This window comes from Mycobacterium spongiae, assembly GCF_018278905.1.
Taxonomy (GTDB): Bacteria; Actinomycetota; Actinomycetes; order Mycobacteriales; family Mycobacteriaceae; genus Mycobacterium; species Mycobacterium spongiae.
On sequence record NZ_CP046600.1, the window covers coordinates 57,672 to 115,342 of the forward strand.

41 protein-coding genes and 2 pseudogenes (2 of these 43 cut by a window edge) are annotated in these 57,671 nt (G+C 66.8%); 18 read left to right on the plus strand and 25 right to left on the minus strand.

Translation table 11 applies throughout. The features are described 5' to 3' along the window. From F6B93_RS00260 to F6B93_RS00275, 4 genes are all read right to left on the minus strand, one after another. On the minus strand, positions 1 to 403 hold the 5' portion of the coding sequence (locus tag F6B93_RS00260) for a GntR family transcriptional regulator (protein WP_211697116.1). 326 nt of this gene lie to the left of the window's left edge; only the first 403 of its 729 coding nucleotides appear in the window; the start codon lies at positions 401 to 403; its stop codon lies beyond the left edge, outside the window. 196 nt (positions 404 to 599) lie between these two features. Further along, positions 600 to 1,505 carry an alpha/beta fold hydrolase gene (locus F6B93_RS00265; RefSeq protein WP_425518577.1) on the minus strand — a complete coding sequence of 302 codons (906 nt, stop codon included), beginning with the start codon at positions 1,503 to 1,505 and terminating at the stop codon, positions 600 to 602. Positions 1,506 to 1,711: 206 nt separating this feature from the next. Then, positions 1,712 to 2,818, minus strand: a complete 1,107-nt coding sequence (locus F6B93_RS00270) for an inositol-3-phosphate synthase (protein WP_211697118.1) — start codon at positions 2,816 to 2,818, stop codon at positions 1,712 to 1,714. A 72-nt stretch (positions 2,819 to 2,890) separates the two neighbouring features. Then, positions 2,891 to 3,433: a PadR family transcriptional regulator gene (locus F6B93_RS00275; RefSeq protein ID WP_211697119.1), complete on the minus strand. Its 543-nt coding sequence runs from the start codon at positions 3,431 to 3,433 to the stop codon at positions 2,891 to 2,893. A 230-nt stretch (positions 3,434 to 3,663) separates the two neighbouring features. Between F6B93_RS00275 and F6B93_RS00280 the strand changes: the two genes are divergently transcribed. From F6B93_RS00280 to F6B93_RS00325, 10 genes are all read left to right on the plus strand, one after another. Then, the gene (locus F6B93_RS00280) at positions 3,664 to 4,089 is read left to right on the plus strand and encodes a DUF5318 family protein (RefSeq protein ID WP_211697120.1); all 426 of its coding nucleotides are present in this window, start codon (positions 3,664 to 3,666) and stop codon (positions 4,087 to 4,089) included. Continuing rightward, complete coding sequence (locus tag F6B93_RS00285; RefSeq protein ID WP_211697121.1) at positions 4,082 to 6,625, plus strand: transglycosylase domain-containing protein; 2,544 nt, start codon at positions 4,082 to 4,084, stop codon at positions 6,623 to 6,625. Before F6B93_RS00280 ends, F6B93_RS00285 begins: the two co-directional genes overlap by 8 nt. Next, positions 6,622 to 8,301, plus strand: coding sequence for a glycosyltransferase family 87 protein (locus F6B93_RS00290; RefSeq protein WP_211697122.1), 1,680 nt, complete (start codon positions 6,622 to 6,624; stop codon positions 8,299 to 8,301). The genes F6B93_RS00285 and F6B93_RS00290 overlap by 4 nt, the downstream gene beginning before the upstream one ends. Then, on the plus strand, positions 8,298 to 8,936 hold the full coding sequence (locus tag F6B93_RS00295; protein ID WP_211697123.1) for a DJ-1/PfpI family protein: 639 nt from the start codon (positions 8,298 to 8,300) through the stop codon (positions 8,934 to 8,936). Before F6B93_RS00290 ends, F6B93_RS00295 begins: the two co-directional genes overlap by 4 nt. Before the next feature lie 142 nt (positions 8,937 to 9,078). Next, positions 9,079 to 9,369 carry a 30S ribosomal protein S6 gene (gene rpsF / locus F6B93_RS00300; protein ID WP_211697124.1) on the plus strand — a complete coding sequence of 97 codons (291 nt, stop codon included), beginning with the start codon at positions 9,079 to 9,081 and terminating at the stop codon, positions 9,367 to 9,369. Between the two features lie 116 nt (positions 9,370 to 9,485). Then, the gene (locus F6B93_RS00305) at positions 9,486 to 9,995 is read left to right on the plus strand and encodes a single-stranded DNA-binding protein (RefSeq protein WP_211697125.1); all 510 of its coding nucleotides are present in this window, start codon (positions 9,486 to 9,488) and stop codon (positions 9,993 to 9,995) included. Between the two features lie 43 nt (positions 9,996 to 10,038). Beyond that, complete coding sequence (rpsR, locus tag F6B93_RS00310; RefSeq protein WP_211697126.1) at positions 10,039 to 10,293, plus strand: 30S ribosomal protein S18; 255 nt, start codon at positions 10,039 to 10,041, stop codon at positions 10,291 to 10,293. Between the two features lie 30 nt (positions 10,294 to 10,323). Then, the gene (rplI, locus tag F6B93_RS00315) at positions 10,324 to 10,782 is read left to right on the plus strand and encodes a 50S ribosomal protein L9 (protein WP_211697127.1); all 459 of its coding nucleotides are present in this window, start codon (positions 10,324 to 10,326) and stop codon (positions 10,780 to 10,782) included. A 530-nt stretch (positions 10,783 to 11,312) separates the two neighbouring features. Continuing rightward, complete coding sequence (gene dnaB / locus F6B93_RS00320) at positions 11,313 to 13,709, plus strand: replicative DNA helicase (protein WP_211697128.1); 2,397 nt, start codon at positions 11,313 to 11,315, stop codon at positions 13,707 to 13,709. A 215-nt stretch (positions 13,710 to 13,924) separates the two neighbouring features. Next, positions 13,925 to 14,584 (plus strand): TnsA-like heteromeric transposase endonuclease subunit, encoded by a 660-nt coding sequence (locus tag F6B93_RS00325; protein ID WP_246540929.1) that lies wholly within the window; start codon positions 13,925 to 13,927, stop codon positions 14,582 to 14,584. Here the strand turns inward: F6B93_RS00325 and F6B93_RS00330 are convergent. Both F6B93_RS00330 and F6B93_RS00335 read right to left on the minus strand, forming a co-directional pair. Beyond that, complete coding sequence (locus tag F6B93_RS00330) at positions 14,581 to 14,979, minus strand: hypothetical protein (protein WP_211697129.1); 399 nt, start codon at positions 14,977 to 14,979, stop codon at positions 14,581 to 14,583. The genes F6B93_RS00325 and F6B93_RS00330 overlap by 4 nt on opposite strands. Before the next feature lie 405 nt (positions 14,980 to 15,384). Continuing rightward, the gene (locus F6B93_RS00335) at positions 15,385 to 16,152 is read right to left on the minus strand and encodes an SAM-dependent methyltransferase (RefSeq protein ID WP_211697130.1); all 768 of its coding nucleotides are present in this window, start codon (positions 16,150 to 16,152) and stop codon (positions 15,385 to 15,387) included. Between the two features lie 655 nt (positions 16,153 to 16,807). Between F6B93_RS00335 and F6B93_RS00340 the strand changes: the two genes are divergently transcribed. Together F6B93_RS00340 and F6B93_RS00345 are read left to right on the plus strand one after the other, a co-directional pair. Next, a complete protein-coding gene (locus tag F6B93_RS00340) occupies positions 16,808 to 16,978 on the plus strand; it encodes a hypothetical protein (RefSeq protein WP_211697131.1) in 171 nt (56 codons plus the stop codon). Between the two features lie 171 nt (positions 16,979 to 17,149). Next, positions 17,150 to 18,100: an alpha/beta fold hydrolase gene (locus tag F6B93_RS00345; RefSeq protein ID WP_211697132.1), complete on the plus strand. Its 951-nt coding sequence runs from the start codon at positions 17,150 to 17,152 to the stop codon at positions 18,098 to 18,100. Between the two features lie 66 nt (positions 18,101 to 18,166). On the opposite strand, the gene F6B93_RS00350 is transcribed toward F6B93_RS00345, so the two are convergent. Next, positions 18,167 to 18,949, minus strand: a complete 783-nt coding sequence (locus tag F6B93_RS00350) for a DUF1906 domain-containing protein (RefSeq protein WP_211697133.1) — start codon at positions 18,947 to 18,949, stop codon at positions 18,167 to 18,169. Between the two features lie 344 nt (positions 18,950 to 19,293). Between F6B93_RS00350 and F6B93_RS22580 the strand changes: the two genes are divergently transcribed. After that, positions 19,294 to 19,542 (plus strand): SDR family oxidoreductase, encoded by a 249-nt coding sequence (locus tag F6B93_RS22580; RefSeq protein WP_425518486.1) that lies wholly within the window; start codon positions 19,294 to 19,296, stop codon positions 19,540 to 19,542. Positions 19,543 to 19,662: 120 nt separating this feature from the next. Here the strand turns inward: F6B93_RS22580 and F6B93_RS00360 are convergent, their stop codons facing one another. Together F6B93_RS00360 and F6B93_RS00365 are read right to left on the minus strand one after the other, a co-directional pair. Next, positions 19,663 to 20,994, minus strand: coding sequence for a reverse transcriptase family protein (locus F6B93_RS00360; protein WP_211697134.1), 1,332 nt, complete (start codon positions 20,992 to 20,994; stop codon positions 19,663 to 19,665). Further along, the gene (locus tag F6B93_RS00365) at positions 20,987 to 23,089 is read right to left on the minus strand and encodes a hypothetical protein (RefSeq protein ID WP_211697135.1); all 2,103 of its coding nucleotides are present in this window, start codon (positions 23,087 to 23,089) and stop codon (positions 20,987 to 20,989) included. Before F6B93_RS00365 ends, F6B93_RS00360 begins: the two co-directional genes overlap by 8 nt. A 53-nt stretch (positions 23,090 to 23,142) precedes the next feature. Between F6B93_RS00365 and F6B93_RS00370 the strand changes: the two genes are divergently transcribed. After that, complete coding sequence (locus tag F6B93_RS00370; protein ID WP_246540930.1) at positions 23,143 to 23,907, plus strand: ribonuclease T2 family protein; 765 nt, start codon at positions 23,143 to 23,145, stop codon at positions 23,905 to 23,907. 215 nt (positions 23,908 to 24,122) lie between these two features. Next, a pseudogene (locus F6B93_RS00375) lies at positions 24,123 to 24,254 on the plus strand (Holliday junction branch migration DNA helicase RuvB); the annotation flags it as partial. A gap of 21 nt (positions 24,255 to 24,275) precedes the next feature. On the opposite strand, the gene F6B93_RS00380 reads toward F6B93_RS00375, so the two are convergent. From F6B93_RS00380 to F6B93_RS00400, 6 genes are all read right to left on the minus strand, one after another. Continuing rightward, positions 24,276 to 25,898, minus strand: coding sequence for a PE family protein (locus tag F6B93_RS00380; protein WP_211697137.1), 1,623 nt, complete (start codon positions 25,896 to 25,898; stop codon positions 24,276 to 24,278). Positions 25,899 to 26,340: 442 nt separating this feature from the next. Further along, complete coding sequence (locus tag F6B93_RS23330; RefSeq protein WP_281426118.1) at positions 26,341 to 26,472, minus strand: hypothetical protein; 132 nt, start codon at positions 26,470 to 26,472, stop codon at positions 26,341 to 26,343. A gap of 707 nt (positions 26,473 to 27,179) precedes the next feature. Further along, the gene (locus tag F6B93_RS00385; protein WP_211697138.1) at positions 27,180 to 27,584 is read right to left on the minus strand and encodes a DUF5313 family protein; all 405 of its coding nucleotides are present in this window, start codon (positions 27,582 to 27,584) and stop codon (positions 27,180 to 27,182) included. Between the two features lie 74 nt (positions 27,585 to 27,658). After that, the gene (locus tag F6B93_RS00390; protein WP_425518487.1) at positions 27,659 to 28,132 is read right to left on the minus strand and encodes a MarR family winged helix-turn-helix transcriptional regulator; all 474 of its coding nucleotides are present in this window, start codon (positions 28,130 to 28,132) and stop codon (positions 27,659 to 27,661) included. A 169-nt stretch (positions 28,133 to 28,301) separates the two neighbouring features. Further along, positions 28,302 to 29,342 carry a ParB/Srx family N-terminal domain-containing protein gene (locus F6B93_RS00395; protein ID WP_211697140.1) on the minus strand — a complete coding sequence of 347 codons (1,041 nt, stop codon included), beginning with the start codon at positions 29,340 to 29,342 and terminating at the stop codon, positions 28,302 to 28,304. An 11-nt stretch (positions 29,343 to 29,353) separates the two neighbouring features. Further along, positions 29,354 to 30,598 carry an HAD family hydrolase gene (locus F6B93_RS00400; protein WP_211697141.1) on the minus strand — a complete coding sequence of 415 codons (1,245 nt, stop codon included), beginning with the start codon at positions 30,596 to 30,598 and terminating at the stop codon, positions 29,354 to 29,356. Between the two features lie 232 nt (positions 30,599 to 30,830). Between F6B93_RS00400 and F6B93_RS00405 the strand changes: the two genes are divergently transcribed. Together F6B93_RS00405 and F6B93_RS00410 are read left to right on the plus strand one after the other, a co-directional pair. Next, positions 30,831 to 31,109: a DUF4229 domain-containing protein gene (locus F6B93_RS00405; protein WP_211699185.1), complete on the plus strand. Its 279-nt coding sequence runs from the start codon at positions 30,831 to 30,833 to the stop codon at positions 31,107 to 31,109. Between the two features lie 14 nt (positions 31,110 to 31,123). Beyond that, positions 31,124 to 32,500, plus strand: coding sequence for an MFS transporter (locus F6B93_RS00410; protein ID WP_211697142.1), 1,377 nt, complete (start codon positions 31,124 to 31,126; stop codon positions 32,498 to 32,500). A 2-nt stretch (positions 32,501 to 32,502) separates the two neighbouring features. Here F6B93_RS00410 and F6B93_RS00415 read toward each other — a convergent pair whose 3' ends face one another. After that, the gene (locus F6B93_RS00415) at positions 32,503 to 33,108 is read right to left on the minus strand and encodes a TetR/AcrR family transcriptional regulator (RefSeq protein ID WP_211697143.1); all 606 of its coding nucleotides are present in this window, start codon (positions 33,106 to 33,108) and stop codon (positions 32,503 to 32,505) included. A gap of 56 nt (positions 33,109 to 33,164) precedes the next feature. Here F6B93_RS00415 and F6B93_RS00420 point away from each other — a divergent pair, with 56 nt between their 5' ends. Continuing rightward, the gene (locus tag F6B93_RS00420; protein ID WP_211697144.1) at positions 33,165 to 34,556 is read left to right on the plus strand and encodes a flavin monoamine oxidase family protein; all 1,392 of its coding nucleotides are present in this window, start codon (positions 33,165 to 33,167) and stop codon (positions 34,554 to 34,556) included. A gap of 59 nt (positions 34,557 to 34,615) precedes the next feature. Here the strand turns inward: F6B93_RS00420 and F6B93_RS00425 are convergent, their stop codons facing one another. The 9 genes and pseudogenes from F6B93_RS00425 to F6B93_RS00460 all read right to left on the minus strand — a co-directional run. Then, positions 34,616 to 38,365, minus strand: coding sequence for a type I polyketide synthase (locus F6B93_RS00425; protein WP_211697145.1), 3,750 nt, complete (start codon positions 38,363 to 38,365; stop codon positions 34,616 to 34,618). 34 nt (positions 38,366 to 38,399) lie between these two features. Further along, positions 38,400 to 40,181: a non-ribosomal peptide synthetase gene (locus F6B93_RS00430; RefSeq protein ID WP_211697146.1), complete on the minus strand. Its 1,782-nt coding sequence runs from the start codon at positions 40,179 to 40,181 to the stop codon at positions 38,400 to 38,402. Further along, positions 40,181 to 43,312: a non-ribosomal peptide synthetase gene (locus F6B93_RS00435; RefSeq protein ID WP_211697147.1), complete on the minus strand. Its 3,132-nt coding sequence runs from the start codon at positions 43,310 to 43,312 to the stop codon at positions 40,181 to 40,183. Before F6B93_RS00435 ends, F6B93_RS00430 begins: the two co-directional genes overlap by 1 nt. Positions 43,313 to 43,513: 201 nt before the next feature. Continuing rightward, positions 43,514 to 44,995: an MFS transporter gene (locus F6B93_RS00440; RefSeq protein ID WP_211697148.1), complete on the minus strand. Its 1,482-nt coding sequence runs from the start codon at positions 44,993 to 44,995 to the stop codon at positions 43,514 to 43,516. A 578-nt stretch (positions 44,996 to 45,573) separates the two neighbouring features. Then, the gene (locus F6B93_RS00445) at positions 45,574 to 46,107 is read right to left on the minus strand and encodes a GNAT family N-acetyltransferase (RefSeq protein ID WP_246540931.1); all 534 of its coding nucleotides are present in this window, start codon (positions 46,105 to 46,107) and stop codon (positions 45,574 to 45,576) included. A 268-nt stretch (positions 46,108 to 46,375) separates the two neighbouring features. Next, positions 46,376 to 46,810: a pyridoxamine 5'-phosphate oxidase family protein gene (locus F6B93_RS00450; RefSeq protein ID WP_211697149.1), complete on the minus strand. Its 435-nt coding sequence runs from the start codon at positions 46,808 to 46,810 to the stop codon at positions 46,376 to 46,378. A gap of 516 nt (positions 46,811 to 47,326) precedes the next feature. Continuing rightward, positions 47,327 to 51,786, minus strand: a pseudogene (locus F6B93_RS23645) (PE family protein). Positions 51,787 to 51,837: 51 nt separating this feature from the next. Continuing rightward, the gene (locus tag F6B93_RS00455; RefSeq protein ID WP_246540934.1) at positions 51,838 to 56,304 is read right to left on the minus strand and encodes a PE family protein; all 4,467 of its coding nucleotides are present in this window, start codon (positions 56,302 to 56,304) and stop codon (positions 51,838 to 51,840) included. Positions 56,305 to 56,355: 51 nt separating this feature from the next. Beyond that, a protein-coding gene (locus F6B93_RS00460; RefSeq protein ID WP_211697150.1) for a PE family protein crosses the window boundary here: on the minus strand, positions 56,356 to 57,671 show its 3' portion. Its footprint extends 2,797 nt past the window's final position; only the last 1,316 of its 4,113 coding nucleotides appear in the window; its start codon lies beyond the right edge, outside the window; the stop codon is at positions 56,356 to 56,358.

Consider the following 57,671-nt stretch of genomic DNA (forward strand, 5'->3'; position numbering starts at 1 on the left):
TGCTTCGGTACTCCCACGCGATGTCGGCGAAGGTCCGCGATTCCTTCGAGGCGCGCATCGATCGCATGAGTGCATCCAGTTGCCCGAGAATCCGCGGTGTGGGGTTGGCGGCTGCGCGCGCGGAGGCGATGCCGTTGAGGACACCGTCGAGTTCGTGATGCTCGCTGACGCTAGATTCGTCGAATCGCTCGATGAACGCGCCCCGGTGGTAGCGAGTCGCCACGATCCCGTCGTGTTCGAGTTGGATCAGTGCTTCTTGGATTGGGACCCGGCTGATCCCCAGACCCTGTGCGATTTCGTTACGGTCGACGCGATCGCCGCTGCGCAGTTTGCCGGCCAACATCAGGTTGATGATGTGAGAAACGACCTGGTCTTTTTCCTTGAATCCGTACTTTTTCGGCATCCGTTGTGAATCTCTTTCCGCCCCGCTGCGCCATCAGCTCGCAAGTTTCTCATGACTCGACACCTACGCTCAGATGTTTCGCGCGCGTTTAGGTGTTTCGCGCACGTTCAAGTGTTAGCGCATAACGTGAGCAAACGCGAACTGGCGGGCCTTGGAGAGTGCCGCGTCGGTACTGCGGCGCCGCGCATAACCCGACTCAGCGTAGGTGAATCACTCCGCGGATGATGTCGATCAGCCTGCGCGGCTGATCGCTCTGGACGGAGTGACCCGAATTCTCGACGACGTGAGCGCCACGGAAATTCGTTGCCCGCCTGCCGAGTTCTGTGGTGTCGTCATCGGTGACGAAGCCCGATGCGCCGCCGCGCACGAGCGTGATGGGTGCGGACATCGTATCGACGTCATCCCATAGACCCGCGAAATCGGGAAAGGTACGGATGGCGTCGTATCGCCACGTCCAATTGCCGTTGTCGAGCCGGCGAGAGTTGTGGAACACGCCGCGGCGGAGCGCAGTCACCTCGCGATGCGGGGCTGCGGCGATCGTCAGGTCGAGCATCGCCTGAAAGCTGGGGAACTCGCGCTCGCCGTGCATCAGTGCCACGGTGCCGCGCTGTTCGGCGGTCAATTCGGCGTGGCGCTGCAATGCCGACGGAGTGACGTCGATCAGGACGAGTTCGTCCACCAGCTGGGGCGCCAATGCGGCTAGCCGAATCGCGGTCAATCCGCCCAGCGACATGCCGACGACGAATTCGGCCTGGGGCGCCAGCTCGCGCAACACCGGTGCCAGGGTGTCGGCGTTGTGTTGCGGCGAATAATCGCCGTCCGCACGCCAGGCAGAATGGCCGTGCCCGGGGAGGTCCACGGCCAGCGCTGGTTCCCCCAGTCCGAGGACCACCGTGTCCCAGGTGTGCGCGTTCTGCCCGCCGCCATGCAGGAAAACCACCCGTGGGGCCGCGCCGCCCCAGCGTAGTGCGCTAATTCTGTTCTCGTCGCTACCCCGTTCGACCCGCTCGATCTCGGGCAGCGGACCCGTCACGCCCGCTTGCTCAGCGTTTTCTGTCAGCAGGTCGAACTCGGAGATGCCGGTCAATTCGTCGTCAGAGATCTCGGCCACGATCTTTGACACTACGAACCGCACCGAACCTGCGAAAGGAGGGTGGAGTACGCCGCCTTGCGGCGTGCATCGTCGCTCGGCCCGGGTTGATGGTTCGGCTCCTCAACACGCCACTTTGCGGCGTGCATCGTCGCTCGGCTTGGCTGGATGGTTCGGCTCCTCAGCACGCCGCCTTGCGGCGTGCATCGTCGCTCGAACTAGCCCGCGATGATGAACTCTTCGAGCTGGGTCCGCGCAACGTCGTCGGCCAACTGTTCCGGCGGGCTCTTCATCAGGTAAGCCGAGGCCGGGACCACGGGTCCGCCGACGCCGCGGTCTTTGGCAATCTTGGCTGCGCGCACCGCATCGATGATGACACCGGCCGAGTTCGGCGAGTCCCACACCTCAAGTTTGTACTCGAGGTTGAGGGGCACGTCGCCGAAGGCACGGCCTTCCAAGCGGACGTAAGCCCACTTGCGGTCATCGAGCCAGCCGACGTGGTCGGACGGACCGATGTGGACGTCGTTGGAGTTGAACTCGCGGTGGACGTTGGAGGTCACGGCCTGGGTCTTGGAAATCTTCTTCGATTCCAGCCGTTCCCGCTCGAGCATGTTGAGAAAGTCCATGTTGCCGCCCACGTTGAGCTGCATGGTGCGGTCCAACTGGACGCCACGGTCCTCGAACAGCTTGGCCATCACGCGGTGGGTGATGGTCGCGCCGACCTGGCTCTTGATGTCGTCACCGACGATCGGCACCCCGGCGTCGGTGAACTTCTTGGCCCATACCGGGTCGGACGCGATGAACACCGGTAACGCGTTCACGAACGCGACGCCAGCGTCGATGGCGCATTGGGCGTAGAACTTGTCGGCCTCTTCGGAGCCCACCGGCAGGTAGGAGACCAGCACATCCACCTCGGCGTCCTTGAGCGCCTGGACCACGTCGACAGGCTCCGTATCGGACAACTCGATCGTGTCGGCGTAGTACTTGCCGATACCGTCGAGCGTGGGGCCGCGCTGCACGACCACGTTGGTGGGTGCCACGTCGGCGATCTTGATCGTGTTGTTCTCCGAGGCGAAGATCGCGTCCGACAGGTCGAAGCCCACCTTCTTGGCGTCCACGTCGAATGCCGCCACGAACTTGACGTCGCGGACGTGGTACGGGCCGAACCGCACGTGCATCAATCCAGGCACCGACGACGTGTCATCGGCGTTCTGGTAGTACTCGACGCCCTGAACCAGCGAGGACGCGCAGTTCCCGACGCCGACGATAGCGACTCGAACCTCGGTCGACGCCTCCGGCGTCCGAAGGGACTTGTGCTCACTCATTTGGGCGTTTCTCCTAACCTCATAGCCTCTGGGTGTATTCGGTGCTCGGTTGGGACTTTGGTGTGCAGGGGTTCATGTCTGTTCGGCGTGATTGGGTGCTGCCCGTTCCGCGGCGATGAGCTCGTTGAGCCACTTGACTTCGCGTTCGCTGGACTCGAGTCCGAGCTGATGCAGTTGTCGGGTGTAGCGGTCAAACGAACTGCTGGCCCGGGCCACGGCCTCACGTAGACCTTCGCGCCGTTCCTCAACTTGGCGGCGGCGTCCTTCCAGGATGCGCATCCGTGCTTCCGCCGGGGTGCGGTTGAAAAACGCCAGGTGTACCCCGAACCCGTCGTCGGTGTAGTTGCTTGGGCCGGTGTCGGCCACAAGCTCGCCGAATCGCCGACGGCCGGCGTCGGTGAGTTGGTAGACGCGCCGGGCGCGTCGCACCGGGGTGCCCGCGGGGGCGGCGTTCTCGGCGATCAACCCTTCGGCCTGCATGCGTCGCAACGCCGGGTAGAGCGAACCGTACGAGAATGCGCGGAATGCGCCGAGTAGGCCCGTCAACCTCTTGCGCAACTCATAGCCGTGCATGGGTGATTCGATCAGAAGACCCAGGATGGCAAGCTCCAGCATCGACACACCTCCTTTGCCTGGCTGGTTACGTTGGTTAGCTACGACGACCCGACGCCTCGCGAAATAGTATCGTTTCGATATATTTGCCACAACACCATCTGGTGTTAGTGCGCTGTTCGTCACATCGAGCGAGATGGCGGACCGGGGTCGGAGACGCAGAGTTGCCGGCACACACGCGTTGGGCCGCGGTTGTGCGCCGGTGGCGCGGATGGCGTCGTACTCTGGTCAACGTGCGATTGCAGCGACAGGTGGTGGACTACGCGCTTCGGCGGCGCTCACTGCTGGCCGAGGTGTACTCGGGTCGTACTGGCGTGTCCGAGGTGTGTGACGCGAATCCCTACCTGCTGCGCGCCGCGAAGTATCACGGGAAACCAAGCCGGGTGACCTGTCCCATCTGCCGCAAGGAGCAGCTCACGCTGGTGTCGTGGGTGTTCGGCGAGCACCTCGGCGCGGTCTCCGGCTCGGCGCGCACCGCCGAAGAGCTGGTCTTGCTGGCGACGCGGTTCTCGGAGTTCGCGGTCCATGTCGTGGAGGTATGTCGAACGTGCAGCTGGAATCACCTGGTCAAGTCGTATGTCCTGGGACAGGCACGTCCGCCCCGGGGGTCCGGCCGCACGCGGACGGCGCGCGACGGCGCGCGCACCGCCAGTGAATAACGAAGGACGGCACCACCAGTCGCCCAGCGGCACCCCACGCGGCCCGGCGGCTGAGGGTGGGGGCAGTCATCGCCCGGCGGACCCGCCGAATGAATCCCAAACTGGTGGGGACGGCGGTACCCGCCCGGTGTCCGGCCAGCGCCGCCATGTTCCCCCTGACGACAGGTTGACCGCGATCCTGCCGGCGGTTCCCGACGATCGGCCAGCCGGGCAGCGGGACTCCATCGAGGCGGTCAAGGCGGCGCTCGACAGTCCGCCGACGGCGCCCCTGCAGCGCGAACCGCTCGACCAGGTCAAAGCTGCATTGGACGTTCCGCCAGGCAAATCTCGAGGCCAAGAGTGGCCGGGGGGTGGCGGGGGCCCGCCCCCGTCCGGGCCGATCGGTCCCGACGGATCGTCGGGAGGCAGGGCGCCCGGACCGCACTGGGGTTGGTCACGGCACATCAACTGGAAATGGGTGCGGCGTTCGATGTACCTCGCCGCGGCGGTGGTCGTGCTGTTGCCCATCGTCACGTTCACGATGGCGTACTTGATTGTCGACGTTCCCAGGCCGGGCGACATCCGGACCAATCAGGTCTCCACCATCCTCGCCAGCGACGGTTCGGAGCTCGCCAAGATCGTGCCACCGGAAGGGAATCGAGTCGATATCGATCTCGACCAGGTGCCGACACACGTACGCCAGGCCGTCATTGCGGCCGAAGACCGCAACTTCTACTCGAATCCGGGCTTTTCGGTGCGCGGTTTCCTCCGCGCCGTGCAGAACAACCTCTTCGGCAGCGGCGACCTCCAGGGCGGCTCGACCATCACCCAGCAGTACGTCAAGAACGCGCTAGTCGGCTCCGCCCAGCACGGTTGGAGCGGTCTGATGCGCAAAGCCAAAGAGTTGGTCATCGCGACCAAGATGTCGGGGGAGTGGTCCAAAGACGATGTGTTGCAGGCGTATCTGAACATCATCTATTTCGGCCGCGGTGCCTACGGGATTTCGGCCGCCGCGACCGCGTACTTCGACAAGCCGGTCGAACAGCTCACTGTCTCCCAGGGGGCACTGTTGGCAGCGCTGATTCGACGGCCTTCGTCGCTGGACCCGGCCGTTGATCCCCAGGGCGCCCGCGCACGGTGGAACTGGGTGCTCGACGGGATGGTGGAAACCAAGGCGCTGTCCGAGAGCGACCGCGCCGCACAGGTGTTTCCCAAGACCGTGCCGCCCGAGCAGGCCCGTGAGGACAACCAGCCGCGCGGCCCTGAAGGGCTGATCGAGCGGCAGGTGACCAAGGAGCTCCTCGACCTGTTCAACATCGACGAGCAGACCCTCAATACCCAGGGGTTGCAGGTCACCACCACAATCGATCGCCAGGCGCAGCGGGCGGCGGAAAAGGCGGTCGCCAAGTACCTCGACGGGCAGGACCCCGACATGCGGGCCGCCGTGGTGTCTATCGACCCGCATAACGGCGCTGTGCGTGCCTACTACGGCGGTGACAATGCCAATGGCTTCGACTTCGCCCAGGCGGGACTGCAGACCGGGTCGTCGTTCAAGGTTTTTGCCCTCATCGCTGCCCTGGAACAGGGAATCGGTCTGGGCTACGAGGTGGACAGCGCGCCGGTGACGGTCGACGGCATCACGATCACCAATGTTGGCGGTGAGAGTTGCGGGACCTGCAATATCGCCGAGGCGCTCAAGATGTCGCTGAACACCTCGTATTACCGCCTGATGCTCAAGCTGTCGGGTGGTCCAGAGGCCGTTGCGCAAGCCGCGCACGAAGCCGGCATCGCCGAAAGCTTCCCGGGCGTCCCCTACACGCTGTCCGAGGACGGCAAAGGCGGTCCACCCAACAATGGGATCGTGTTGGGCCAGTACCAAACCCGGGTGATTGACATGGCGTCGGCGTATGCCACTCTCGCCGCCTCCGGCGTGTACTACCCGCCGCATTTCGTTCAAAAGGTGGTCAACGCCGAAGGCCAGGTCCTCTTCGACGCCAGCACCGAGGACAACACCGGCGACCAGCGCATCCCGGCGGCGGTGGCCGACAACGTCACTGCGGCGATGGAGCCGATTGCCTCCTATTCAAATGGCCACAATCTGGCGGGGGGCCGGGCGTCGGCCTCAAAGACCGGTACCACTCAGCTCGGTGACACCCTCGCCAACAAAGACGCGTGGATGGTCGGGTACACGCCGTCGCTGTCCACCGCCGTATGGGTTGGTACCGCCAAGGACGACGAGCCATTGGTAACCGCCTCGGGTGCACCGATTTACGGCTCAGGCCTGCCGTCGGATATCTGGAAGGCGACCATGGACGGCGCCCTGAAGGGCACGTCGAACGAGACCTTCCCCCGACCGACCGAGGTGGGCGGCTACGCGGGTGTCCCGGCGCCCCCGCCGCCGCCGCCGGAGGCATTGCCCACCGAAACTGTCATCCAACCCACGATAGAGGTGGCGCCCGGTATTACGATTCCGGTCGGCCCGCCCACTACCATCACCCTCCCGCCGCCCCCACCGCCGGATGGCGCGCCCGCTGATGCTCCCACCCCGCCACCGTGACCGGGATACCGACGCACAGCGCCAGCATCTCGCCCCTGCCTTTAGCCACCGACCTCCGTAGCGCGGACAACCGCGATTTCCCCAGCCGGAATGACGTTTTGGGCTCCGCTCTGGCGAATGTGGTCGGTGGACCGGTGGGCCGGCATGCGCTGATCGGCCGCACCCGGTTGATGACCCCGCTGCGGGTGATGCTCGCGATCGCGTTGGTGTTCCTGGCACTCGGCTGGTCGACAAAGGCGGCCTGTTTGCAGACCACCGGTAGCGGGCCGGGGGACGAGCGGGTGGCCAACTGGGACAACCAACGCGCCTACTACGAGTTGTGCTACTCGGACACGGTGCCGCTCTATGGTGCGGAGCTATTGAACCAGGGCAAGTTTCCGTACAGGTCGAGCTGGATCGAGACCGACGGCGACGGCACCCCGAAACTGACCTACGACGGACAGATCGCGGTGCGTTATATGGAGTACCCGGTGCTGACCGGGGTCTATCAGTACGTGTCGATGGCACTGGCCAAGACCTACACGGCGATAACCAGGGTGGCTCCGCTTCCGGTGATCGCCGAGGTCGTCATGTTTTTCAATATCGCCGCATTCGGACTGGCCCTGGCTTGGTTGGCCACGGTCCGGGCCGCCGCGGGTCTGGCGGGCCGCCGCATCTGGGACGCGGCTCTGGTGGCCGCGTGTCCGCTGGTGATCTTTCAGATCTTCACCAACTTCGATGCTGTGGCAACCGCCTTCGCGATGGGCGGACTGCTGGCGTGGGCGCGGCGCAGACCGGTGTTGGCCGGTGTGTTGCTCGGATTCGGTGCGGCGGCAAAGCTGTATCCTCTTTTGTTCGTGTACCCGTTGCTGCTGCTGGGAATTCGAGCTGGCCGCCTAAGGGCGCTCGCCCGAACCGCAACGGCCATGGCCGCGACCTGGCTGTTGGTGAATCTGCCCGTGCTGCTGTTGTTTCCGCGTGGGTGGTCGGAATTCTTTCGGCTCAACACCCGCCGCTGGGACGACATCGATTCGCTGTACAACGTCGTGAAATCGTTCACTGGCTGGCGCGGTTTCGATCCCAACTTGGGTTTCTGGGAGCCACCGGTGATCCTCAATACCGTTGTCGCGGTGTCGTTTGTACTATGTTGCGTGGCCATCGCCTATATCGCGGCCACGGCTCCCCAGCGGCCGCGGGTGGCGCAGCTGACGTTCCTCCTGTTGGCGGCTTTTCTGCTGACAAACAAGGTGTGGAGCCCGCAATTCTCCTTGTGGCTGGTGCCGTTGGCGGTGCTGGCGGTGCCGCACCGCCGGATCTTGTTGGCGTGGATGACGATCGATGCGCTGGTATGGGTGCCACGGATGTATTACTTGTACGGCAACCCGAGCCGCTCGCTGCCGGAGCAGTGGTTCACCGCGACGGTGTTGCTGCGCGATATCGCGGTGATGGCGCTGTGTGCGTTGGTGATTCGACAGATCTATCGCCCCGAGGAAGATCTGGTGCGATGGCACGGGCGAGTCGATGATCCCGGGGGCGGAGTCTACGACCGCGCCCCCGACGCCGCGCCCGGTTGGTTGCCGGACTGGCTGCGTCCGACGCGGTTGGGGCACTCGGCCGATCCGCAGCCACCTCGGGAAATCGGCGCACAAACCGGCAGCATCAGTACGCCGACCGGGCGCGTCGGGAGCCAGGCATGACGCAGGTCGCCATTCCGGTGTTCCCGCGGTTCACTGCCCTCGATGCGGTTGGCCCTTACGAGGTGTTGCAACGCCTTCCGTCGGTCGACGTGGTGTTTGTAGGTCATCAGCGGGGAGAGGTGCGCACCGCAAACCACATGCTGGGAATGACGTGCGACGCCACGTTCGACGAGGTCAGCACACCGGATGTGGTGGTGTTCCCGGGTGGTCCGGGAACCCGCATCCTGGTCGAAGACCAAACCTTCCGGGGATGGCTGCAATCGGTGCACCCGCATACGAAATTCACGACGTCGGTATGTACCGGTGCGCTCGTGCTGGGCGCCGCCGGCCTGCTCGACGGACTTACCGCGACCACCCATTGGCGGGCCGCAGAGCAACTCAACGAGTTGGGTGCCACCTATGTGCCCGACCGCGTCGTCGAGCATCTACCGCAGCGGATCATCACCGCTGCGGGGGTATCCAGCGGGATCGACATGGCGTTGCGGCTGGCTGAGCTGCTTGTCGATCGCGAGGCCGCCGAGGCCATTCAGTTACTGATCGAGTACGACCCGCAGCCGCCGTTCGACTCGGGTGCGCTCGCCAAGGCTGACACGGCCACCAAGGCGCTCGCCGAATTTCTTTCGCCGCTTCCGTGACGGGGCGCCGTGGCATCGCGGATTCGGCTGGATTTCCCGGTCAGCGCGCTGTCCGGTAGCCTAGGGCGGTTGCCGACGCAGGCGACCCTCCTGCCACGGACCGACCGTGGCCGCGTAGACCAGAGGAGGTGATGAGGTTCCCATGCGTCCATACGAAATCATGGTCATCCTTGACCCCACGCTTGACGAACGTACCGTGGCCCCGTCCCTGGAGACATTCCTCAACGTTGTCCGCAAGGACGGTGGGACTGTTGACAAGGTCGACATCTGGGGCAAGCGCCGGCTGGCGTATGAAATCGCCAAGCACGCCGAAGGCATCTATGTCGTCATCGACTTGAAAGCCGCTCCGGCGACCGTCTCCGAGCTCGATCGCCAGCTCAGCCTCAACGAGTCGGTGTTACGCACCAAGGTCATGCGCACTGACCCGCACTGATCGGATATCAATGCGATCGCCGGGCGTTAGCTACCAGCTGTCGGTGCCGTTGCGTAGGCTCGGCGGCGACATGCTCGCGACTACCCACCCATTCCAGGCGGACCGAGGAGGAAATTGTGGCTGGTGACACCACGATCACGGTTGTCGGAAACCTGACCGCTGACCCCGAACTGCGGTTCATCCCGTCCGGTGCCGCCGTGGCGAATTTCACCGTGGCATCAACGCCCCGCATCTACGACCGCCAGAGCGGGGAATGGAAAGACGGCGAGGCGCTGTTCCTGCGATGCAATATCTGGCGCGAGGCGGCCGAGAATGTGGCCGAGAGCTTGACCCGCGGGTCGCGGGTGATCGTCTCCGGCCGGCTCAAGCAGCGCAGCTTCGAAACCCGCGAGGGTGAAAAGCGCACCGTCGTCGAGGTGGAGGTCGATGAGATAGGGCCCTCGCTTCGCTACGCCACTGCCAAGGTCAACAAGACCAGCCGCGGCGGCGGAGGCGGCGGTTTTGGCGGTGGGTCCCGGCAGGCGGCTGCTGCTGCACCCGCGAGCGGCGGCAAAGGGGACGACCCGTGGGGCAGCGCCCCGGCGTCGGGCTCGTTCGGCGGCGGCGACGACGAGCCGCCGTTCTGAACTAGAACTTCTTCAGCATTAGCAAACGGAAAGAAAGAAACCTATGGGCAAGTCGAACAAGCGGCGCCCGGCTCCCGAGAAGCCGGTCAAGACGCGCAAATGCGTCTTCTGCGCGAAGAAGGACCAAGCGATCGACTACAAGGACACTGCGCTGCTGCGCACCTACATCAGTGAGCGCGGCAAAATCCGGGCACGCCGGGTCACTGGCAACTGTGTGCAGCACCAGCGCGACATCGCCATCGCGGTGAAGAATGCCCGCGAGGTGGCGCTGCTGCCGTTTACCTCCTCGGCGCGATAGCCACCGCACGTCCACGGAAAGTACCTAGAGATGAAGCTGATTCTGACCGCCGACGTCGACCACCTCGGTTCCGTCGGCGACACTGTCGAGGTCAAAGATGGCTACGGTCGCAATTTCCTGCTGCCGCGCGGAATGGCGATCGTTGCGTCGCGGGGTGCCCAGAAACAGGCGGATGAGATCCGCCGCGCCCGCGAAACCAAGGCGGTGCGCGACCTTGAGCACGCCAACGAGATCAAAGCTGCTATTGAGGCGCTCGGCCCGGTATCGCTGCCGGTGAGGACGGCCGTCGATTCCGGCAAGCTGTTCGGCTCCGTGACGGCCGCAGATGTGGTTGCGGCCGTCAAGAAGGCCGGCGGCCCGAATCTCGACAAGCGCATCGTGCGGCTGCCCAAGACACACATCAAGGCGGTGGGCACCCACCAGGTGTCGGTGCACCTGCACCCCGACGTCGATCTCGAGTTGCCTCTCGACGTGGTAGCGGAGAGCTAGACCGCTACGTTCCACTCACTCCGGTAGGCGGCCATCGCCGGCTGGCCGCCGGGTCATGGCCGTCCCCAGGGTGCACTGCGACGACGGCCGGCCCAGCGTGGGAGGTCGCACTGGCGAACTAGCGGGGGGCTCGGTGCGCGCGGTCGGCGTTACCGGCGTGTCACTCGGCGACCATCTTGCTGAAATCGAACACGCCCGGCGCGGTAACCTGGCCCGACACGCCGGAGAGATTCTTGTCCACACGAGATGCGTGGCGTTGTATGGCTGCTAGCAGCAGTGATGTCCCAGCGGTCCGCACTAATCCACAGGTTCTTCACAACCCGCTCAACACAGCCGTCAACGCATTTCCACACACGATGCACAACCTTATGAACAGCAGCCCCTTGGAGTCCTCGCCAGCAACGTTTACGTTCTTCCCGGCGCGAGGTGAGGAGTGTTCTTGGGGAGGCGTGTCACTGCTTTGACTTACGCTCTGGATATCGGCTATCGAATGTACGTTCGGACGCCTGTGTCGGAGGAGGTGAGAGCCTATGGCGGTCGTTGACGACCTAGAACCGGGTGTCGACGCACCCCCCAGTGAGGACTTTGGTCGCCAGCCGCCTCAGGATCTTGCCGCTGAACAGTCAGTGCTCGGCGGGATGCTGCTGAGCAAGGACGCCATCGCCGATGTGCTGGAAAAGCTGCGGCCCGGCGACTTCTACCGTCCGGCACATCAGAACGTCTATGACGCGATTTTGGACTTGTACGGGCGAGGTGAGCCGGCGGATGCGGTGACGGTCGCGGCGGAACTTGACCGGCGGGGGCTGTTGCGGCGGATCGGCGGCGCGCCATACCTACACACCCTGATTTCGACCGTGCCGACGGCCGCCAACGCGGGCTACTACGCGGGCATCGTGGGGGAGAAGGCGCTGCTGCGCCGGCTCGTGGAGGCCGGCACGCGAGTGGTGCAATACGGCTACGCCGGAGCCGAGGGTGCCGACGTCGCCGAGGTGGTCGATCGGGCACAAGCCGAAATCTACGACGTTGCAGATCGCCGGCAATCGGAAGACTTTGTCGCGCTCGAGGATCTGCTGCAGCCGACGATGGATGAGATCGACGCCATCGCCTCCAACGGTGGGTTGGCGCGGGGCGTGCCCACCGGTTTCATCGAACTCGACGAGGTAACCAATGGTCTGCATCCCGGGCAGATGGTTATCGTCGCGGCCCGGCCGGGCGTCGGCAAGGCGCTCGCCTTGGGGACGCCGCTGCCCACGCCGTCCGGCTGGACGACGATGGGTGCCGTCGCGGTCGGTGATGAGCTGCTTGGCGTCGACGGGCAGCCGACGCGGGTGGTGGCTGCCACCGACGTGATGCTGGGACGGCCGTGCTACGAGGTTGAGTTCTCCGACGGGACAGTGATCGTCGCAGATGCGGCGCACCAGTGGTTGACCGACACACACGCAGCTCGCAAGTCGGTGCACGCTGCCGCGGTGGGCTATGACCGCTATCAACAGCGCACCGTTGCAGCGGTGCGGACGACGGCCCAGATCGCCGGAACTCTACGGTGCCATCCTCGAGATCGGCGCCTGAACCACAGCGTGACCAATGCGCGTGCACTTGAGCTACCGGATCGCGAGTTCTTGGTCCCGCCGTACACTCTCGGCGCCTGGCTTGCGGATGGCGCCAGCGAGGCAGCCCAAATCACCACGACCGAACCTGAAATCCTCATGCGGATCGAAGCGGACGGATTCGCAGGCCGGGAGTGCACGTCCACCGCGGGCGCCATGCAGGCGCGACTGCGCACGCTCGGCGTGCTCGGCAACAAGCACATTCCGACGGAATACCTGCGGGGGTCCGAGACGCAGCGGCGCGCTCTGCTCGCCGGGTTGCTTGACACCGACGGAACAGTAGCGGCCGGCGGTGCCGTCCAACTTACGGTGACTAACCCTCGGCTGGCGAGTGATGTCGCCGAGTTGGTCGTCAGCCTGGGTTATCACTGCCACACCTCGACCACACACGTCCGCGGCCGTCACGCGCCGTCCAGCATCGCCTACACGCTGAGTTTCTCCACGGACGATGCGGTGTTCGCGGTGCAGCGAAAGGCGATAGCGCACAAGGAGCGTCGGGCTATCGCCGGCGCCGAGCGCTGTGGATCACGCTTCATCGTGGACGTCCGCCGGATCGAAACAGTTCCCGTGCGATGTGTCGAGGTGGACAACGCCAGCCACATGTATCTGGCGGGTAAGGCCATGATTCCTACCCATAACTCCACTCTCGGGCTGGACTTCATGCGGTCGTGCTCGATCAGGAACCGCCAGGCCAGCGTCATCTTTTCGCTGGAGATGAGCAAGTCCGAGATCGTGATGCGGTTGTTGTCCGCGGAAGCGAAAATCAAACTCTCCGACATGCGTTCGGGCCGCATGAACGACGACGACTGGACCCGGCTGGCGCGTCGGATGAGCGAAATCAGCGAGGCCCCACTGTATATCGACGACTCACCCAACCTCACCATGATGGAGATTCGGGCCAAGGCGCGTCGCTTGCGGCAGAAATCTGACCTGCGGCTGATCGTGGTCGACTACATGCAGCTGATGACCTCCGGCAAGAAGTTCGAATCGCGCCAAGTAGAAGTATCCGAGTTCTCCCGCAACCTGAAGCTGCTCGCGAAAGAACTTGAGGTTCCGGTGGTTGCGATCAGCCAGCTCAACCGCGGTCCCGAGCAGCGCACTGACAAAAAGCCCATGTTGGCTGATCTGAGGGAATCGGGAAGTTTGGAGCAGGATAGTGACGTCGTGATCCTGCTTCACCGCCCCGACGCGTTCGACCGCGATGATCCGCGTGGGGGAGAGGCGGACTTCATTCTGGCCAAGCACCGCAACGGCCCGACCAAGACTGTTACCGTCGCGCACCAGCTGCACTTGTCGCGCTTTGCGAACATGGCCAGATGAAGATTCGGAGGTGTAGGGTCTCACGGAACGTGGCGGAATCTCACGGTTGATTTCAAACGGATTTCAAATTTGAAGGAGTGGTGAGACGCGCCGAGGCGCATGCACTCCGCTCGGGTCCGCGAGTGTCACGCTTCGGGTGTGACTGCGAGCGCCGGACCGGTCGGGCGGTAGCGGGCGACATGGTTTCGGCGGCCAGGACCGCTGGGACCACAACGGTGCGGTTCCGATCCGCACCGAGCCTCGATGTGTCCTCGGTTCCCCTTGTCGGTGCTGATCCAAATGTCCTCGTAGCAGCGGAGCCGTGTCGTGTCTTCCGTTGGCGCGCCGGCCAGAAGCACTATTCGGGCTCCTACTGGTCGGCGACCGAGAGCCGGCATGTCATCTACGAGTCGCGGTTGGAACTCGCCAGGCTGCTGTTTGCAGACTTCGACCGGTTGGTGCACCGCATCTGTGCACAGCCGTTCCTATTGGTGCGGCAATCGAACGGGGATGTGCACAAGCATATTCCGGACTACCTCCTGATCACCGATCAAGGACCAAAGGTTGCGGATGTGAAGCCGGCGAGCCGGCTGTCCAAGCCGGAAGTGGCGTCGACGTTCGCTTGGACGCGGTCTGCGCTTGAACGCCGCGGATGGCTGTACGAAGTGTGGAGCGAGCCGAACGAAGTGGAGCTCCAGAATGTCCAGTTCCTTGCCGGGTTCCGGCGGCGATCCTTGTTCGAGCCATCGTTATTGGCGGCGGTTCGCGGGATCGCAACTGAGGGAATATCGATCGCCAAAGCCATTGGCGGGCTGCCAGATTGGTCTGAGGCGCTGACCCGGTCGGCGTTGTTCCACCTACTGTGGTCGCAAGACTGCTTCTCGCCCAAGCTCTAACCCCAGAGCAGGATCTGAACGCTTATCAGCACGATGGCTGCGGAGATCGACAGATAGAAGACCTCTGTCTTGGTCGGCCGGGTTGGCTGGTCAAGCAATGCCAGCTCGCTAAGGATCTGCCCGGTCAGCACGAGCCCAGCGCCGATGGACACCCACGCGCCGATTGACGGTTCCAACCACGTGACAATGGCCGCGGCCAATGCGCTTCCGCCCACCGCGATGGCCAAGATGAGACCGGGCACGCGGTAGCTACGGAACGGGGTTCGCCGCAGCCACTGCGCCGGGAATCGATTGCCTTCCAGGCCAACAGCCAACGCGATGCCACCGCCGATTGCGGTGATCGCGACGAAGGCGTCCAAGACCACCAGGGCCACCTGAATCCCTGTGCTCGCCACGTCATTGCTCCCTTCGTCTGCACCGACCGAGAAGGGGGCGCCACCTGCTCTCAGGCTTACCCTGACCGGGCAAACTTCGGTTCACTACGTGCTCGCATCCTCGTCGAGAGGGTCAGGATATTGGATGCCGGAGCGGCGGATCACGTCAGCGATGCAGGGCGGCGCGCCGACTACGACCGCAGATGGGCAGGCACAGCTTGTAGCGGAGGCGACAAAGTGCAATAGTCAAATCCTGTGGATTCGTGGGTCGTCGGGCGACCTCGATCCGCGCAACCAGGTGCTGGGCGTCGATCGGCATCGACATGGGAAGTGTCCCCTTTTTCGCTAAACCTCACTTGCCCTGGGGATCGATTGTAAAACGTGCGGGTCCGGGCGGTGTGTTGCCCGGACCCGCACGTTAGACCGTCAGCGGGCCATCAGTGCGAAGACTCCCCATCCGAGGTATTCACGCTGGTAGCGTGTGTAGCGGGCGGGTTCGGTGGTGAGTGCAGCCCGGACTTCGGTGGCCAGCTCGTCGTCCGGATTGTCGTCGAGCCAGCGGCGCAGGTTGAGCCACTGAGCCGCCTGGTACCGGTCCCAGCTTTCCTGATCGGCCAGCACCATTTCCACGACGTCGTACCCGAGGCCGCCGAACTGCTCGATTAGCTCCGGCAGTGCCAGAAAATCGTCCTTGTCTCTGGCGTCGCAGGCTTGGGCGGTGTCCTGGTTCGGCACTTCCTCACGCCAGTACGGCTCACCGATCAGCGTTAGGCCGCCGGGGCGGAGACTCCTGCTGAGCAGTTCGACGGTGCCGGCCACGCCATTTCCGATCCAGGTGGCGCCGAGGCACGCGGCGAGATCGACAGGTTTGTCCGCGACGTAGCCGGAGGCGTCGGCGTGCACGAAGGCAACCTGGTCGGCGACGCCGAGTTCAGCGGCACGTACGCGGGCCTTCTCGGTGAACACCGTGCTGATGTCAACCCCGGTTCCCGTTACGCCGTGGTCACGTGCCCAGGTGGACAGCATCTCGCCCGACCCGCTGGCAAGGTCGAGCAGACGCATCCCGGGTGTCAGGTGCAGTGCCTGGCCCAGGGCAGCGAGCTTGCCCGCAGTGAACGGGTTATGGATGCGATGGTTGCTTTCGCGAATGGTGAAGATGCGTGGAAGATCGGATCCGGTAACAATCCTCGGCATTCCATGACTCCCTCGGTTGACTCGGCGCGAGGGGCGGATCCATGTCACTGGCCGTCACTGCAACGAATCACATTGGCAATCGCTACATCTGATTAACTGACGGCGGAGTTGGGACCACGCCATTGTTGCGGAAAATCTGCTCCGCTGCCGTCACCCTGCACCACACATGCGCGTGGGGGTAGAGGCGAACGTCCCCACCGCACGACTCCAATGGTATACCCTGCGCCGGCCGGCAGTGCGGTGCCGACCCGGTCGGTGCTTAGAAGCAGCTGCAGCAGCGTCGCTCGGCCAGACGGCGCCGCGGTTGAAATCCACGCGGTCCGGATTTTTCGGTCGAGTATGCCGCCGTTTCTCGCCGCGGCGTACGCAACAGGCCGGCTACAAACATGCGCATAGCGTCGTTCCAGCCGAGAGAACGTCGAGGGGGCCTAGGAAATGCAGCGCTCCGTGAGACAAACCAAGCGAGATCGCCGTGAGACAGTGGAGCGAACCGCAGGTCAGCGCACGCCCAAGATGTCGCTAACGGTGAGAACCTACAGGAGGGACCGTGCAGCGATGACGACTTCGAGCACGCCGGGATTGTCCTCGAACAGCTCAGTGGCGTCGAGCTCAAAGAGATGATCGAGCGAGCGGCGCACGTCCGTGAGCTTGACAGGTGCCGGCATGCGCTGCCGCGCCGTTGCCGGTCAGCGAAGTGGGGATAGTGGTGTCGGCGGCTCTGCTGCCGCTGGTGGCGATCAGGGCGGCGGCGATGAGCGCGAGCGCGGAGATGCCCTCTGAAGAAATGCCACTAACCGGAGACGGATCCCCCGATGACACGACGTGAAACACGTGTGACATCGCAGGTCAGAGCATCGCGACATGACATGGAATTTGAGAACCTACGTAGGTTCTCAAGCTTGACTGCACTTTCTCACGTTCAGCTGCACCAAGGCTGCATTTGTGCAGCCGAACTTTGAGACACACCGGATCGACAGTCCCACTATGATCACGCCTCATGACTGAGAGGGCGTCGGTACCAGCAGAGGCCCGCGAGCTAGCACCGCTCGATATTGTCGGCTCCGGGGTCCTGCCGCCCGTTGCTGCCCGGGTGCGCCGCCTTTTCTGGGTGCTTGAGCGGTTGGCGCCCTGGTTGGGATCGCGGTGGGCAGTCGAGTTGTGGTGCACCCCGCCCGTTCTTGAGTCGAGTATGCGTATGCCGCCCGGTGTGCCACCAGGGGCATCGATACAGGCGTTCTGGGATGGACATCGGATCGCCGGGGAGGAATGGGGCGAGGGGCCGCCGGTATATCTGGTACACGGTTGGGGTGGCCAGCGCGCGCATTTGGCAGTGTTCGTCAAACCGCTTGTGGAGGCAGGATATCGGGTCGTGGCTTTCGACTTGCCCAGCCACAACGAATCGGATCCGGGTGCGCTCGCGCCCGGGCGCACCACGGCCATCGAGTGCGCCGACGCGATTACGGCCATGATCGAGACCCGTGGGCCGGCGCACGCGGTGGTCGCCCATTCACTCGGAGCGAACTCGACCGTATTGGCGGCGAGTCAGGGCGCACAGGTTGGCCGCTTGGTCTTCTTGGCGCCAATGGGAGAGTTTCCGCTCTATCTTGACCTGTTCGCCGCACGCCACGGCTTCGGCCGCCGGATCCGTTCGGGCCTGCAGCGTCGTCTCGAAGAACGCATTGGCATGCCACTGCACGAAACGAACATGACGTGGACCGGTCGACGAGCCAACTATCCGCCGCTGCTTCTCATTCACGACCCCGACGACCCGGACAGTCCCCATGCCGCCAGTGAGCGCGTGGCTACGGCATGGCCGGGCGCACGCCTGCTCACCACACGGGGGCTCGGCCGACTGGCGCATTACCGAATTCTGCGCCACCGGCCCGCGATTCGCGCCGGACTGGATTTCATCGGCCACCGCGCCACGGATACGAGCGTCGCGGAGTAACCCAGCGTCACGTAGCGGCCGCGGGCGGCTAAGGACAGCTGCGGTGTTTGATGACAAACTGGCAGGTCACCGAACGAGGTCCCATTGACCGAAATCAGCTGCTAGTACGTCGTCCACGTCGACGGAGGTTCCGTCGATCAAGACGCCGGGGTCAGATGCGGTGACGATCACCCTCTGATACAGGACGGCCGCGGCCACCCGTTCCCCCTGCGACCAAGCCCTCGTCTGCCATGCCCACCGGTAGCCCGGGCTGGTCGAGTGCCCTATCACGCCGTCGCTTATTGCCCATCTGCACTGACGCGCACCGCCATAGATGCCGGTGCGCTGGACACCCAGTACCGAGTTGATCCCGAGGAACCATTGGACCGCGGTGGTTTCCCAGGTGTCGGAGTCGATGTCCTCATCGACGCTGAAGAATATGGGGGCCTGATTTGGGCCGCCGGCGGCGTTGTGCAACCGCAGCGCCGTCGTAGCGTCGGCCACGCCACCGTCATATCCGCGGGTGAAGTCCGACGGCGACTGCGGCCAGCCCGGTTTGCCGTATTGGTAGCAGCTCACCACGTGCAGGCCGAGCGCGCGCAGACCGTCCGTGAACTCACGGGTGACCGGCTTGAAATCGAATGTGGCACCTGGCCGCAATTCGGACACGTAGACCAGCGCACCGTCATAACCCGCCGATTTGATCTGCTCTGGCTGTACCAACACGGTGGCGAAGTCAAGCAGCCGCAGGCCGTCCGCGGATGCTGTCGGGGCTGTAGCTGTTGCCGCCACAGTGGGCCCGGCCGCTAGAACCGGGGTGGCCGCCAACGCGTATTTGAGAATTTCGCGTCGCGTCACGGGTGGGGTCACGTTGGCGAGCGTAGTTTGCGGATTCGGTCTGGGCGCATCTCCACCGGACAGGCCTGGCGGGGTAAGCTCCGGGGCTGCAGCTGCGCAGCTTGATACGAGCTTCGATACGGTGCGGTACCTGCTGGAGACCCACCCGCACCCCAAACGGCTTGGACCCGCGATAGTCCCGGAACGCCACGAGATGGGCGTGTGCCCGCCTCGCCCGCGAGTACAACATCGCGCGACGCGAACCGAGCGACTACGCCCGAAAGACGGTCGAGCGTGACTGCCATGAGACGGTCCACGAGATTCCAGGTCAGTAGTCGCCGTCGATACAGCCGACGGCGAGAACTGACGTGTTCCCGGTGAATGAGTCCAGTTTGTTTCAGCGTCTCGTGGCCCAGTGTGAGGGCTGGCTTCGGACGTCCACGTGCGCCCGTCGGGTCGCCGCGGATCTGCCGCTGGGTCGTGTGGCCAGTCCCGAGGAGATCGCACACTGCGGCTTGTTCCTCGCCTCCGAGGAGGCTTCCTTCGTCACCGGTGCGGTCCTGGTCGCTGATGGCGGCGGCGAGATCGTGAACGTCGGCACACTGGCGTTCGGCGGGAGTCGTTGACGAGGGCGCGGGGAAAAACAAAAAAGTGAAAGACCGAAAGCCGCAGCCGCTGTGGTCCGTCGGAAAACCGCGCAAAGGCGGGGTCCGCGCCCTCGCGACGATCGAACCGCATCCCAGCGGTCACCGCAAGTTCCGCAGGTGCACGAGGGAGACCAGGCCCATATCGCGCCGCAGCACCGCAGGAGGCAGCAGCCGGAAGCCGCGCACGCCGGGCCGTCCGGTGGCGACCTGCACGATCTTTCGCGCGATCCGGTAATCCACGTCCTTGAGCACCCCACGATCTGTTGTCGTGTCGAGGAGGGCGGACAAGCCAGCCACCGCGAACGGGTTGTCAACGTCCAGCATGACGTTGGTGGCAGCCACGAGATGACGCGCTCGTTCACCGGCCGGCAATGACGACAGGGCAGACGAGGCCGCATCGATACGGGTCGCAATGCGTCCGATAAAGCGGCGCAGCCGATGAGGCGCCAAGGCCATCGTTCCGGCATGGCCGACCGACATGCCAAGCCAGTCGATCCGGTTGCGCCCGCGATACGTCGGGTCCTCGGCGGCCGGTTGGCCAGTTCCGCTGAGGGCGGTGCGAAGCTCTTTCTCCAGTTTCCGTTTGACGCCCAGGTCATCGAGCAGCGCGTCGATCAGCGTGTCTGCCTCGTGGAGCGCGGCGAGATCCGGATGGGCAATGACGAAGTCGTCGTTGTACCGGGCGTAGAAAATGCCGTCGACACCGACGATTGCCCGGTCTATGGGTACAACCGCCAGGTTCCCCAGGATCGGGACAAGCGGTGTTCCCATGGCGACGCCGTGGCGACGAGTGAACTGTGCGCCGTCCTGATCGCGCACGACGGGGCGCGCAAGCGTGGCAATGAGATTCCATGCGTCGGACCCGATGGCTCCGCTCGGGCTGCCGAGCGCCGCGACCTCTCGCACGGTGTGCCACAAGGCCGCGTCAGGGCCGACCGGCAGATCGTCTCCGTAGTGTTCGAAATCGGATTGCAAGACGTAAAGCGGAGGGCCGTGTGCTCCCATCCGCTTGCGATGAGCACGCACGAAACCGGCAAGGGCCCGCGCGGCGTCGACATTCGTCAAACCGGGCAAGTAGGAGTAGACGCCGGGCAGGCCGTAGCAGCGCGCATTGTGCGAAAGAAGCTGAAAGAGTGCGGAACCGACGACGTGGTCGATGAACGCGGGGGTATGCGCGGCGCGACGCTTACCGTCGGTCTCGAGGAACCAGAGGTCAACCGGCTCCGGCCGGTATTGGCCGCTGGCGACACTGCGGGCGATCGCGCGGGAAAGGTTTCGGCGCTGAGTCGCGGTGCTGAAGTAGGTGACACCGCCGTCCGCTTCGTCGAAAGCCAATCCGCGCTGCCTCTTCTTGGCGAAGATCCGCAGAATGGTGTCTTCATAGGTTTTCGGGTCCTTCAGTCGTCGCTCTATGTCGACGGGTTCAGCCATTGCGGGCACACTCCGCAGCTTCCGTGGTGCCCCAGACGATGTGCCAGGCCTTCACGGTGTGCAGCCAGTTCTTGAATACCGCGGCGTCGGGGTCGGGCGGCAAAAGAAAGAGCAGGCGCAACCTTCCCTCGTGATACAGCGGCGTGAGCAGGCGGCCATCCACTGGAACCACTGCGGTGCCGCCTTCCAGGCCCGTTATTGCCGTTGGCAGGGCCTGCGCCAGCACGCCCGGTTCGAGACTGCGCATGTCCCGTGAGCCTTCGTGTGTTTCCAGATCGAAGACGATGCCGTCGGCAAAAAGCGCGCGAAATTCGGAGCTCAGGGTTTCCAGGCTGTCCGGCCGCACCAATGCGTCGTCGACGGGCTGAATCCATTCGTCGGCGATGAGCCGGTCAAGTGCATCGCGTCCGTTGGTCATCACCGCCGGCAGAAAGTTGCCGTGGTTCGCGGTGCCACCGGTGATCGCTTGAAGCGTCAGATGCGGCTGTTGCTCGGTATCACGGTTCGCGGATCGCTCATAGTAGATGAGCGCCGTCGGCGTCCGGAATGCGAAATGTCCCTTGTCCCCGAACTTTTGCCGCATCAACGTCATCGTGGCGGATCTCTGCTTGGGCGTGATTGATTCCGCGATCGTGATGCAACCGACACGCACCGGTCCCGGCTCTCGAGCGAGTTCGCGTATCCAGTCGCCCAGTGGCAGCAATGTGGGGACCGGGGGCTGTCGGCGGTCGTGAAAGTGCTGCAGGTTGATCAGAACGATAAGTTGCGTAATCATCGCGGCCGTGATCTCGAGGAGGTCGGAGGCGGGATTGCTGTCGATCCAGACCAGCCCCAACAACGCGATCAAGAACGCGAAGGATCCAAGGTGCGCGCCGAAACGACCTTCAGCGAACAAGCGGATCTGGTAGATGCCGATCGCGCTGCGGACGACAAAGAGCGGCAGCAGCGCGAGCAGGAAGCTAAGTGGTATGTCGTGCAGGACAAACAGCCCGAGCGCGGCAGCAAGAGACCAAAAGTACACTGCGATGACCGGCGCCATCCACAGGTTCCGGTGAAAGAAGAAGATGCGAAATTCACTAAGGGCCGGGAGGCCGCGCAGACGGACGAAATCGAAATAGAACAGCCCCGCGGCCTCGTATGTGCCCCTAAATAACGGCAGGACCAGATAGAAGAACTGGAAGGCATCGACGTGCCGCCAGGCTGCGGCGCCAGCGGTGAGGTCGAAGGACCGGGCGCTCGTCCCATATACGCCAACAAGCGCGAGAACGAGAATGCCGTCGAACCGCAGCGCGAATCCCGACAGCGTGGTCTGCAACCCCAGCCAGGGCGGGATCTTCGGAAGCAACCGCCAAAAGGCCCAAAAGTGATGGGTGGGTGGCTCGAATCTCGGCCACAGTCCGGTCAGCCGATAGACCTCGAGCGTGTAGTGCACGGTGATCGAGATGCCGATCGCATTCGCCGCGATGATCGCAATGATGATTGCGGCCGTCGGATACAAATAAGAGCCAACGCTGAGCACCCCGAGCTGCGCGAGGGTCGGCGCGAACATTGACCAAATGGGTCGGTAAACGCGCCGCGTGGCGTATACACCGGAGTGAATCACCTTGACCGGGAAACCAATCGCAACCTCGAGGACGATCAAGAACGCGTACACGTGGCCGACCGGATTGTGGCCGGAGGGCTGTAGGACCGCCAGCCCGACGCCGCCGACGATCGTCAGCATCACGGCCGCGATCACCGCGAGGACCAGCCAGCGGCCGATTTCGTGCTCGGCCGCGTCCCGTTCCCCGGCCTGGGAGAACGCTCTGAGCCGCTCCCGCATGACCTCGAGAAGCCCCCACCATCCGCCGCCGACGACCAGGCTGCCGATCCGTAGCACCATGACGGTAAAGGCCGCTGTTCCGCCGAGGGTGGAGATAAGAATCAGGAACTCTATGACGTGCACGGCGAATCGCGCCGTGGCGAGCAGCAGCGAGAACCGCAGGCGATAGCGAAAGTACGCACCGATCCTGCCGGTGAGCAGGCTGGTGTACAGGGAGACCGCGCGATTTTCCCGGCGCCCGGTGTGCTCGAACCAGCGGTCGATATCGTTCACTGGACAGGTTTTCGGTTCGAGAAGAGTGCACGATGCAACTGCGGCGAGGAGACGTGGCCGTCGTCTCCGTATCGGCCGGACTGGCGGCGATCGTCGTCGCGGCCGTCGCCTTCAGCTTGCTCATCCTCGATCACTCGCACCCCCCCGCGAACGAAGCCGGAACAAGCACCTCGAGCCTGCTCGTAGTGACCTGGGGACCCAGCCTTTGCAAGGTAGACCCGTCCAACTCGGGATGCAGAACCGGTCACGTCGGCAAGTTAGGGGAGAGATTGATTCTGCACGGGCTGTGGCCCCAGCCGCCCAGCCAGCAGTTCTGCGGCGTGCCAAAGACCGATAAGGCCCGTGACCTACGCAACGCCGACATGTCGTCCCTGGATCTGCCGGAGGATTTGCAATCGAAGTTGCAGCCGGTGCTGTCTGACGCCGCCCTCATGGCGCCCCACGAGTGGTACACGCATGGCACCTGTTCCGGTGTCACACCGGCGGTGTATTTCCGCGACGCCATAACGCTGACCAACCAGGTCAGCAAAATCCTCGATCCGGTGTTCGCCGAACACCCGCATTTGTCGCTCAACACGGTGCGGCACCGGTTCGACGCCGAGTTTGGCGAGGGGGCGGGCAAGCGTGTCAGCCTCACGTGTCGCGACGTTGACGGCGAACAGGTCGTCATTTACGAGGTGCATCTGTCGCTTCCTCCGATCGCCGATTTCGGATCTGCCGAGAACACCGAGAACACCGAGAACACGTTGTCGCTGGGAGACTTGCTCGTCAAAGGCCCAACGATATCCCCCGGATGTCGGCGCGGGCGCGTGCCGTGAGAAATCTCGAGGGCTCGGTCGACGGTCGGCGGCGGAACGTCCTGCGACTCGCAGTGTTTGCGGGGTTCTTGCTGGGTTTGTTCTAGCTGGTTGCCGTGGCACGGGTGGTCGACATCGAGGGGGTCCGTAGCGCCATCGCGGCGACGGGTCCGATCGCGCCGCTGACGTATGTGGTCGTGTCGGCTGCTGCTCGGCTATTGGATCTCACGGAGGACTTCCAGCCGTTCGTGGTCCGCGCGGGAATGGTTGCCCGCCTCCCGCGCGGCCGAGTCGCCACCGCGCAGGCCTGGACGCACCTGGGCCTGACGCCACCGGCCGTGGTCAGCCAGCCGTGCGTGTTCGAGTAGCGAGCGGGGTGGCGCTTCCAGCTATGACGATCCGTTCGCCCCGGGACCGCCAAGAAGTGTTCCGCCGGTGCCCCCGGTGCCCCCAGTGCCGCCGTTGATGCCGTTGCCGCCGTTGCCACCGTTACCGACCAATGTTGGTTGGGAGGTGCCGTCGATGGTTACCGCGACGTTTCCGCCGTCGCCGCCGTCGGCAGCCATTGCACCGCTACCGGCATTGCCGCCGTCCCCGCCGTATCCGATGCCGAGGCCGGTGCCAGCGTCGCCGCCAGTGCCACCAGTGCCGCCAGTGCCAGCGATGCTCTCGCCGCCGGTGCCGCCGGCGCCTCCTCCCGCTAAACCGACCAAGGCCACAGCACTATCACCGCCATCGCCGCCGGCGCCGCCGGTGATGCTGCCGAAGCCGCCGAGACCGCCGTCGCCGCCAATGCCCCAACCGTTGAGTGCAGCGCCCAAGCCGCCGGCGCCCCCGGCGCCGCCGGTGTCACCGGAGCCACCCATTCCGCCGACACCGCCACCTGCCAACACGAACGAAGCGCCCACGCCGCCAGTACCACCGTCACCGCCGGTGCCGCCGCCACCGGTGGCTGCGCCGCCGGTACCACCGTTGCCAGCCGCAGCGGCGAGGAGGCCGCCGGTTAATCCGCCGGCACCTCCGGCGCCGCCTTGGGTTGTGCCTGCTCCGCCCGCGCCGCCGTCACCGCCGCCAGCCAGGAGCGGGCTGTTTGCTTGGCCGCCGGCACCTCCGGCGCCGCCTTCGGTGGTGCCTGTTCCGCCCGCGCCGCCGTCACCGCCGCCAGCCATGAGGTAGCCGCTTCCGACGCCGCCGGTGCCGCCGTCGCCGCCGGTCACGCCCGACCCGCCGGCCCCGCCGTTACCGCCGAAGCCCCAGAGCAGGCCGTCGGTGCTTCCACCGGCGCCGCCCGTGCCGCCGGTTGCCAGCGCCGAGCCGCCGCCGGCGCCGCCCTGGCCGCCGAAGCCGAAGAATGGGGCGGCGCCGCCGGCCCCACCAAGGCCACCTGTCTCGCCGGCACCTGTCACCGATCCGCCAATGCCGCCGGTGCCGCCGTGGCCGATCAGCCACCCACCACGGCCGCCCGCCCCGCCGGTCCCACCGTCAAATCCGCTCCCGCCGGCCCCGCCGTTGCCGATCAGGCCGGCTTCACCGCCACTACCGCCGTTGGCGGTGGCCCCGCTGGTGAAGCTAAATCCGTTGCCGCCGTTGCCGAACAACAAGCCGCCGGCGCCGCCGTTGGGGCTTGCCGCCGTCCCGTTGGCACCATTGCCGATGAGCGGGCGTCCGAACAACGCCATAGTGGGTGCATTGATCACTCCCAACACACTGCTTTCCACCGCCTGCGCGGCATTGGCCGCCTCTGCGCTGGCGTACGCGCTTCCGGAGGCGGTCAACGTTTGCACAAGAGTCTGATGGAACGCCGCAGCCTGAGCGCTGAGCGCCTGGTACTGCTGGCCGTGACTCGAAAACAGTGCCGCAACAGCCGCCGACACCTCGTCGGCACCGGCGGCCACCACCCCGGTCGTCGATGCTGCTGCTGCCGCGTTTGCCTCACTCAGTGAGGCGCCAATGGATTCAATACTTCCGGCCGCCGTCGCCAGCATCTCCGGAGCCGCGATCACAAACGACATCAAAATCCCCAATTCGCTGTTACGTCCGTCATGTGCGTTCGGCGGCAGTCTGCCAGCGAAAGTTCCGAGCTTGCAACGAGTCGATGGTTGCTAGCTGAGCGCCGGGGCGTGCGCCTTTCTCAACGCGGTACTCCTGATCTGCGATTTTGTGCGGCAGCCCGATCTCATGGTGAGAAAATATGAATTCACTATGGGACGTGCGGCGGTCGGTCTGAGAGAGTCCCGCGGCGCCACGCCTAGAGGTGCGGACTCCGCGTGCAGGCACTGCGGATCATGTACGGCGCTGGAGGAGCGCATGCTCTCCGACCGGCAAGCCGCGCGCAGTCGATGCGGGAGGGTTTCGCGAACAGCTCAAGAGTGAGGTGCAGGCGGTCACCGGTCGGATTCCGTCTCGGGTGGGCGCAACCGTGTGGATGGCCCGTGATCTGGTCAACGATGACCGCTACTCGTCGTGCTCGGTAGGCCCGTACGTGGGCACCGCCGCCACGAGGCAGTTGAGTTGGGCAACATCGGTGCCGCGCTTGCGAAAGCGGCGCGCTACGCCGATGCCACTGCTACGGGACGCGATTGCCATCAGTCGCGATTTAGACGACAAGCCCGAAATCACCAGCGAAGGTAAGAATCTCGGTGCAGTTCTCGGGCGCTTGGGCCGCGTTGAGAACAATCAGACGTACCTGGTGGAAGCGATTGAGGCGCTTCAGGAGGCGGCCGAGATCTATAGGGAGCGAGGCAATGTGTCGGGCTCGCCGCGACTTGGCCGATGTCGCCGTAGGCGGTGGCCTATAGGAGGTACGCCTGATGCACCGCACGATCTCACGGACCAGATCCGCTGCCCGAGTAGGGTCGACATAGTGCGACTCGCTATGACTGTTGAACCGGAACGTTTTTCAGCTCATCGACTTGAGCCCAATCAATCGATACCAGCTGCTGTCCTCGAGCAACCGTTGTATGCCGTGTTTCGTTCACGCGAAGAGCCCTACGCGAAGCCGCCTTCGAGGTCAAATGTCTCCCTGCTGCGCTCAGTTGACCGCCGCCGCTCACGGCATCAAACCTGAATCGCTCCGGCTTGTCCGTAGACTTTGATGTGTCCCGGGTTGCGTGGAGTCGGTTGCTTGACTTTGGTCACGACGCCCCACGAAGGAGCCGTGTCGGTCCGAGGGCTTATCCCGTGTTGAGATGCTGATGGCACGCGCGGCGATCAAGGGTCTGCTGGGTAACGACATCGTGCGCCGCGGGGCGCTGTTTGATCGCGCGGTGGTAAGAGACCACCATGTTCCCGCCCTAGCTGCCGGCGGTGGGCCGGTATCTGGATTCGTACTTGCGCTGCTTGTCGGCGGTGGCCTTGCTGTGCGCCTCGGCCATCACCCGTTTGAAGGTGCCGGACGGAAACCCGTGTTTAGTGAGCCGGTATTCGGCGTACTGGTCGATGTAGGACAGGGAATAGATCACCCCGAGGAGGAATCCACCGAGGGCGGCGGTCCAGACGATCCAGTTGGTGCCCATCAGCAGCAGACCGACGACGACGAACGGCGCGAGCACCGCGGTGGTCCGTGAGACTTGTCGTACCCACCGGCTCGACGCGGTGAGGTCGTGCAGCACCCACGGGTGATAACGCCCGGGCAGCGTGCCTCCGTACGCGTAGTGGAACCAACGAATCGGGTCAGGACGCCTTGGTTTCTTGCTCATGGGAGTGTCTCGCTTCTGATCTCGTCGCGGCTTTACGGACAGTTCTGGGTGTGCGACCGCGCTCACTGGGTTTCCTATGGTGCCTGGAGTGCCCCGGCGGCCAGCGCGGCAGCGTTGACCCTGGTCAGCACGTCTCGCAGTCGTTCGAGTTCGGCCAGGTCGACTCCGAGCCGTTCGACCACCGCGAGGGGGACGGCGAGCGCCTGTTCCCGCAGGGCGATTCCGGCGTTGGTGAGGGTCACGTCAGTGGCGCGTTCGTCGGCGGTGCTGCGGCGCCTGACCACCAGGTCCATCGCTTCCAGGCGTTTCAGCATCGGTGAGAGGGTCGCCGAATCCATCTGCAGGGTCGATGCGATCTGCTTGACCGACATTGGCTGGCTCGCATCGCTGGACCGGTGGTGATCCCACAGAGTCAACATCACCAGGTATTGCGGATGGGTCAGGCCGAGGGGCTCCAGCAGGGGCCGGTATACGGCCAGCACCGCGCGGTTGGTGATTGCGAGCGCGAAGCACACCTGCTGTTCCAGGGCGAGCGGATCGACATCCACGGCATTCGATGTGGGCACGATCTAACTGTACCCTAATAGCTAGGGCACAATCTAATTAGTGGGGGAGGTCACGGTCCAGCTGAGATATCAGTCGAGCGAGAGGTTCCCGCAGCTTTCCCGTTTTTCCGCCGAAATGCCCGCCGAGTCAGGTTCGCGGGCGCCGGCTTGGTCATCGGCCCGCCTTGTAGGCGATGGCGTAGGCCAGCTTCCCGGGCTTGGCGGAGTCCACCGGCTGTCCCAACCCATCGAAGGCCTGTTGCCCGAAAGAATCCATCTTGCCGAGGTCAGCAGCGGTGCGCTCGGCGGCGATCACGGTGTCGGGCGGCAGGGCGACGATCGCCCGGGCGAAATTGCCGACAAGGCTGAGGTAGGAAGCCAGTTGATCAAGGTCGAAGGATTGCAGCGAAAGCTTCGGGTCGGTCTGCTCGCGCAGCCAATGACCCCAGTAGAACTCCTGGAACTCCGGGCGGTCATCGTCCGGGATGAAGCCGACGTCGCGGACGAAGTACAGCGCGCCGCGATACCGGTCGTTGGCGAACTGCTTGAGCCCCAGTCCGATCGGCAGTTGATCGGGCGTGATGGGCTTGCCGTGGGCGTCGCGCAGCCAGGTCCAGCCGCGGGACTGCATCTCGTCCCAGAAGGCTTCGGGTTCCAGCGACGAGAGGTTACCGGTGACCTTCAGCCGCACCCCGATGCCGGGGCCGCCACCGGGCGCCTCCCAGAACGAGGTCAGCGTGTGGTGGCCGTCGGTGAGGTAGGGCTGGCCGCCCGGGCCGATCACGACGGTCTTCATTGGGGCCGTGGACTCCGCGGTCTCCGATCCACGTGCGGTCTGGCAACGAAACGACGTCGGGGCGGCGAGGGTAGCGCCCTGGTCGGCCTCGGCCAACCCATCCTGCCCGTTGGTGACACACCACTGGTCGAGCAGTTGGTCGGCCGCGCCGGCGCCGAGGGTGTAGCGGCCTAGGCGGTAGTACACCTCGTCGTAACCCAGCGACGGCTGGGTGGGGCGCAGTTCGCCGAGGGTGACCTCGAGCAGATCGCCTTCTTCGGCAGCGCAGTACCGGGCGTTCTGCTCAGCACACGGCTCGGACGCTCCGGAGGGTGTGGCCGCGCCGCTGCGCTCGCCGGAAGGTGCACTGCAGGCCGCCACGGTCAGCGCGACAACAAAAAACCCGGCGGCGACGGTTCGCCGACCTATGCCCGCCATGTGATCTCCCGTCAACAGGTGACAAACGAACCCAGCTTCCCGGTGGTCTCCAGGGTGGCCAAGGACTTGCCCGTCTTAGCGGTCATATCGGCGTTGCCCGCGGTCTCTTCTGCCATCGTGCACTGTGTCGGTAGGAAGCCCACCGGCGCGGAGTTTATCGTCGGTTGCAGCATCCAGTTCGCGCCCGGGGCCTGCTCGATCTCCTCGGCGAAGCCCGCGGCGAGGCCCGGCTTGTTCATCCGGCTGATCACCAGCCGGTTGGGCGCCCGGGAGAGCATCTCGACGTCACCCATCGAGTCACCGGCCGCCATGAACAGCTCACCGCGACTGATGATGTTGTCGATCGCGCCGGCCTTGCCGCCGCGCCACGACGCCACCCCGTCGGGGATGGACAGGATCTCCAGCTGGGACATCCGGTCGGGGTCCAGGCCGATATAGGCCGGATCGGGGTTCTGGTGGGTCATCTGATAGTCGGAGACCAGCTTCCCGGTTTCCCGGTCCTTGAGCAGCGTGGTGACCGCGACGACGTGATCCATCGGCAGCGCCGCCTCTTGCCCGTACTTCTCGACGATGGCAGGGTTCACCGCGTTCTGCACCATCCAACGCACCGCCCAGGTGACCCCGGCGGAGACCACCCACACGTCGTAGCCGTGGCTGCGCAGGTTGCCGTACAGGTCGGCCATCTGCGGGTAGATGAACGGCCGGCCGGCGCCCAGGATCGTCGACTCCTCCTTGGAATCCAGGTCGGCCGCGCCGGCCCCGTTGTCGTAGACCGCGGCGGTCTGGGCCAGGAAGTCCGACAGCGTGTGGCCGGTAAACGTGGTCGCTACCAACGGCAGTGACGAGTACTCACGGAACGGGTCGGTATCGCCGGCGGAGTCCAGCACCGCGTCGTAGTAGGTGGAGATTCCGTCGGTGATCGCCATCGGCTTGCCCTCGGCGGTGCTGAACGGCGGGAACATCGCCGGGCTCAGCGAGGCCGGGTCGATGGCGTTGGTCTCCTGCACCCGGGCCAGCATCGCCTCCCCGATGTCGCGTGCCTGAGTGGTGTTGTCGAAGTCGAACACCACGATCTTGCCCTGCCCGGACGACGCCGCAATCGTGTCGGTCAGCGTCTGGTAGACCGAGTCGGTCCATCCGGCCCGGTCCAGTTCCGGGACACCGTTGGCGGCCGAGGCGTTCGGCGCGGCGGCTGGGGTGGTGGCCGCTTGTTCGGAGGCTTGGGTGGAACAGCCGACCAGGATCAGCACAGTCACCGCGGCGCAAAGAGCCCGTCGGGGGAGTGGGGAGTGGGGTTGCACGGCCATGAGTCTGGCCAGGCCCCGGCAGTGCCGCGCGCCGAAGTCGGCCCAGGACAGCAGATATTCACCCGTGCGGCAGCCGGAGTTAACCTTCCGCGCTTAGTGCTGGTCATGTGCACGGCCGCGCGGAATATGCACGCGTCGGTACGCTCAAGCCGTGGCAGACGAGCAGCAAAGCGGTTCCGGCATGGTCCGCGACCTCCTCGCATATGCACTGGCCCGATTGGCGTTGGCGGCTGCGCTCGCCGCGGCGATCTACGGCGTTACCCGGCTGTTCGGCGTCGACGACGTCCCGCTCTACGTGGCTGTCGCTGTCGCGATCGTGATCGCGCTGCCTCTCGGTATGTGGGTTTTCGCCCCGCTGCGCAGGCGCGCCACCACCAGCGTCGCCGCATTCGATGAGCGCCGGCGCAGCGATCGCGAGCAGCTACTCGCCAGGTTGCGTGGCGAGCGGTCACCCGACTAGGCACTACGGCCGAGATGTCCGCCACTCAGGAGAACCGTCATTGGTGGATTGTCGCTGCGGCCAGCCTGGTGCTCGGTCTCGTCGTGCTCGACGAGACGGTGGTGGGGGTGGCGCTGCCCACCATCCGGGCTGACCTGGGCATGACAGAGGTCGCCAGCCACTGGGTGGTCAATGCCTACCTGCTGACGTTCACCTGTTTTGTCGCTATCGGTGGCAAACTCGGCGATCTGCTGGGCCGGCGCCGGGTTTTTGTGGTCGGAGCCGCGTTCTTCACGGCCGGATCCGCGGTGGCGGCTACGGCGCCGAGCGGCGGCTGGCTCGTCGCCGCCCGTGCCGTGCAGGGCGTGGGTGCGGCAATGACTTTTCCGGGCTCCATGGCGATCATCACTGCCAGCGTTCCACCGCAGCAGCGCGGCGCCGCGTTCGGAATCCAGACGACGATAGCTGCCAGTTTCATGGCATCTGGGCCGCTGGTGGGTGGGCTCTTGTCGGAGCTGGTCTCCTGGCGGTGGATCTTCTGGATCAACGTGCCGATCGTCGCGGTGGCGGCTGGCGTGCTGTTGATGATGCTGGAGCCGCAGGCCGGCAGCTCCCGGGGCGCCGGGGCCTTCGGTTTCGCGCGGTTCGACTACCCGGGGCTGGCACTGATGGTGGTGGGCTTGACCGGTATCACGGTCGGATTGATGCAGTCCAGCGATTGGGGGTGGACATCGCCGGCCATCATCGGCCCGCTGGTGGGCGGCTGTGCGCTCATCGCCACATTTGTTGCCGTCGAACTCAAACGTGCCGAGCCGGTAGTGCAACTGGAGTTGCTGCGCATCCGCACTTTCGCCGGCGGCAACGTGGTCTTCGCGATGTTTCAGTTCGAGAAGATGATCGTGTTCATCTTCGTAGCGCTCTATCTGCAGCATGCGCTGGGGCGCTCGCCGATCGAGGCCGGCGTCGTTGTCAGCATCGCCATTCTGCCGACCCTGATCACCTCGCGGTTGGCGGGCGCGACCCGCGACAAGTACGGCTCCCGGGTGCCGCTCACCGTCGCGCTCGTTATCACCGGGGTGGCCCTGAGTGCGATCGGGCTGGCTACGTCGTTGCATAGCGAAGCGGCGATCGTTGCGGTGATGGTCGTGTGGGGAGCGACCATGCCGTTCATCGCGGTGAGCGCTCGTCCGGCGTTGATGGGAGCGGTGCCGGCGGCCAAGCAGGGCGAGGCCAGCGGGATCAATCTGAGCGTGCAGATGCTCGGTGGCACGGTTGCCATTGGCGTCGGCAGCCCCCTGTTGATCCTCACCGGCTCCTACGTGCTGCTTTTTCTGCTGACTGGCGTCTTGACCCTCGGCGTCGCAGCGATTGCGTGGTCGATGATCGAGCGGTCCATGACGCAAGCGGCCTGAGCTCAGCCGGTCTTCAGCATCGAGCGGGCCAGCCCGGCGGCGTCCCGGCTGTGATGTTCGGGGAATCCGACATCGAGCAACACGGTGTTGGACTCGGAGAGACAGACGATTGCGTAGGCGATGGCAGCGGCACGCTGCGGGGAGGTCTTCGAGTTGCGCGTGATCGCTGCGGCAAGCTCGTCCACGAGAAGGGCGTACGCGTCCCGCACGGCCTTGCGTGTTTCGGGGTGCCGGCTCGCCGTCGCTTGCAGGAGGTCGAATGCGCGGTCGTCGGTCGAGCGGTGGGTCGTCCAGGCCCGGGAGAACAGCAGGTCGATGATGTTCTCCGGAGTTGGGTCCGGACCCACTGCGTCCCGGATCGCGAGTTCGTAGCGGCGGCCGAGCTCGTGGATCGTGGCGACGCGCAGTGCCTTGTGATCGCCGACGAAGTGGCTGATCGCGGTGCGAGCAACTCCGGCTCGTTCGGCGATGTCGGCCATGGGAACCGTAGGTGAGCCCTGCTCGGAGATCAGCTGGATGTGCGCCTCGATGATCGCGGCTCGGCGTTCGCCGGCGACGCTGGGGCGGCCGCGACGGCGACTGGTCTCGGGATCGCCGGACGATGACACGCCTCGACTATAGACAATTGTTTGACGATACGTCAATCAATTGATAGTGTTCGGCCATGGAGACAGAGACGGATCGAAACGTCGATCGGGTGATCGTGGTCGGAGCGGGGGCGGCGGGTCTCGCCGCAGCGCGGCTGCTGCAGAGCCATGGACGAGACGTGGTGGTGCTCGAGGGACGGACCAGGGTCGGGGGTCGAATGAGCACTGTCGACGTCGATGGCGCTCTGGTTGATGAGGGCGCAGCATGGATCGACGGCCACAAGACCAACCCGATCGTTGGGCTTGCCGGGAGCGCCGGTTTGGCGACGATGCGCGCCGACTATGTTGACCCGTTCCGTGTTGGAGCGTTCGACCCCGTCAGGCGCAGGTGGCTCGGACGCGTCGAGTCGTTGCGCCACATCGTGGCCATCGCACGCGCCACCGAGCGTCTCTCGGAGCCCGACACGACGGAAGCGACGAACCTGGCTGAGCGGATAGACAGGGTGGTCGATCGGCGGGGGCGAGCCGACGACGTCCGCCGCGTTCGCAGGTTCCTGGTTCGTCGGTCGGCCGAGTTGAACTGGGCCGATCGAGCCGACCTGCTCGGTGCCCATGCAACAGAGAGCGGAATGGTCTACGCCGGGCGGGAATCGGTCATCGTCGGTGGCTACGGCCGCCTCGTGGATGTGCTGGCCGCTGGCCTCGACATCCGGCTCGAGCACGTCGTCGAGTCGATCCGATACCGCAACGAGGGTGTCGAGGTCGTCACCACCAAGGGGACGTTCAGTGGTGCCCACGCCATCGTGACGGTTCCCCTCGGTGTGCTCAAAGCCGGCACCATCGCGTTCGACCCGCCGCTACCCGCCGCAAAGGTCGCTGCGATCGAAGGGATCGGAGTCGGACGCCTCGAAAAGATCATCTTCCGATTCGACGAGCCGTTCTGGCGTACCAACCCCACGCGAGCGCGCAACCTGTACAACATCGACGATGACACACCGTGCCCGATATTCTTCGATCTCAGCGCCGGCGCCGGCCGTCCGACGCTGGTTGCGCTGCTGACCGGCGACCACGGAACCCGCCTCGTGGGAGATCCGGAGCCCATGATCGCCCAGGCGCTTGCCATCCTCGAAACGATGTTCCCTGGCCGCGTCACGAAGCCGACGGCAGCGCACACCACAGCATGGCAGCTCGATCCTCTTGCACTCGGTAGCTACTCGACCGTTCGGCCCGAGACCAGCGAGAAGCACTTCGCCGACCTGCTTGCACCGGTCGCATCGCGGCTGTTATTTGCCGGCGAGGCAACCAACGTCCTCCGTTCCGGCTATGTCGACGGCGCGGTCGACAGCGGCGTGCGCGAGGCCAGCCGCATCCTCGGTCATGACGTCAAACTTGAGCTGGTGAGGGCGCCCCTCCATGAGAATCGCCGGGAGGCCTACGCGCACGGCCACGTTGCCGCACGACGTGATTGATACCCCTCGCTGTTCACCGGATCACTTGTGCGGCAACGCCACCCTGTCTGTGCTGTGTGTCACGCCGCCGCGTCGGTGTGTCGAATCGCCTTGACATGCTTCGTGATGTGCTGGGCGAGCAGCTCCACGTTCGGGTTCAGGTTCATGGTGATGTGCGTTCCTGGTATCACGTCGCAGGTGTAGCGCCCGCGCACCAAAGGCCGCCACCCTTTGCCGTTGTCCCCGTTATTGATTCCGTCGCCGTCCTGCGCATCGTAGAAGTGAACGTCACAGGCAAGCGGGCTCGGACCGTAGGCCTTCGTGGCGGCGACATTGGACCGGAACATTCGCAGGAAGGATGCAACGCCGTCCTCGTCCGCCTGGTCCGCGTCGTGTTCGGCTGCCGACACCGAGTCCAGGACCATGCGATATTGGTCGACCTGTGACAGCGCCTGGAACTGTTCGGCCGGCTCGGCTGCCGGCGCCCTGCGGGTGATCAGATAGCTCAGCACCTCGCTATCGGACAGCAACGGTATCGAAGCGTTCGGCCGCGGTGAGTCCACCATGAACACGGTCGCGGTTTCGCCAGCGGCGAGGAGCTGTTGGGCCATCTCGTAGGCAACCACGCCCCCGAAGGACGCGCCGCCGAGCAGATACGGACCGTCACCCACCACTCGACGAATATCGCTCAGGTATCGGGATGCGATGTCTTGCACTGTCGAGTCATCGCGTTCACCTTCCCCGGGCAGCATCTCCACTCCGTACAGCGGCACCGACGGGGGCAGTGCCCGCGCCAGATCCCGGTAGAAGAACACATGGCCGCCGGCAGGATGAACGAAGAAGAGCGGTGTTTCACCGGTCAGATTCGGACCGGTCAGCCGCACAATGCGAGCCGGCAGATCTTCTTGGCCGCCGGCCGCGTCACGTTCGCGGGCTCCCAGAATGTCCTTGATCGTCGGCAACTCGTTGAGCCGACGGGGTGGAAACTCCTCCCCGAGTAACGCACCCGTTCGATGTGCGGCGCGAACCGCAAGCAACGAATCGCCACCCAGCTCGAAGAAGTCGTCGGTCACAGCGACGGTGTCCACGTCGAGTAGCTCGCGCCAGAGCTGCGAGAGCGCCTCGGCAAGATCCGATGTGGACCGGTCCGGGGTCGCGGCGCTACTCACGGCCGCCCGACGCGGCTGGCGGGTCTGCGGATCTTGTGGCTGTTGGTCGTCGACCAGTCGAAGGTCGCGATACGGGTAGGTCGGGAGCGCGACGCGGCGGCGACCGGTGCTGTGCGGCCGCCAGTCCACCGCTACCCCGCGTGACCAGCATTCGGCGACCGTACGGAGCAGCCCCGAGGGAGCCGAACTCCGCTGTTTCGTTGCGCCGAGTGTCTCGACGACGGCGGTGTCGGGAGCTTGATGCTTGACGATGTTGCGCGCATGTCGGGACAGGCTCGCTTCCGGACCGACCTCCACGAGCAGATTGTGGTCAACCGCGAGTGTGGACAGTGCGTCACTGAACGCAACGCTGTGCCGCAGCTGGTCGACCCAGTAGTCGACGCTTTCGAACTCGGTGTCGACCCAATTGCCGGTGCGGGAGGACACGATCGGAATTTGCGGCGCGCGCAACGTGATTCCGGCGAAACCCGCCCGGAAACGGTCCAGGATTTCGTCCATGTGCGGGCTGTGAGCCGCGAATCCGATGCCGAGACGCTTGCTCTCCACGTCGGCGGCGGTGAGAACCTCCGCCAACGCGTCGAGAGCTGGGCCGGCCCCGGCGACCACGATGTCGCTTGGCCCGTTGACGACCGCCACGGTCAGCTCGTCGCTGAGGAGCGGCCGCACCTGCTCCGCGGAGATGTGGGCGGCGAGCATGCCGCCGGGCTTGGTCTGCTGCATCAAATCTGTTCGAAGGGTAACCAGGCGCATCGCGTCGACCAGGGTCATCGAGCCTGCCACGGTCGCGGCGGCGTACTCGCCGAAGCTGTGTCCGAGTAGGGCGTGGGGCACGATGTTGCAGTCGATCAGCGTTTTGGCGAGCGCGTATTCGACGATGAGCAGGGCCGGCGCGCTGTGCTGGTGTTGGCTCCAATCGGCCCGCGGCCGCGCATGCACATAGTCGGCGATCTCTGTTACATCGGTGACCTCACGAAGTTCCGCGAGTGCCGATTCAACGTGGTGGTGAAACAGCGGACTGTGGCGATAGTCCGCCAGGTAGCGCACACCCTGGCCAGGGAACAGGAAGGCAACGTGGGGCTTCCGGCGCCCGTCGACCGCCTTTGCCGGCTCGGACAGCTGGTCGGCGGCCTCGCCGCAGTCGGCCGCAAGCACATACCGCCGGAATCGGTGTTCCTCGCGGCCCTCGTGCAGCGTAAAGGCTACGTCGGCGATCTGCTGGTCTACGTTGGCTTCGAGGTGAGCGGCGAGCTGAACCGATCGCCTGTGCAGGGCTTCGACGCTCGGCGCCGACACCGTGATCACCTCGACGACGGGATCCGGATCGGTGGGGGCGGAACACGGTTGAGTCGGCGCGGGTCCGACGATGACGTGGGCGTTGGCACCGCCGATGCCGAAGCTGCTCACACCCGCGAACGGCCGGTCTGTCGGCCAGGGCCGCAGCGCGGTGTTGACCTCGAAGCCCTTGCCCAGGTAAGTCGGATCCCCGCCGGAAAAGTGCAGGCTCGCAGGTATCTCCCGATGTTCGATCGCCAGCACGGTTCTGATCAGTCCGGCAATGCCAGCGGCTGTATCGAGGTGGCCCGTGTTGGTCTTGAGCGATCCGATCAGGATAGGGGCGTCGTTTTCGTCCGGCGAGTACGCCTCTTTCAGGCCGCTCAGCTCGACCGCATCGCCCAGTGGCGTTGCGGTGCCGTGAGTTTCGATGTAGCCAACCTGGGTGGGCGATATCCTTGCGGTCGCCAACGCGGTCTCGATGGCTTCCACTTGGCCCTCCGCACTCGGGGCGGTGAAGCCAATCTTCTCGGAACCGTCGTTGTTGACGCCGAACCCGTGGATGACGGCGCGAATGGCGTCGCCGTCCTCGAGGGCGCGGTCAAGTCTCTTGAGGACAACCACACCGGCGCCGTCACCGGGGACCGTGCCGGCAGCGTCGGAATCGAAGGCACGGCAATGACCGTCGGGCGACAAGATCATGCCGGGCCGGTAGAAGTAACCGACCGGCCGGCCGGCGGTGACGCCACCGGCCAGCATGATGTCGCTCTGGTCGGCGAGCAGCACCTGACAGGCCATGCACACGGCGACGAGTGACGTCGAGCAGGCCGTCTGCACCGAAAACGTGGGCCCGTGCAGATTCAACAGATATGCCACGCGCGTGGTGAGAAAGTCCGACCGCCACGCGATCGTCTGTTGCATCGCAGCGACAGGATCGTCTTCGCGTCGGGGGAGGTCTGACGGTGCTCCGCATCCGGCAACGAGGCCGATTCGTCCGAGGCGCCGGCTTTGCGAGCTGCTGCGCTGACGGCGTCGCGAGTCGTATCCGGCACTGTCGAGCGCGGCGTAAGCCTCCTCCAAGAACGTGAGGTGCTGCGGATCGGTCAGTTTGATTTCCGCCGGCTTGAGTCGGAACGGTTCGTGGTCGAATTGACCGACCCGAGGCATGACTCCGCGCCTGGGCACGTAGTTCTGATCGGTCACATCGTCGGCGTCGACACCCATCTCGAGCAGGGTGTCTTCGGACAGTGTCGAGATGCACTCATTGCCCTTGCGGACATGGTCCCAGAGTTCGTCCGGATTGGCGGCTTGCGGAAAGCGACCTGCCAGACCGATGATCGCGATGGCTTTGGTGGTGTCGGTTGTCGTGGTGTCGGCGGATGTTGTCATGATTCTTCCTAGCGAGAGTGTTTCGGATGAGAAATTAAGCGGCCGAGGGGTTCTGGCGAATGTGCTCGGCAATGTGGCGCACGGTGGGCAACTGCAGCAGCGCCATCAGGCTGACCTCGGCTGCGCATTCCTGTTGGACCATCGCCTGCACCCGGGCAAGCAGGAGGGAATCGCCGCCGATGTCGAAGAAGTGGTCATCGACGTCGACGCGGTCGATTTCAAGCAGCGTGGCCCAGATCCCCGCAATCGTGCGCTCGAGGCTCGCTCCGACGGGTGCTGCCGCACTGCGGGTTTCGGAGGGTGGGGTGGGGAACGCCTCCCGGTCGAGTTTGCCGTGGGGCGTCAGTGGGAAGGCGTCGACCGCCATGATGCGGGCCGGAACCAGTTGACTCGGAACCCGCTCGGCCATCCAGGTTTTGACCTCCTGCGGTTGGATCTGGGCGCCGGGGCGGATAACGATGTAGCCGATCAGCCGGTGGTCGTCGTTGTGGCCTTCGGAGATGACGACCGCGGCCTGTTCGACGTCAGGATGCTCAGCAAGAGCGGCCTCGATCTCACCGACCTCCACACGCATTCCCCGGATCTTGACCTGGTTATCGCCACGACCGATGAAGCCCAGCCGCCCGTCGGCCAGCCAGCGCACGATGTCGCCGCTGCGATAGACCACCCCGTCGTGCCCAAAGGGATCGTTGATGAATCGCTGTGCGGTGAGGTCGGGTTGGCCCAGATATCCGTGACCGACACCGTCCCCGCCGATAAGGAGCTCACCGGGTTCACCGGGCGGGCACAGCCGGAGTTGGTCATCGACGACATAGAGCCGGGCCCCGGCGACCGGGTAGCCGATCGGGGGGTGGCGATCATCGGAGCTAACCTCGCCGAACGTGGCGATGACCCCGGTCTCGGTCGGGCCGTAGGCGTTGACGATGCGCCGGGTCGGGCTGGCCCATTTGCCGACGACGTCGGCGCTGAGCCGGTCACCACCGGAGACCAGGTAGCGCAACGCCGGCAGGGGCCCGACGGGCAGCACCGCTAGCTCAGGCGGGGTGGAGTGGAACCACGTGATGTGGTGCTCGGTAAGGAAGTTCAGCTTCTCGATACCGGGGAGACGCACCTGCGGGCCGGCAATGACCAGGCGCGCACCGGCACACAGGGTCGGAAACGTCTCGAGCAAGCTGACGTCGAAACTTGGCCGCGCACATTGGGCTACCCGGTCATCGGGACCCAGCGTGAACATGTCGTCGTGGGCATCCACCACGTACGTCAGGTTCCCGTGGGTGAGCATTGCGGCTTTGGGTTTGCCGGTCGAGCCCGAGGTGTACAGCACATAGGCCAGCTTGGACCCGTCGAAGCGGGGCAGCGGCCGCGTCGGCGACGCGATGTCGTGGTAGGCCACGTTGATGACGTCCCCGGCAAACGACGTCAGGGCCGAGTGGGGCTCGCCCAGGGTGCATACTGCCGTCGGCGCGGCATCGGCGATGAGGTCTTCGAGTCGCTGACGGGGATGGCTGGAGTCGAGCGGCAGAAACGCTGCCCCTGCCTTCAGGATCCCGAGCATGGTGACCATCCACGCCACCGACGGCGCCACCAGGACGCCGACGATCTGGCCCTCGATCACCCCGGCGTGTTCGAGCGACTCAGCGACCTGGTCCGACCACAGGTCCAGCGTTTGGTAATCGACGCTGCTCGCTGAGTCTGTTACTGCGATTCGCTGCGGTGCCCGCCGGGCCTGGCTGCGAATCCTTTCCAGCACGCCATCGTCGCTGCCATGGCGATAACGAGTGATGAAATCGGCGTCTAGTGGGTGCGTTGTAGACATTACTTGGTTCCTATCTCAGTGAGGTTGGAATCGGGTGCCGCGATGGCGTTCGACAAGAAGTCGAGATAGCCATCCAGAATCGATTCGGCGGTCGTGTGATCGAACAGATCGGTCGCGTACGCGAGACAACATCTCGTGCCGTCTTCGGTTTCTTCGACTTGCATCCCCAGATCAAAGTTGGTTGTCCCGTTGTGGAATGGCGTCATCCGCACGGTCCAGCCGGGCGCGGGCTGCCGAGTCGGGACGTTCGCCGAGAACGAGATCTGGAACAGCGGGTTGACGCCTGGTCGCCGCTTGACCTTGAGCTTCTTGACGAGCAGCGCAAAGGGTGTGCCGGCGTGTGAATGCGCATCGAGGTAGTTCCGCCGGGTAGCAGCGACCAGTTCGCGGAAGCTGGTTTCGGCCGGGACGTCTTGACGGAGTGGAACGGCATTGACCAGGCAACCTACAAGTGAGTTCGTGCCTGGCGCCGTTCTGTTCGCCGAGATCGTCCCGATGGTGATGTCGTCTCTGCCTACGCTGCGCCGCACGAACCCGACGAAACCTGCGAGCATGACGGCGAATGATGTCGCTCCGGACTGCGCGCCAAGCTCACGTACCCCGGTGAGCAGCTCTGGGGATACCTCGCGAGCCAGGCGCGCCCCCGCATTCGTCCGGATTGCCGGGTGTGGTCGGTCCGAGGGCAACTCGGCCGGGATGGCGCCGTCGAGTTTGGTTTTCCACCATTGAATGTCTGGCTGGTGGTCCTTGGTGAAGCGTTGCCAGTGGGCGAAATCGGCCACGGTGTGGGACACCGGGGGGAGTTCGACGGGTCGTCCCGCGCGCGCTGCCTGGTAGGCCTGCGCCAATTCGGCGACAACGAGTCGACAGGACCAGTCGTCCAACAAGATGTGATGGAATCGGACAAGGACGTGATGTTCGTTGTTGCCCGTGTCGAAGACATCGATGCGGACCAGCGGACCATTGGCCAGATCGAACGGCTCGCGGGCTTTCGCCGCCGCGATACGGGCCCAGTCGCTACCGCGGCAGTCGTGGACAATCACGGGCACCGTGGCGTTCTCGTGCACCATACGCCGCGATTCGCCGAGCACTGTCGGATAGCTGGTGCGAAAGGCCTCGTGGCGTTGGACAAGCGCGTCGACCGCCTGTTGAAACGCCTGGGTGTCCAGCGACGCGTGAATCGTGATCTCGAAGCACTCCGCGTGAATTGCCGAGTCTGGAACAAGTCGGGCGAGAAACGTGAATTGTTCCTCCATCGTCGACAAACTCGACGCATGACTCTCGGGGCACTGGCCGATTGTCGAATCCCCTTGCTGCTCTCGGTGATCGACTAGTTCGGCGAGCTCGGCAAGTGATCCCACTTCAAGGAGCTCGCTGAATGTGATAGTCACTGACCGCGCGGCGCTGAGTGCGGCGAGAATACTGGCAGCGCCGATCGATGTCCCGCCCAATGCGAGAAAGTTGTCATCCCGGCCGGGGTCGACGCCGTCTGGTAGTGCGGCGGCCCACGCCCGTGCGATCAACTCCTCGGTGGGGCCGATTGGCGCGACTTTCGACTCGGCGATCTCCGGCGGTGGGCTGGGGAAGGCTTTTCGGTCGAGTTTGCCGCTATGGGTCAGTGGGAAGGCGTCGACCGCCATGACGCGGGTGGGAACCAGCTGAGTCGGAACACGATCGGCCATCCAGGTCTTGACCTCGTGCGCTTCGATACGCGCACCGGGACCAACCACGATGTAGCCGATCAGATGGTGCTCGCCGTTGCGACCGTCGTGAACGACGACCGCGGCCTGTTCGACGTCGGGATGCTCGGCAAGAGCGGCCTCGATCTCGCCGATCTCCACGCGCATGCCGCGGATCTTGACCTGGTTGTCGCCGCGGCCAATGAAGCCCAGCCGCCCGTCGGCCAGCCAGCGCACGATGTCGCCGCTGCGATAGACCAGCCCGCCGTCCCCAAAGGGGTCGTCGATGAAGCGCTGGGTGGTCAGGTCGGGTTGGCCCAGATATCCACGACCGACGCCGTCCCCGCCGATAAGGAGCTCACCGGGTTCACCGGGCGGGCACAGCCGGAGTTGTTCGTCGACGACGTAAAGCCGGGCACCGTTGACCGGGTAGCCGATGGGCGGCTGGCGATCATCGGGTGCGACTTCCCCGAACGTGGCGATGACCCCGGTCTCGGTGGGACCGTAGGCGTTGACGATGCGCCGGGTCGGGCTGGCCCATTTGCCGACGACGTCGGCGCTGAGGCGGTCACCACCGGAGACCAGGTAGCGCAACGCCGGCAGCGGCCCGACGGGCAGCACGGCCAACTCGGGCGGCGTGGCGAATAGCCAAGTGATGTGTTGGTCGATAAGGAAGTTCAGCTTCTCGATACCGGGGAAACGCACCCGTGGCCCTGCAATGACCAGGCGCGCACCAGCGCACAACGTCGGAAACGTCTCAAGCAAGCTGGCATCGAAACTTGGTCGCGCACATTGGGCTACCCGATCATCGGGACCCAGGGCGAACACATCGTCGTAAGCATCCACCACGTAGTTCAGGTTTTGATGCGTGAGCATTGCGGCTTTGGGTTTGCCGGTCGAGCCCGAGGTGTACAAGACATAGGCCAGCTTGGACCCGTCGAAGCGGGGCAGCGGCCGCGTCGGCGAAGCGATGTCGCGGTAGGCCACGTCGATGACGTCCCCGGTAAACGACGTTAGGGCCGGGTGGGGCTCGCCGAGGGTGCACACCGCCGTCAGAGCGGCGTCGGCGATGAGGTCTTCGAGTCGCTGACGGGGATGGCCGGTGTCCAGCGGCAAAAATGCCGCTCCGGCCTTCAGGATCCCGAGCATGGTGACCACCCACGCCACCGACGGCGTCACCAGGACACCGACGATCTGGCCCTCGATGACCCCAGCGCGCTCAAGCGACTCAGCGACCTGGTCCGACCATAGGTCCAGCGTTTGGTAATCGACGTTGCTGGCCGAGTCTGTTACCGCAATTCGCTGTGGTGCGCGCCTGGCCTGCCTCCGAATCCTTTCCAGCACATCGTGCCCCAACGCCAGCCGATCGGGACGGTCGCACTCTGTAGTTGTTCCAAAGCCGCTATTAGTAGCCACATTTTCGACGAAAGCGGTCGACTTGTTCGTGCTCACTTCTGATCACATCCTTTTTGCCGCACGCATCAACTTCACGTGTAGAGATATCTGGGTTTGGCTTTGCGCCGATCGACTCAGAGCTGGGAACGAGCCAGTAATGCCCTGCCGCGAATTCCAGCTCACTGCAAGGCGCTTGAGTTGCAAGCGCATGTTCTTCTGCTGGCCTTTGATGCGAGACCAGCGCTGGGGATGCGGCCCCTAGGGTGGTTGCATATCAACGCCGATTGGCGTGGGTACCGCACCGCCTGACGGCTGAGCCAGGCTATGGGCCAAAGGCAAGCACAGCCCGGAGCCGATGACAACGATTATCGCCGTAGTTGCAGCAATCGCCGGCCGTCCGCCATACATCAGACCCGCAGAGCCCAAGAGTGGGGCGATAACCGCGGCGAGCGCTCGCGCAGCCGACCATATTCCGTGGTAGCGCCCAGCCTGGCCGGCCGGAGCGATCCGGTGCACGACACCGGCACTAACACCGAACCAGGCAATCTCCGCAGGCGCGCACGCGATTGCGGCCACACCGAAGCCAACACGGGATTCGGTGAACACCACGGCCGCCATGCAGATGCCGACCCAGACCGCGGCTGCCGCCAAAATGTCAACGCGCGGAACGACTTCGATTCTTCTGCTCACCCACGGCCCGATCAACGGGGTGAGTGCGACCACGGTCACAGCATTGCCCAGCAGCGCCCAACCATACGTACCGACTCCCAGGCTCGACTCGGAAATCAGCATGGGCATGGTTGTGAACAAACCCATGAATGCGATAAGGGTCGCCAGGCTCGAGAAGAACAGCAGGACAAGCCGTTTGTCAGAAAAGCCGTATCGATAGCCGGCCTGCCCGACTGACGCAATGCCGCGCCCCGCAGCCGGAATGAATAGCGCCACCACGGCCAACCCAGCGCACGCAATAGCGTTGATCCAGTAAAGAATCGGAGCGCCAAACCAGCCGGCAAGCACGCCACCAACTCCGCCGGCGATTGCCATGGCCGCGTTGGTCAGGCCGTAGCGCCAGGTATCGATCTTCACCCGCCGCAGCGGTTCGGCGACCAACTCGGCAATGGCGGCACCCAACACCGGACGCGGCGCGTCGTGAACCAAACCGACGACCAGCGCCCCGATCACCAACGCCAACAGGCTGCGGGCCTGCGCTAGCATCGCCAGCGCGCCGGCAGCCAGCAGCATCGTGCTCACCAGCGCCATGCGCGCCCCGAAACGGTCGACCAGCGACCCACAAACCAACAGTCCGATCGCCCAGCCCAATCCAAAAGTCGCCGAAACGATCCCGAAGGCCGCAGCCTTATAGCCCAACCCCGCGACAAGGAAAACGAGGAAAGGATAGGCAAACCCCGCCAACCGCAGCACCAGACTGCCACCCAGCAACAGCCAAAGCACCGCGGGATACCCCGCGAGCATCGACGTATTCAAACCACCGACAGCTTGAGCCGGTCCGAAGGAGCGATCAGTCGGAGCTTCGAAATCGGAAATCATCACCGTTGCGTGCTCGGCGTTGACGATCCGCCGTGATTCGGCGAGCACCGTCCGGTTGCTGGTGTTGCCGGTACTGCCGCGGTCGATAAGTACGTCGGCATGTGCCGGCGGTTTGGCGCGCTCGACACTCTCGCTTCCGTCCGATGTCCGCGAACGGAAGTCAACCTTCAGTGGCATCTTGGCCGCGCACACGCGAGCCTCCCAGAGAGAGATGGGATACGTTTTAGTATGGAACTGCATTCAGGATATGGCCTGTGCGCGTCGATTGGCTGTATCGCGCTTGTGCGCTACCTGTGACCTCGCTGTGCACGTATCGACAGATGGACGTAGTTGACCGATCGGCTGCACGCGATCAAGCCGAGGGCGCAGTGCATCGCATTGGGATGCGCCACCGGCCGTCGTGGCGCTCGGCCAAACCGGCAACCTTGGGGACAGCGAACGGCAAATATCAAGGGCAACAATCCTATTCAGGGTAGCAGCGCCAGAAGGAGTGCGGATGGGACGTCAAAAGTGATGGCACCGCAGTTCAACCGTCCGGAACGTGCCACGGAAAACAGGAACCAATAGGTCGTTGGCCATTGAGGTTCTCAAGTTCGGTACGCGGGCGGAGGTGCGCCGGATCACTGGGGCCTCGCGACGACCGATCTGATCAGTGAGGCGACGTGGCGACCATTCAGGTGGTACCGCCCGATTGCGCTCGCGGTGTCCAGGACGGCACCGACCCTGTCGTCATCCTCGGTGACAACGGCACCAGGCAAGACACGCTACGTTCAGACATCGGCCCTGAAGTCACACGCGAGCAGTTCCATCAACAGTCCGTCGCGATACCCATCGTCTGGCGTGCGTTCGTACTGGCGCATCACACCGACGCGTCGGAATCCACACTGCTCGTAACACCGAATCGCTGCAACATTGTCTATCGCCGGATCGATCGTCACCCGGTGATGGCCGACGTCAGTGAACAACCACCGCAACAACGTGCGCAGCGCATCGCTGCCATAGCCCCGGCGGTGATAGTCGGGATGGACAAACATGTCGATGCCCGCGAACCGAACGACGGGGTCGCAAACCTGATGCCACTGAATCATGCCCACCAGGTCGCCGCCGGCGACAATCGCCAACAGCTGATGATCGAGCTTGGCCAGGTCACCTTCGGGATCGGGCCAGCCACCCTCCCACCATCGAGCCACCTCAGCGGTGTTCAACGCGCGCCGAAAAGCTGGGGCGTCGGCAATCGTCGCCCGTCGCAACACCACACGCTGGCCATACAACTCCACGTTGCCCACCGCCTCAGGCTGCCCCATCAATTCGACCGAATAGTAGGCATGACCTAGATAGACCCGGCAGCCACCCAGCCTGCTCAGGGTCGGTTCAACTACCAGTCGCTCCTGGGGCCGAAACCTCCGTTCTGGGGCGTGCGGCCCGTAGCCACGGCACGGTTGGCCACGCCCGGGCAATCCTGAGGTGCCTGCAAGTACTGTCAGTGCCCGCATTATTCGATGCCGAAGCCGCCGCGATGATCATCGACGGCCCGATCATCGCGATGGGGCCGGCCGCCGGCGTGAGCTAGGCCTATTCCGACGGTGAACTCGAGTAATCCCAAGACACGGTTCTCAGGGGCGTCATGCGGATATACGCGACGCCCGGTCTGGGTGCGGTGGGCCATTCGGCCTCCGGCACGCCCCGTGCCCGGGCGCCTTCCCGTGACAGCTGAAGTGCTTCGCGTGGGTCCCGAACGATGCGGGCGTGACCTTGGAACATCACTCCGCGGATATCTGCCATGGTGGTGCCGTCCTCGAGCAAGACACTCACGTTCGGGTTGCTCTCGATGTTGGCAACTTTGCGCGTCGCATCCCGCACGCCCATGATGATGTCGCGGCCAAGGCGAAAATATCCAAGGGGTACGGTGTGCGGGAACCCATCGGTGTCGATGGTGCTAAGCATCGCCCAGCCGGGGCGGCTATCGAGATACGCCTGAATTTGCTCGTCGCTCAGTGCTCGCGGCATCAAAACAGGGTAGCAAGACCGAAATCCGTTCCGGGCGTGGCGGTTCGTCGAGGTCCAAAGTGACTAGGTCAGCGAGTGCTTTGTCATCGGATCATCCGGCGGCGGGGCCGGAATCACTGTGAGACAACGGAAAACGCACAGATATAGACAGCCGGGATGACTCTCTCGATGGGAACTTACAAGCTTTGTAGGTTCTCACGCGCCGCTTCCCGACCCACGCGCGGGATCGCCACCGAAGTGATCTCATCGAGCCGCAACAACCGGCAGGGACGCAGCCCATCCAGGGAATGGGTCTTCATTCGCTCGCCGGACGGCCCCTGAACTTTCGACGGTGCGACGACCCCACATCGAACCCCAGCACGGGTCGGCGCCGATACAGACCGAAACCCGTCGGACCGGCTTCATCCGCCACCGCCACCGGGCCGGCCCCGCTCCCCACCGGGTAACCCACGAACATGGGTACGCGAGGCCCCGGCCCGCACCTCCGACAAGACGCCGACGGTCACCCCATAGTGTCTAGGCGGCGGGTCCGCCGTCACCGCCGGTACCGCCCTGGCCACCGGCGCTGCCGTCCGCGGGGTCGCCGCCCATGCCCTCGTCGCCCTCTCCGCCGCTACCGGCGCCGCCGTCACCGCCTTTACCGCCGGCACCGCCGACACTGTTGCCGGCGTTGGCGCCGCCGGTGCCGCCACCACCGCCTGTCGCGCCGTTGGCGCCGGTCCCGGTGGTGCTGGCGCCGCCGTTGCCGCCGTCACCGCCGCGACCACCCAGACTCAAGCCGTCGGCGTTGTCTCCGCCGTTGCCGCCGTCGGTGGCCGCGCCGGCGGCCCCGGCAACCCCGTCGCTGTCGCCGCCGTTGCCGCCGGCACCGCCGACACCGCCGCGACTGTTGCCGTTGGTGTTGTCGTCGCGGCCGTCAGCGGCCAGACCGCCGTCACCGCCGTCGCCGCCGGCGGTCGCCCCGAATCCGCCGTCGCCGCCAGAACCGCCGGCACCGCCGAAACTGCCGCCAGAGTTGACGCCCGGGGTGCCGCCGTTGCCGCCCATCGCGCCGTTGGCGCCGGCCCCGGTGGTACTGGCGCCGCCGTCACCGCCGTCGCCGCCGCGACCGCCGAAACTGGTTGATCCGGCGTTGTCTCCGCCGTTGCCGCCGGCGGTGGCCGCGCCGGCGGCCCCGGCTGTCCCGTCGCTGTCGCCGCCGTTGCCGCCGTCTCCGCCGTTGCCGCCGGCACTGTTGCCCGTGGTGTTGTCGTCGCGGCCGTCAGCGGCTTCACCGCCGTCACCGCCGTCGCCGCCGGCGGTGGCCCCGAATCCGCCGTCACCGCCAGAACCGCCGGCACCGCCGCGACTGCTGCCGGAGTTGGCACCGGCGGTGCCGCCGTTGCCGCCCGTCGCGCCGGCGCCGCCGGTCCCGGTGGTGCTGGCGCCGCCGTCACCGCCGTCGCCGCCGCGACCGCCGGAACTGGTTGATCCGGCGTTGTCTCCGCCGTTGCCGCCGGCGGTGGCCGCGCCGGCGGCCCCGGCTGTCCCGTCGCTGTCGCCGCCGTTACCGCCGTCACCGCCGTCACCGCCGCCACTGAAGCCGCTGGTGTTGTCGTCGCGGCCGTCAGCGGCCAGACCGCCGTCACCGCCGTCGCCGCCGGCGGTGGCCCCGAATCCGCCGTCACCGCCAGCACCGCCGGCACCGCCGAAACTGCTGCCGGAGTTGGCGCCGGCGGTGCCACCGTTGCCGCCCGTCGCGCCGTTGGCGCCGGCTCCGGTGGTGCTGGCCCCGCCGTCACCGCCGTCACCGCCGCGACCACCCTGACTTGTGATTCCGGCGTTGTCGCCGCCAGTGCCGCCGTCAGCGGCTGCGCCGGCGGCGCCGGCTGTCCCGTCGCTGTCGCCGCCGTTACCGCCGTCACCGCCGCGACCGCCGACACTGCGGCCGGCGGTGTTGTCGTCGCGGCCGTCAGCGGCCAGACCGCCGTCACCGCCGTCGCCGCCGGCGGTGGCCCCGAATCCGCCGTCACCGCCGGAACCGCCGGCACCACCGGTACTGCTGCCGGAGTTGGCGCCGGCGGTGCCACCGTTGCCGCCCGTCGCGCCGTTGGCGCCGGCCCCGGTGGTGCTAGCGCCGCCGTCACCACCGTCACCGCCGCGACCACCGACACTGATTGCGGCGTTGTCGCCGCCGGTGCCGCCGTCGGTGGCTGCGCCAGCGGCCCCGGCAACCCCGTCGCTGTCGCCGCCGTTACCGCCGTCACCGCCGCCACCTCCGAGGCTGGTGCCGTTGGTGTTGTCGTCGCGGCCGTCAGCGGCCAGACCGCCGTCACCGCCGTTGCCGCCGGCGCTGGCGCCGAATCCGCCGTCACCGCCGGAACCGCCGGCACCGCCGATGCTGCTGCCGGAGTTGGCGCCGGCGGTGCCGCCGTTGCCGCCCGTCGCGCCGTTGGCGCCGACCCCGGTGGTGCTGGCGCCGCCGTCACCACCGTTACCGCCGCGACCACCCTCACTGACTCCGGCGTTGTCGCCGCCGGTGCCGCCGTCGCTGGCCGCACCCGCGGCCCCGGCTGTCTCGTCGCTGGCACCGCCGTTGCCGCCGTCACCGCCGTCGCCGCCGGCACTGGTGCCGTTCGTGTTGTCGTCGCGGCCGTCAGCGGCCAGACCGCCGTCACCGCCGTCGCCGCCGGCGCTGGCGCCGAATCCGCCGTCACCGCCGTCACCGCCGGCACCGCCGAAACTATTGGTGGAGTTGGCGCCGGGGGTGCCGCCGTTGCCGCCGTTGGCGCCGTTGGCGCCGATCCCGGTGGTGCTGGCGCCGCCGTCACCGCCGTTACCGCCACGACCACCGAAACTGCCGACGGCGTTGTCGCCGGCGTTGGCGCCGTCGGTGGCCGCACCCGCTGCCCCGGCTGTCCCGTCGCTGTCGCCGCCGTTGCCGCCGTCACCGCCGCGACCGCCGGTACTGTTGCCGGTGGTGTTGTCGTCGCGGCCGTCAGCGGCCAGACCGCCCGTGCCGCCGTCACCGCCGGCGGTGGCCCCGAATCCGCCGTCACCGCCAGACCCGCCGGCACCGCCGGCACTGTTGGTGGAGTTGGCGCCGGCGCTGCCGCCGTTGCCGCCCGCCGCCCCGTTGGCGCCGGTCCCGGTGGTGCTGGCGCCGCCATCCCCACCTTCACCGCCGAAACCACCGAAACTGGTCAATCCGGCGTTGTCGCCGCCGTTGGCGCCGTCGGCGGCCGCGCCGGCGGCCCCGGCGCCTCCGTGGCTGTCGCCGCCGTTGCCGCCGTCACCGCCGTCCCCGCCGATACTGTTGCCGTTGGTGTTGTCGTCGAGGCCGTCAGCGGCTAGACCGCCGGTGCCGCCGTCCCCGCCGGCGGTGGCGCCGAATCCGCCGTCACCGCCCGAACCGCCGTCACCACCGACACTGCTGAGGGAGTTGGCGCCGGGGGCGCCGCCGTTGCCGCCCATCGCGCCGTTACCGCCGGTCCCGGTGGTGCTGGCGCCGCCGTCACCGCCGTCACCGCCGCGACCACCGATACTGAAGCCGTCGGTGTTGTCGCCGCCAGCGCCGCCGTGGCCGCCGCGACCGCCGAGGCCGCCGTCACCGCTGATCGCACCGCCAGCACCGCCGGTGCCGCCGGCACCGCCGCGACCACCGAAACTGAGGCCGACGGCGTCGTCGGGGCCGCTGGCGCCGGTGCCGCCGACTCCGCCGGCCCCGCCGTCGCCGACCAACCCGCCAGCACCGCCGTTACCGCCGGCACCGCCATCGGTGCCGGTGGCCGTGGCGTCGGCTCCGTTGCCGCCGTTGCCGCCGTTACCCCCACTGGTCGTTTGCCCCGCTGCGCCGTTGGCGCCGATAAGACCGCCACGCCCACCGGCCCCACCAGCACCGGGGTTCCCACCATCGCCACCGTCACCGCCGCGACCAGCATTGAGGGTGATGTCGCCGTTGGCACCCTGACCGCCGTCACCCCCGAAGCCACCGGCACCACCCGTACCACCAGCACCGAACAACCACCCACCGTTACCGCCGGCCCCACCGGCCCCACCGGCAGCGCCGTCAGTGCCCCCCGCCCCAGCGTCGCCCCTTGATCACCGGCGGCGCCGGCCGCGCCAGCACCACCCACTCCGCCGTTGCCGATCACCACCGCGCTGCCGCCGCTACCGCCGGCACCCGCGCCAGCACCGCCACCCCCGGCCCCACCCGCACCGCCGTCGCCGTAGAACAACCCGCCGCGGCCACCACCCCCACCGGTGCCACCGCTGCCGCCCACCGCAGCGCCGGTCCCGCCGAGGCCACCGGCCCCGCCATGACCGAACAACCCCACCGCCGCGCCGCCAGCCCCCCCGATCCCGCCGGCACCGACGCTGCCCACGCCCCCGAGCCCACCGACACCACCATCGCCCAGCAGCCACCCACCGGCCCCACCGGCACCGCCCGCCGCGCCCACGGCGCCTGTCCCGCCGGCCCCACCACGGCCACCATGGCCGATCAACCCCGCAGCCCCACCAGCACCACCGACCTGTCCGGGTGCCCCGGACCCGCCGGCCCCGCCATTGCCGAACAGGATCCCACCGGCCCCCCCGTTGGCCCCGGTACCTGCCGCTCCGTCGGCGCCGTTACCGATCAACGGGCGCCCCAACAAGAATTGGGTGGGGGCGTTGATGACCGCGAGCAGGTCGTGTTCGACGCTTTGCGCAGAGGCGTTGAGCGCCTCAGCACCCGCATACGCCCCCCCAGCGCTGGCCAGCGCCTGGACGAACCGGTGATGAAACCCTGCCACCTGGGTGCTGAGCACCTGATAGTCGCGGGCGTGCGCGGAAAACAGCGCCGCGATGGCCGCCGACACCTCATCGGTGCCGGCGGTCAACACCGTCGTTGTGCTCGCCGCCGCGGCGGCATTAGCCGCACTGATCGTCGAACCAAGACCGGCCAGATCTGTTGCCGCCGTGGCGATAACCTCCGGGGACGCGATCACCAAAGACATCCGATACCTTCCACACCCGTCATGACCACGGCCACATAACTCTCGATAGCGCTAGGCGGCGGGTCCGCCGGCACCGCCGTCACCGCCGTCACCGCCGGTGCTGCCGACCGCGGGGAGGCCGTCCAAGCCGTCGTCGCCGGGGCCGCCGCTACCGGCACCGCCGTCACCGCCGGCACCGCCGTCACCGCCGGCACTGCTTGATCCGGCGTTGGCGCCGCCGGTGCCGCCGTTGCCGCCGTCGGCGCCGTTGGCGCCGGCCCCGGTGGTGCTGGCCCCGCCGCTACCGCCGTCACCGCCGCGACCGCCCTGACTGTTGTTGACGTTGGCGCCGCCGTTGCCGCCGTCGGTGGCGGCGCCGGCGGCCCCGGCTGTCCCGTCGCTGTCGCCGCCGTTGCCGCCGTCGCCGCCGCGACCGCCGGTACTGTTGCCGGCGCTGTCGTCGCGGCCGTCAGCGGCCAGGCCGCCGTCACCGCCATCGCCGCCGGCGGTGGCCCCGAATCCGCCGTCACCGCCAGCACCGCCGGCACCGCCGACACTGCTGCCGGAGTTGACACCGGGGGTGCCGCCGTTGCCGCCGTTAGCACCGTTGGCGCCGGCCCCGGTGGAGCTGGCGCCGCCGTTACCGCCGTCACCGCCGCGACCGCCGGTACTGAAGACGCCGGCATTGTCGCCGCCGTTACCGCCGGCGGTGGCCGCACCCGCGGCCCCGGCAACCCCGTCGCTGTCACCGCCGTTACCGCCGTCGCCGCCGCGACCGCCGGTACTGTTGCCGCCAGCGTTGTCGTTGCGGCCGTCAGCGGCCAGGCCGCCGTCGCCGCCGTCGCCGCCGGCAGTGGCCCCGAATCCGCCGTCACCGCCAGACCCACCGGCCCCGCCGCGACTGTCGCCGGCGTTGGCGCCGGGGGTGCCGCCGTTGCCGCCGTTCGCGCCGTTGGTGCCGGTCCCGGTGGTGCTGGCGCCGCCGTTGCCGCCGTTACCGCCGTTACCACCATGACTGAAGCCGCCGGCCTTGCTGCCGCCGTTGCCGCCATCCGCGGCTGCGCCGGCGGCCCCGGCAACCCCGTCGCTGTCGCCGCCGTTGCCGCCGTCACCGCCGCGACCACCGACACTGTCGCCGTTGATGTTGTCGTCGCGGCCGTCAGCGGCCAGACCGCCCTCACCGCCGTCGCCGCCGGCGGTGGCCCCGAATCCGCCGTCACCGCCAGACCCGCCGGCACCGCCGACACTGCCGCCTGAGTTGGCACCTGGGGTGCCGCCGTTGCCGCCCGTCGCCCCGTTGGCGCCGGCCCCGGTGGTGCTGGCCCCGCCGTTACCGCCGTCACCGCCGCGACCACCCACGCTGGACACGCCGGCGTTGGCGCCGCCGTTACCCCCGGCGGTGGCCGCGCCGGCGGCCCCTGCTGTCCCGTTGCTGTCACCGCCGTTGCCGCCGTCACCGCCGCGACCCCCGCGACTGGTGCCGTTGGCGTTGTCGTCGCGGCCGTCAGCGGCCAGACCGCCGTCGCCGCCGTTGCCGCCGGCGGTGGCCCCGAATCCGCCGGCACCGCCAGACCCGCCGTCACCACCGAAACTGGTGCCGGAGTTGGTGCCGGCGGTACCGCCGTTGCCGCCCGTCGCGCCGTTGGCGCCGGCCCCGGTGGTGCTCGCGCCGCCGTCACCGCCGTCCCCGCCGCGACCACCGCTACTGATTCGGGCGTTGGCGCCGCCGTTGCCGCCGGCGGTGGCCGCGCCGGCGGCCCCGGCTGTCCCGTCGCTGTCGCCGCCGTTGCCGCCGTTGCCGCCGTCCCCGCCGCGACTGGTGCCGGTGGTGTTGTCGTCGCGGCCGTTAGCGGCTAGACCGCCGTCACCGCCGTCGCCGCCCGCGGTGGCCCCGAAGCCGCCGTCACCGCCAGACCCGCCGCCACCACCGAAACTGTCGCCGGCGTTGGCGCCGGCGGTGCCGCCGTTGCCGCCGTTAGCGCCGGCAGCGCCGGCCCCGGTGCTGCTGGCGCCGCCGTCACCGCCGTCCCCGCCGCGACCACCGCTGCTGATTCGGGCGTTGGCGCCGCCGTTGCCGCCGGCGGTGGCCGCGCCGGCGGCCCCGGCTGTCCCGTCGCTGTCGCCGCCGTTGCCGCCGTCGCCGCCGCTACCACCGCGACTGGTGCCGGTGGTGTTGTCGTCGCGGCCGTCAGCGGCCAGACCGCCGTCCCCGCCGTCGCCGCCGGCGCTGGCGCCGAACCCGCCGTCACCGCCAGACCCGCCGTCACCACCGTCACTGCTGGTGGAGTTGGCGCCGGCGGTGCCGCCGTTGCCGCCGGTGGCGCCGTCAGCGCCGGCCCCGGTGGTGCTGGCGCCGCCGTTGCCGCCGTTACCGCCACGACCACCGGAACTTCTACCTCCGGCGTTGTCGCCGCCATTGCCGCCGTCGGCGGCCGCGCCGGCGGCGCCGGCTGTCGCGTCGCTATCGCCGCCGTTACCGCCGTTACCGCCGTCCCCGCCGAAACTGTTGCCGTTGATGTTGTCGTTGCGGCCGTCAGCGGCCAGACCGCCGTCGCCGCCGTGGCCGCCGGCGCTGCCCCCGAATCCGCCGGCACCGCCAGCACCGCCGTCCCCGCCGGCACTGTCGCCGGAGTTGGCGCCGGCGGTGCCGCCGTTGCCGCCCGCCGCGCCGTTGCCCCCGGCCCCGGTGGTGCTCGCGCCGCCATCACCGCCATCACCGCCACGACCACCGAAACTGCCGCCGGCGTTGGCGCCGCCGGCGCCGCCGCTGCCGCCGCGACCGCCGGCCCCGGCTGTCTCGTCGCTGGCCCCGCCGTTGCCGCCGGTCCCGCCGTCCCCGCCGAAACTGAGGCTGTTGGTGTTGTCGTCGCTGCCGTCAGCGGCCAGACCACCAGTGCCGCCGTCGCCGCCGGCGCTAGCCCCGAATCCGCCGTCACCACCAGAACCGCCGTCGCCACCGACACTGATGAGGGAGTTGGCGCCGCCGGCGCCGCCGTTGCCGCCCGTCGCACCATTGCCTCCGACCCCGGTGCTGCTGGCGCCGCCGTCACCGCCGTCACCACCGCGACCACCCTCACTGGTGTCGCCGGCGTTGGCGCCGCCGGCGCCGCCGTCACCGCCGCGACCGCCGAGGCCGCCGTCACCACTGATAGCACCGCCAGCACCGCCGACCCCGCCGTCACCGCCGCGACCACCGACACTGTTGCCGACGGCGCTGTCCGGGCCGCTGGCACCAGCCCCGCCGGCTCCGCCGGCCCCACCATCGCCGACCAACCCGCCAGCACCGCCGTTACCGCCGGCACCGCCATCGGCGCCGGCGGCCGTGGCATCGGCTCCGTTGCCGCCGGTGCCGCCGTTACCCCCGCTGGTCGTTTGCCCGGCTGCGCCGTTGGCACCGATAAGACCGCCACGCCCACCGGCCCCACCCGCCCCGGGGTTCCCACCATCGCCGCCGTCACCACCGCGACCAGCATTGAGGGTGATGTCGCCGCCGGCACCCTGACCGCCGTCACCCCCAAAGCCACCGGCACCACCCGTACCACCAGCGCCGAACAACCACCCACCGTTGCCGCCGGCCCCACCGGCCCCACCGGCCCCACCGGCAGCGCCGTCAGTGCCCCCCGCCCCCAGCGTCGCCCCTTGATCACCGGCGGCGCCGGCCGCGCCAGCACCACCCACGCCACCGTGGCCGATCACCACCGCGCTCCCGCCGCTACCGCCGACACCCGCGAGGTCACCGCTACCCCCGGCCCCACCCGCACCGCCGTCGCCGTAGAACAACCCGCCGCGGCCACCACCCCCACCGGTCCCACCGCTGCCGCCCACCGCAGCGCCGCTCCCACCGAGGCCACCGGCCCCGCCATGACCGAACAACCCCACCGCCGCGCCGCCAGCCCCCCCGATCCCGCCGGCACCGACGGTGCCCACGCCGCCGAGCCCACCGACACCGCCGTTGCCCAGCAGCCAGCCACCGGCCCCACCGGCACCGCCCGCCGCGCCCACGGCGCCCGTCCCGCCGGCCCCACCACGGCCACCATGGCCGATCAACCCCGCAGCCCCACCCGCACCACCGACCTGTCCGGGTGCCCCGGACCCGCCGGCCCCGCCATTGCCGAACAGGATCCCACCGGCCCCCCCGTTGGCCCCGGTACCTGCCGCTCCGTCGGCGCCGTTACCGATCAGCGGGCGCCCCAACAAGAATTGGGTGGGGGCGTTGATGACCGCGAGCAGGTCTTGTTCGACGCTTTGCGCCGACGCGTTGAGCGCCTCAGCACCCGCATAGGCCCCCCCAGCGCTGGTCAGCGCTTGCACGAACTGCTGATGAAACTGTGCCACCTGGGTGCTGAGTACCTGATAGTCGGCGGCGTGCGCGGAAAACAGGGCCGCGATGGCCGCCGACACCTCATCGCTGCCGGCGGTCAACACCGTCGTCGTGTTCGCCGCCGCGGCGGCATTAGCCGCATTGATGGTCGAACCAAGACCGGCCAGATCCGTTGCCGCCGTGGCGATAACCTCCGGGGCCGCGATCACCAAAGACATCCGATACCTTCCCACCACGTCATGACCACGGCCACATACCCGCCATAGCGGCTAGTCGGCGGGCCCACCGTCACCGCCGTCACCGCCTTGGCCGCCCGCGCTGCCGACCGCGGGGAGGCCGTCCAAGCCGTCGTCGCCCTCACCGCCGTTACCGTCACCGCCGTCACCGCCGGCACCGCCGTCACCGCCGGCACTGCTTGATCCGGCGTTGGCGCCGCCGTTGCCGCCGTTGCCGCCGTCGGCGCCGTTGGCGCCGGCCCCGGTGGTGCTGGCCCCGCCGTTACCGCCGTCACCGCCGTCACCTCCCCGACTGGTGATTCCGGCGTTGTCGCCGCCGTTACCGCCGTCGGCGGCGGCGCCGGCGGCCCCGGCCGTCCCGTCGCTGTCGCCGCCGTTACCACCGTCACCACCGACACCACCGCGACTAGTGCCGGTGGTGTTGTCGTCGCGGCCATCAGCGGCCAGGCCGCCGTCACCGCCGTCGCCGCCGGCAGTGGCACCGAATCCGCCATCACCGCCAGACCCGCCGTTACCGCCGAAACTGTTGGTGGAGTTGGTGCCGGCGGTGCCGCCGTTGGCACCGTTGGCGCCGTTGGCGCCGGCCCCGGTGGTGCTGGCACCGCCGTCACCACCGTCACCACCACGACCACCCACACTGCCGTCGGCGTTGGCGCCGCCGTTGCCGCCGTTGGTGGCCGCGCCGGCGGCCCCGGCTGTCCCGTCGCTGTCGCCGCCGTTGCCGCCGTTGCCGCCGTCACCACCGCGACTGCTGCCGTTGGTGTTGTCGTCGCGGCCGTCAGCGGCCAGACCGCCGTCACCGCCGTCACCGCCGGCGGTGGCCCCGAATCCGCCGTCACCGCCAGACCCGCCGGCGCCGCCGACACTGGTGCCGGAGTTGGTGCCGGCGGTGCCGCCATTGCCGCCCGTCGCGCCGTTTCCGCCGGCCCCGGTGGCGCTGGCGCCGCCGTCACCGCCGTCACCGCCGCGACCACCTTCACTGCTTGAGCCGGCGTTGTTGCCGCCGTTGCCGCCGTCGGTGGCCGCGCCGGCGGCCCCGGCCGTCCCGTCGCTGTCGCCGCCGTTGCCGCCGTCACCGCCGCGACCGCCGAAACTTGAGAAGGTGCTGTCGTCGCGGCCGTCAGCGGCCAGACCGCCGTCACCCCCGTCACCGCCGGCGGTGGCCCCGAATCCGCCGTCACCGCCAGACCCGCCGGCGCCGCCGACACTGTTGCCGGAGTTGGTGCCGGCGGTGCCGCCGTTGCCGCCCATCGCGCCGTTGCCACCGACCGCGGTGCTGCTGGCGCCGCCGTCACCGCCGTCACCGCCGCGACCACCTTCACTGCTTGAGCCGGCGTTGTTGCCGCCGT

Bases quoted from the DNA above. Each gene is read 5' to 3' on its own strand.
- F6B93_RS00270 (WP_211697118.1), bottom strand. From the start codon at position 2,818: ATGAGTGAGCACAAGTCCCTTCGGACGCCGGAGGCGTCGACCGAGGTT.
- F6B93_RS00275 (WP_211697119.1), bottom strand. From the start codon at position 3,433: ATGCTGGAGCTTGCCATCCTGGGTCTTCTGATCGAATCACCCATGCAC.
- F6B93_RS00295 (WP_211697123.1), top strand. From the start codon at position 8,298: ATGACGCAGGTCGCCATTCCGGTGTTCCCGCGGTTCACTGCCCTCGAT.
- rpsF (WP_211697124.1), top strand. From the start codon at position 9,079: ATGCGTCCATACGAAATCATGGTCATCCTTGACCCCACGCTTGACGAA.
- rpsR (WP_211697126.1), top strand. From the start codon at position 10,039: ATGGGCAAGTCGAACAAGCGGCGCCCGGCTCCCGAGAAGCCGGTCAAG.
- rplI (WP_211697127.1), top strand. From the start codon at position 10,324: ATGAAGCTGATTCTGACCGCCGACGTCGACCACCTCGGTTCCGTCGGC.
- dnaB (WP_211697128.1), top strand. From the start codon at position 11,313: ATGGCGGTCGTTGACGACCTAGAACCGGGTGTCGACGCACCCCCCAGT.
- F6B93_RS00335 (WP_211697130.1), bottom strand. From the start codon at position 16,152: ATGCCGAGGATTGTTACCGGATCCGATCTTCCACGCATCTTCACCATT.
- F6B93_RS00345 (WP_211697132.1), top strand. From the start codon at position 17,150: ATGACTGAGAGGGCGTCGGTACCAGCAGAGGCCCGCGAGCTAGCACCG.
- F6B93_RS00360 (WP_211697134.1), bottom strand. From the start codon at position 20,994: ATGGCTGAACCCGTCGACATAGAGCGACGACTGAAGGACCCGAAAACC.
- F6B93_RS00380 (WP_211697137.1), bottom strand. From the start codon at position 25,898: ATGTCGTTTGTGATCGCGGCTCCGGAGATGCTGGCGACGGCGGCCGGA.
- F6B93_RS23330 (WP_281426118.1), bottom strand. From the start codon at position 26,472: ATGGCAATCGCGTCCCGTAGCAGTGGCATCGGCGTAGCGCGCCGCTTT.
- F6B93_RS00385 (WP_211697138.1), bottom strand. From the start codon at position 27,584: ATGAGCAAGAAACCAAGGCGTCCTGACCCGATTCGTTGGTTCCACTAC.
- F6B93_RS00395 (WP_211697140.1), bottom strand. From the start codon at position 29,342: ATGGCGGGCATAGGTCGGCGAACCGTCGCCGCCGGGTTTTTTGTTGTC.
- F6B93_RS00405 (WP_211699185.1), top strand. From the start codon at position 30,831: ATGGTCCGCGACCTCCTCGCATATGCACTGGCCCGATTGGCGTTGGCG.
- F6B93_RS00410 (WP_211697142.1), top strand. From the start codon at position 31,124: ATGTCCGCCACTCAGGAGAACCGTCATTGGTGGATTGTCGCTGCGGCC.
- F6B93_RS00420 (WP_211697144.1), top strand. From the start codon at position 33,165: ATGGAGACAGAGACGGATCGAAACGTCGATCGGGTGATCGTGGTCGGA.
- F6B93_RS00425 (WP_211697145.1), bottom strand. From the start codon at position 38,365: ATGACAACATCCGCCGACACCACGACAACCGACACCACCAAAGCCATC.
- F6B93_RS00430 (WP_211697146.1), bottom strand. From the start codon at position 40,181: ATGTCTACAACGCACCCACTAGACGCCGATTTCATCACTCGTTATCGC.
- F6B93_RS00445 (WP_246540931.1), bottom strand. From the start codon at position 46,107: ATGGGGCAGCCTGAGGCGGTGGGCAACGTGGAGTTGTATGGCCAGCGT.
- F6B93_RS00450 (WP_211697149.1), bottom strand. From the start codon at position 46,810: ATGCCGCGAGCACTGAGCGACGAGCAAATTCAGGCGTATCTCGATAGC.
- F6B93_RS00455 (WP_246540934.1), bottom strand. From the start codon at position 56,304: ATGTCTTTGGTGATCGCGGCCCCGGAGGTTATCGCCACGGCGGCAACG.